55 protein-coding genes, 2 pseudogenes and 1 riboswitch (1 of these 58 running past the window's edge) are annotated in these 55,614 nt (G+C 74.5%); of the genes and pseudogenes, 21 read left to right on the forward strand and 36 right to left on the reverse strand.

Features of this window, described 5'->3' with window-relative positions; translation table 11 throughout:
• The 4 genes in view from BJF77_RS11220 to BJF77_RS11235 are tightly spaced (at most 47 nt apart) and all read right to left on the reverse strand, a layout consistent with a single transcriptional unit that may run on beyond the window.
• A protein-coding gene (locus BJF77_RS11220) for a bifunctional allantoicase/(S)-ureidoglycine aminohydrolase (RefSeq protein WP_075872212.1) crosses the window boundary here: on the reverse strand, positions 1-334 show its 5' end (the start). Its footprint begins 488 nt before the window's first position; 334 of the gene's 822 nt are visible here — the first part of the coding sequence; the start codon lies at positions 332-334; its stop codon lies beyond the left edge, outside the window.
• Position 335: 1 nt separating this feature from the next.
• Positions 336-1,688 carry an aldolase/citrate lyase family protein gene (locus BJF77_RS11225; RefSeq protein WP_139318538.1) on the reverse strand — a complete coding sequence of 451 codons (1,353 nt, stop codon included), beginning with the start codon at positions 1,686-1,688 and terminating at the stop codon, positions 336-338.
• On the reverse strand, positions 1,685-3,301 hold the full coding sequence (gene aceB / locus BJF77_RS11230; protein ID WP_075872213.1) for a malate synthase A: 1,617 nt from the start codon (positions 3,299-3,301) through the stop codon (positions 1,685-1,687). The genes BJF77_RS11225 and aceB overlap by 4 nt, the downstream gene beginning before the upstream one ends.
• 47 nt (positions 3,302-3,348) lie before the next feature.
• Complete coding sequence (locus BJF77_RS11235; RefSeq protein WP_075872214.1) at positions 3,349-4,773, reverse strand: NADP-dependent malic enzyme; 1,425 nt, start codon at positions 4,771-4,773, stop codon at positions 3,349-3,351.
• A 187-nt stretch (positions 4,774-4,960) separates the two neighbouring features.
• Between BJF77_RS11235 and BJF77_RS11240 the strand changes: the two genes are divergently transcribed.
• Positions 4,961-5,725, forward strand: a complete 765-nt coding sequence (locus BJF77_RS11240) for an IclR family transcriptional regulator (RefSeq protein ID WP_047801627.1) — start codon at positions 4,961-4,963, stop codon at positions 5,723-5,725.
• Between the two features lie 98 nt (positions 5,726-5,823).
• On the opposite strand, the gene BJF77_RS11245 is transcribed toward BJF77_RS11240, so the two are convergent.
• The 4 genes from BJF77_RS11245 to uraD all read right to left on the reverse strand — a co-directional run bounded on the left by BJF77_RS11245 (position 5,824) and on the right by uraD (position 9,442).
• Positions 5,824-7,383: a nucleobase:cation symporter-2 family protein gene (locus BJF77_RS11245; RefSeq protein ID WP_075872215.1), complete on the reverse strand. Its 1,560-nt coding sequence runs from the start codon at positions 7,381-7,383 to the stop codon at positions 5,824-5,826.
• Positions 7,384-7,625: 242 nt separating this feature from the next.
• The gene (gene pucL, locus BJF77_RS11250) at positions 7,626-8,549 is read right to left on the reverse strand and encodes a factor-independent urate hydroxylase (protein ID WP_075872216.1); all 924 of its coding nucleotides are present in this window, start codon (positions 8,547-8,549) and stop codon (positions 7,626-7,628) included.
• A gap of 72 nt (positions 8,550-8,621) precedes the next feature.
• Positions 8,622-8,948, reverse strand: a complete 327-nt coding sequence (gene uraH / locus BJF77_RS11255) for a hydroxyisourate hydrolase (protein WP_075872217.1) — start codon at positions 8,946-8,948, stop codon at positions 8,622-8,624.
• Positions 8,945-9,442 carry a 2-oxo-4-hydroxy-4-carboxy-5-ureidoimidazoline decarboxylase gene (uraD, locus tag BJF77_RS11260; protein ID WP_047801631.1) on the reverse strand — a complete coding sequence of 166 codons (498 nt, stop codon included), beginning with the start codon at positions 9,440-9,442 and terminating at the stop codon, positions 8,945-8,947. The genes uraH and uraD overlap by 4 nt, the downstream gene beginning before the upstream one ends.
• A 195-nt stretch (positions 9,443-9,637) precedes the next feature.
• On the opposite strand from uraD, the gene BJF77_RS11265 reads away from it, so the two are divergent.
• Positions 9,638-10,426, forward strand: a complete 789-nt coding sequence (locus tag BJF77_RS11265; protein WP_075872218.1) for an SDR family oxidoreductase — start codon at positions 9,638-9,640, stop codon at positions 10,424-10,426.
• Positions 10,427-10,493: 67 nt separating this feature from the next.
• On the opposite strand, the gene BJF77_RS11270 is transcribed toward BJF77_RS11265, so the two are convergent.
• From BJF77_RS11270 to BJF77_RS11285, 4 genes and pseudogenes are all read right to left on the reverse strand, one after another.
• Complete coding sequence (locus tag BJF77_RS11270; protein WP_047801633.1) at positions 10,494-10,961, reverse strand: peroxiredoxin; 468 nt, start codon at positions 10,959-10,961, stop codon at positions 10,494-10,496.
• 51 nt (positions 10,962-11,012) lie between these two features.
• Positions 11,013-11,195: a hypothetical protein gene (locus tag BJF77_RS20570; protein WP_047801634.1), complete on the reverse strand. Its 183-nt coding sequence runs from the start codon at positions 11,193-11,195 to the stop codon at positions 11,013-11,015.
• Positions 11,196-11,352: 157 nt separating this feature from the next.
• A pseudogene (locus tag BJF77_RS11280) lies at positions 11,353-12,128 on the reverse strand (RibD family protein).
• Positions 12,129-12,132: 4 nt separating this feature from the next.
• Positions 12,133-12,663 carry a hypothetical protein gene (locus tag BJF77_RS11285; RefSeq protein WP_075872219.1) on the reverse strand — a complete coding sequence of 177 codons (531 nt, stop codon included), beginning with the start codon at positions 12,661-12,663 and terminating at the stop codon, positions 12,133-12,135.
• A gap of 177 nt (positions 12,664-12,840) precedes the next feature.
• On the opposite strand from BJF77_RS11285, the gene BJF77_RS11290 reads away from it, so the two are divergent.
• Positions 12,841-13,104: a DUF3072 domain-containing protein gene (locus BJF77_RS11290; protein WP_047801637.1), complete on the forward strand. Its 264-nt coding sequence runs from the start codon at positions 12,841-12,843 to the stop codon at positions 13,102-13,104.
• Positions 13,105-13,128: 24 nt separating this feature from the next.
• Positions 13,129-14,160, forward strand: a complete 1,032-nt coding sequence (locus BJF77_RS11295; protein WP_075872220.1) for an NAD-dependent epimerase/dehydratase family protein — start codon at positions 13,129-13,131, stop codon at positions 14,158-14,160.
• 30 nt (positions 14,161-14,190) lie between these two features.
• Here BJF77_RS11295 and BJF77_RS11300 read toward each other — a convergent pair whose 3' ends face one another.
• From BJF77_RS11300 to BJF77_RS11315, 4 genes are all read right to left on the reverse strand, one after another.
• Positions 14,191-15,483 (reverse strand): MFS transporter, encoded by a 1,293-nt coding sequence (locus BJF77_RS11300; protein ID WP_083665118.1) that lies wholly within the window; start codon positions 15,481-15,483, stop codon positions 14,191-14,193.
• Positions 15,484-15,675: 192 nt separating this feature from the next.
• Positions 15,676-16,485 (reverse strand): hypothetical protein, encoded by an 810-nt coding sequence (locus tag BJF77_RS20575; RefSeq protein WP_158041248.1) that lies wholly within the window; start codon positions 16,483-16,485, stop codon positions 15,676-15,678.
• A gap of 127 nt (positions 16,486-16,612) precedes the next feature.
• Positions 16,613-17,317 carry a response regulator transcription factor gene (locus BJF77_RS11310; protein WP_047801640.1) on the reverse strand — a complete coding sequence of 235 codons (705 nt, stop codon included), beginning with the start codon at positions 17,315-17,317 and terminating at the stop codon, positions 16,613-16,615.
• Positions 17,317-18,732, reverse strand: coding sequence for a histidine kinase (locus BJF77_RS11315; RefSeq protein WP_255396230.1), 1,416 nt, complete (start codon positions 18,730-18,732; stop codon positions 17,317-17,319). Before BJF77_RS11315 ends, BJF77_RS11310 begins: the two co-directional genes overlap by 1 nt.
• 256 nt (positions 18,733-18,988) lie before the next feature.
• Here BJF77_RS11315 and BJF77_RS19530 point away from each other — a divergent pair, with 256 nt between their 5' ends.
• The gene (locus BJF77_RS19530) at positions 18,989-20,020 is read left to right on the forward strand and encodes a DUF1990 domain-containing protein (RefSeq protein ID WP_158041250.1); all 1,032 of its coding nucleotides are present in this window, start codon (positions 18,989-18,991) and stop codon (positions 20,018-20,020) included.
• 90 nt (positions 20,021-20,110) lie between these two features.
• Here BJF77_RS19530 and BJF77_RS11330 read toward each other — a convergent pair whose 3' ends face one another.
• The 11 genes from BJF77_RS11330 to BJF77_RS11380 form a co-directional block, all read right to left on the reverse strand.
• Complete coding sequence (locus BJF77_RS11330; RefSeq protein ID WP_047801641.1) at positions 20,111-20,350, reverse strand: hypothetical protein; 240 nt, start codon at positions 20,348-20,350, stop codon at positions 20,111-20,113.
• Positions 20,351-20,469: 119 nt separating this feature from the next.
• Positions 20,470-21,246 carry an urease accessory protein UreD gene (locus BJF77_RS11335; RefSeq protein ID WP_255396231.1) on the reverse strand — a complete coding sequence of 259 codons (777 nt, stop codon included), beginning with the start codon at positions 21,244-21,246 and terminating at the stop codon, positions 20,470-20,472.
• A gap of 131 nt (positions 21,247-21,377) precedes the next feature.
• On the reverse strand, positions 21,378-22,031 hold the full coding sequence (gene ureG, locus BJF77_RS11340; RefSeq protein ID WP_047801642.1) for an urease accessory protein UreG: 654 nt from the start codon (positions 22,029-22,031) through the stop codon (positions 21,378-21,380).
• Between the two features lie 72 nt (positions 22,032-22,103).
• Positions 22,104-22,817 (reverse strand): urease accessory protein UreF, encoded by a 714-nt coding sequence (locus BJF77_RS11345; RefSeq protein WP_047801643.1) that lies wholly within the window; start codon positions 22,815-22,817, stop codon positions 22,104-22,106.
• Positions 22,798-23,286, reverse strand: a complete 489-nt coding sequence (locus tag BJF77_RS11350; protein WP_047801644.1) for an urease accessory protein UreE — start codon at positions 23,284-23,286, stop codon at positions 22,798-22,800. The genes BJF77_RS11345 and BJF77_RS11350 overlap by 20 nt, the downstream gene beginning before the upstream one ends.
• 54 nt (positions 23,287-23,340) lie before the next feature.
• Complete coding sequence (ureC, locus tag BJF77_RS11355; protein ID WP_075872221.1) at positions 23,341-25,053, reverse strand: urease subunit alpha; 1,713 nt, start codon at positions 25,051-25,053, stop codon at positions 23,341-23,343.
• The gene (locus tag BJF77_RS11360; RefSeq protein WP_047801646.1) at positions 25,050-25,394 is read right to left on the reverse strand and encodes an urease subunit beta; all 345 of its coding nucleotides are present in this window, start codon (positions 25,392-25,394) and stop codon (positions 25,050-25,052) included. Before BJF77_RS11360 ends, ureC begins: the two co-directional genes overlap by 4 nt.
• Positions 25,395-25,419: 25 nt before the next feature.
• Positions 25,420-25,722: an urease subunit gamma gene (locus BJF77_RS11365; RefSeq protein ID WP_047801647.1), complete on the reverse strand. Its 303-nt coding sequence runs from the start codon at positions 25,720-25,722 to the stop codon at positions 25,420-25,422.
• 223 nt (positions 25,723-25,945) lie between these two features.
• Entirely contained in the window at positions 25,946-26,488 is a 543-nt protein-coding gene (locus BJF77_RS11370; protein ID WP_047801648.1) for a hypothetical protein, read from the reverse strand.
• Positions 26,489-26,681: 193 nt separating this feature from the next.
• Positions 26,682-28,265 carry a thiamine pyrophosphate-binding protein gene (locus tag BJF77_RS11375; RefSeq protein WP_047801649.1) on the reverse strand — a complete coding sequence of 528 codons (1,584 nt, stop codon included), beginning with the start codon at positions 28,263-28,265 and terminating at the stop codon, positions 26,682-26,684.
• Complete coding sequence (locus BJF77_RS11380) at positions 28,262-29,755, reverse strand: sodium:solute symporter (RefSeq protein WP_047801650.1); 1,494 nt, start codon at positions 29,753-29,755, stop codon at positions 28,262-28,264. Before BJF77_RS11380 ends, BJF77_RS11375 begins: the two co-directional genes overlap by 4 nt.
• A 165-nt stretch (positions 29,756-29,920) precedes the next feature.
• Here BJF77_RS11380 and BJF77_RS11385 point away from each other — a divergent pair, with 165 nt between their 5' ends.
• From BJF77_RS11385 to BJF77_RS11400, 4 genes are all read left to right on the forward strand, one after another.
• Entirely contained in the window at positions 29,921-30,487 is a 567-nt protein-coding gene (locus BJF77_RS11385; RefSeq protein WP_047801651.1) for a helix-turn-helix domain-containing protein, read from the forward strand.
• 70 nt (positions 30,488-30,557) lie between these two features.
• Positions 30,558-31,619 carry an agmatinase gene (speB, locus tag BJF77_RS11390; protein WP_075872222.1) on the forward strand — a complete coding sequence of 354 codons (1,062 nt, stop codon included), beginning with the start codon at positions 30,558-30,560 and terminating at the stop codon, positions 31,617-31,619.
• Positions 31,616-32,839 carry a PLP-dependent aminotransferase family protein gene (locus BJF77_RS11395; protein ID WP_047801653.1) on the forward strand — a complete coding sequence of 408 codons (1,224 nt, stop codon included), beginning with the start codon at positions 31,616-31,618 and terminating at the stop codon, positions 32,837-32,839. Before speB ends, BJF77_RS11395 begins: the two co-directional genes overlap by 4 nt.
• A 138-nt stretch (positions 32,840-32,977) precedes the next feature.
• The gene (locus BJF77_RS11400) at positions 32,978-33,730 is read left to right on the forward strand and encodes a GAF and ANTAR domain-containing protein (protein ID WP_075872223.1); all 753 of its coding nucleotides are present in this window, start codon (positions 32,978-32,980) and stop codon (positions 33,728-33,730) included.
• Between the two features lie 35 nt (positions 33,731-33,765).
• Here the strand turns inward: BJF77_RS11400 and BJF77_RS11405 are convergent, their stop codons facing one another.
• The 3 genes from BJF77_RS11405 to BJF77_RS11415 all read right to left on the reverse strand — a co-directional run bounded on the left by BJF77_RS11405 (position 33,766) and on the right by BJF77_RS11415 (position 36,924).
• Positions 33,766-34,992, reverse strand: coding sequence for an NAD(P)/FAD-dependent oxidoreductase (locus BJF77_RS11405; RefSeq protein ID WP_075872224.1), 1,227 nt, complete (start codon positions 34,990-34,992; stop codon positions 33,766-33,768).
• Between the two features lie 10 nt (positions 34,993-35,002).
• Positions 35,003-36,175 (reverse strand): type III polyketide synthase, encoded by a 1,173-nt coding sequence (locus tag BJF77_RS11410; protein ID WP_075872225.1) that lies wholly within the window; start codon positions 36,173-36,175, stop codon positions 35,003-35,005.
• A gap of 137 nt (positions 36,176-36,312) precedes the next feature.
• Complete coding sequence (locus BJF77_RS11415) at positions 36,313-36,924, reverse strand: malonic semialdehyde reductase (protein WP_075872226.1); 612 nt, start codon at positions 36,922-36,924, stop codon at positions 36,313-36,315.
• 113 nt (positions 36,925-37,037) lie between these two features.
• Between BJF77_RS11415 and BJF77_RS11420 the strand changes: the two genes are divergently transcribed.
• Together BJF77_RS11420 and BJF77_RS11425 are read left to right on the forward strand one after the other, a co-directional pair.
• On the forward strand, positions 37,038-37,415 hold the full coding sequence (locus BJF77_RS11420; RefSeq protein WP_075872227.1) for a hypothetical protein: 378 nt from the start codon (positions 37,038-37,040) through the stop codon (positions 37,413-37,415).
• A gap of 185 nt (positions 37,416-37,600) precedes the next feature.
• Positions 37,601-39,220 carry a S8 family serine peptidase gene (locus BJF77_RS11425; protein WP_075872228.1) on the forward strand — a complete coding sequence of 540 codons (1,620 nt, stop codon included), beginning with the start codon at positions 37,601-37,603 and terminating at the stop codon, positions 39,218-39,220.
• A 126-nt stretch (positions 39,221-39,346) separates the two neighbouring features.
• Here the strand turns inward: BJF77_RS11425 and BJF77_RS11430 are convergent, their stop codons facing one another.
• From BJF77_RS11430 to BJF77_RS21795, 3 genes and pseudogenes are all read right to left on the reverse strand, one after another.
• Entirely contained in the window at positions 39,347-39,904 is a 558-nt protein-coding gene (locus tag BJF77_RS11430) for a TspO/MBR family protein (protein WP_075872229.1), read from the reverse strand.
• 3 nt (positions 39,905-39,907) lie between these two features.
• A complete protein-coding gene (locus BJF77_RS11435) occupies positions 39,908-40,459 on the reverse strand; it encodes a hypothetical protein (RefSeq protein WP_053004965.1) in 552 nt (183 codons plus the stop codon).
• Positions 40,460-40,529: 70 nt separating this feature from the next.
• Positions 40,530-41,144 (reverse strand): annotated as a pseudogene (locus BJF77_RS21795) (glycosyltransferase); the annotation flags it as partial.
• A 123-nt stretch (positions 41,145-41,267) separates the two neighbouring features.
• Here BJF77_RS21795 and BJF77_RS11445 point away from each other — a divergent pair.
• The 6 genes from BJF77_RS11445 (at position 41,268) to BJF77_RS20580 (ending at position 47,433) form a co-directional block, all read left to right on the forward strand.
• Positions 41,268-41,882, forward strand: a complete 615-nt coding sequence (locus BJF77_RS11445; protein ID WP_075872230.1) for a MarR family winged helix-turn-helix transcriptional regulator — start codon at positions 41,268-41,270, stop codon at positions 41,880-41,882.
• A gap of 34 nt (positions 41,883-41,916) precedes the next feature.
• Positions 41,917-43,044 carry a polyprenyl synthetase family protein gene (locus tag BJF77_RS11450; RefSeq protein ID WP_255396232.1) on the forward strand — a complete coding sequence of 376 codons (1,128 nt, stop codon included), beginning with the start codon at positions 41,917-41,919 and terminating at the stop codon, positions 43,042-43,044.
• Entirely contained in the window at positions 43,041-45,527 is a 2,487-nt protein-coding gene (gene crtI, locus BJF77_RS11455; protein ID WP_075872231.1) for a phytoene desaturase family protein, read from the forward strand. The genes BJF77_RS11450 and crtI overlap by 4 nt, the downstream gene beginning before the upstream one ends.
• Complete coding sequence (locus BJF77_RS11460) at positions 45,524-45,880, forward strand: lycopene cyclase domain-containing protein (RefSeq protein WP_047803940.1); 357 nt, start codon at positions 45,524-45,526, stop codon at positions 45,878-45,880. Before crtI ends, BJF77_RS11460 begins: the two co-directional genes overlap by 4 nt.
• Positions 45,877-47,058 (forward strand): prenyltransferase, encoded by a 1,182-nt coding sequence (locus BJF77_RS11465; RefSeq protein ID WP_075872232.1) that lies wholly within the window; start codon positions 45,877-45,879, stop codon positions 47,056-47,058. The genes BJF77_RS11460 and BJF77_RS11465 overlap by 4 nt, the downstream gene beginning before the upstream one ends.
• A 219-nt stretch (positions 47,059-47,277) precedes the next feature.
• Positions 47,278-47,433, forward strand: coding sequence for a hypothetical protein (locus BJF77_RS20580; RefSeq protein ID WP_158041252.1), 156 nt, complete (start codon positions 47,278-47,280; stop codon positions 47,431-47,433).
• 65 nt (positions 47,434-47,498) lie between these two features.
• On the opposite strand, the gene BJF77_RS11470 is transcribed toward BJF77_RS20580, so the two are convergent.
• From BJF77_RS11470 to BJF77_RS11480, 3 genes are read right to left on the reverse strand one after another with little or no spacing between them, the layout of a single operon-like run.
• Positions 47,499-49,010, reverse strand: a complete 1,512-nt coding sequence (locus BJF77_RS11470; RefSeq protein WP_139318541.1) for a dihydrolipoamide acetyltransferase family protein — start codon at positions 49,008-49,010, stop codon at positions 47,499-47,501.
• Between the two features lie 2 nt (positions 49,011-49,012).
• Positions 49,013-50,062 carry an alpha-ketoacid dehydrogenase subunit beta gene (locus BJF77_RS11475; protein WP_047803937.1) on the reverse strand — a complete coding sequence of 350 codons (1,050 nt, stop codon included), beginning with the start codon at positions 50,060-50,062 and terminating at the stop codon, positions 49,013-49,015.
• Entirely contained in the window at positions 50,059-51,234 is a 1,176-nt protein-coding gene (locus BJF77_RS11480) for a thiamine pyrophosphate-dependent enzyme (RefSeq protein ID WP_047803936.1), read from the reverse strand. Before BJF77_RS11480 ends, BJF77_RS11475 begins: the two co-directional genes overlap by 4 nt.
• 241 nt (positions 51,235-51,475) lie before the next feature.
• On the opposite strand from BJF77_RS11480, the gene BJF77_RS11485 reads away from it, so the two are divergent.
• The 4 genes from BJF77_RS11485 to BJF77_RS11500 form a co-directional block, all read left to right on the forward strand.
• Positions 51,476-51,928, forward strand: coding sequence for an Lrp/AsnC family transcriptional regulator (locus tag BJF77_RS11485; protein WP_047803935.1), 453 nt, complete (start codon positions 51,476-51,478; stop codon positions 51,926-51,928).
• 150 nt (positions 51,929-52,078) lie between these two features.
• Positions 52,079-52,211, forward strand: a riboswitch (SAM riboswitch).
• A gap of 15 nt (positions 52,212-52,226) precedes the next feature.
• Entirely contained in the window at positions 52,227-53,555 is a 1,329-nt protein-coding gene (locus BJF77_RS11490) for an O-acetylhomoserine aminocarboxypropyltransferase/cysteine synthase family protein (protein ID WP_075872233.1), read from the forward strand.
• An 8-nt stretch (positions 53,556-53,563) separates the two neighbouring features.
• The gene (locus tag BJF77_RS11495; protein WP_075872234.1) at positions 53,564-54,754 is read left to right on the forward strand and encodes a cystathionine gamma-synthase; all 1,191 of its coding nucleotides are present in this window, start codon (positions 53,564-53,566) and stop codon (positions 54,752-54,754) included.
• A 23-nt stretch (positions 54,755-54,777) separates the two neighbouring features.
• Positions 54,778-55,614, forward strand: an 837-nt coding sequence (locus BJF77_RS11500) for a sulfurtransferase (RefSeq protein WP_075872235.1), incomplete at its 3' end; no start/stop codon positions are given.

Below are 55,614 nucleotides of genomic sequence, written 5' to 3' on the forward strand. Positions count from 1 at the left end.
GCTCGTGCTCCTCGCCCTCCACGGTCAGGGTGAGGGTGCCCTCCATGAGGAACAGGACGCCCTCGACGCCGGACTCGGTCTCGGGGCGGTCGCTGCCGCCGCCGGGGGCGACCTCCACGATGTACTGCGAGAAGGTCTCCGCGAACCCGGACAGGGGCCGGGCGAGGACCCAGACCCGGGTGTCGTCCCAGAAGGGGAGCCGGCTGGTCACGATGTCGCGCATGGTCCCCCGCGGGATCACCGCGTAGGCCTCCGTGAACATCGCCCGGTCGGTGAGCAGCTGGGTCTGGTCCGGGTGCCCGCCGTGCGGGGCGTGGTAGGTGCGGTCGGTCATGTCAGATGCCTCCTGGGGTGGGGGTGGCCGCAGCCGGCCGGGGGTGGGCGAGGGCGGCCAGTTCGTGGTGGTCCAGCCCCGCGGCCGAGGCCAGCTCTCCCGCGCCGATCGCCCCGCACAGCAGGCCGCGGTGGACGAACCGGGCGAGGGCCCGGGCGGTCGCGGGCTCGTCTGCGACGTCCGCGGCCTCGATGCCGGGCACCGAGCGGCTGCGGTACACCTGCAGCCGGTGCGCGGACGCGCCGAACGAGCGCCGGTAGAACGCGTAGTTCGTCAGGAAGCGGGTCGGCAGCTGGTGGGCGTGCAGGTCCCAGCCCTGGTAGAGGGCCCGCTCCAGGGAGCGGCGGACCAGGCGCGCGTGCAGCGCCCAGGCCTCGCGCCGCTGGGCGGCATCGCCCACGGGCAGCCGGTTGGTGGACCCGTCCGAGAGCCGCACCCCGGTGCCGGCCACGGCGACCTGCATGACCTGCTTCGCGTGGTCGGCCACCGGGTGCTCCATGGACTGGAACTCCGCGGCCACGCCGAGGGAGGCGGAGTAGTCGTAGGTGCCGTAGTGCAGGGCCGTGACCCGGCCCTCGGCGACGCGCAGCATCGCCGGGATGGGGCAGGTGCCGTCGAGTCCCAGGATCATCGGGGCCGTCTCCATCTGGATCTCGAAGCGCAGCCGGCCGTGGGCCAGGCCGAGGGCGCTCTCCAGGGCGCGGCAGGCCTCGGTCATCACCTCGACCTGCTCCGCGGTGGAGACCTTCGGCAGGGTCAGCACCAGTCCGGCCGGCAGCCCGTCCGCGGCCGCTCCGGCCTCCGCCAGACCGCCCTCGCGCACGAGGGCGGTCACGAACAGGTCCAGGGAGCGCAGCCCGCGCTCCCGGGTCCCGGCCTCCAGGCACTTGAAGCGGATCCCGGCGAAGGCCGGCTGCGGCGAGTCCCCGCGGTGCCGGGCGAGCGCCATCGCGGCCACGGTGCGGGCGGCGCCGACGGCGGCCTCGTCCTCCTCGGCGTCGGGCCGCTCGCCGTAGCCGTCCTCGAGGTCCAGGCGCAGGTCCTCGATCGGCTCCTCCCGCAGCTTGCGCCCGGTGCGGGTCACGACCTCCTCGCGCAGGTGCTCCTCCACCCCGGCCAGCTCGGCCAGGGCGGTGAGCCCGCCGGCCTCCGCGGCGGCGGCGAGCGCGGCCTCGCCCCACTCCCGGGCGGTGGCCGGGGTGACCAGGTCCGCGGGGACGTAGCAGGTGTGCAGCGGCTGCCGTGACCCGTCGTCGCCCGGGAAGCAGTGCTCCAGGGCCGCGTCGGTGCCCTCGAGCAGCTGGTCGGCGCGCCGGGCGAACGAGGCGGGCAGGCTCGTGCGCGCGGCGCTCACCGGCCCTCGATGAGGTCGTAGGCCGGCAGGGTCAGGAAGTCGACGTACTCCTCGCCCAGGACGAGGTCGGCGATGAGCCGGGCGGCGGGCTCGAAGTGGCGCTCGAAGAGCTCCGGGGCGACCTCCCCGCGCAGCACCTCCTTCTGCTGCTCGAGCACCTCGGCGACCAGCTCCCGGGTCGCGGTGCTCCCGGTGTCCTCGTAGACCACGCCGTTGCGGATCTGCTGCCAGACCTGGGAGCGGGAGATCTCGGCGGTCGCGGCGTCCTCCATGAGGTTGTGGATGGCCACCGCCCCGTTGCCGGACAGCCACACGGCGGTGTACCGGATCGCCACGTAGAGGTTGGCGGCCAGCTCCTGCTGCGTGCTGGTGCGGCCGGCGCTGGGGACGTCGAGCAGCTGCTCCGGGCTGACCTGCACCTCCTCGCGGAGCCGGTCGACCTGGTTGGGCCGCTCGCCCAGGACGTCGTCGAAGACCTCCCTGCAGGTCGGCACGAGGTCGGGGTGGGCCACCCACGACCCGTCGAAGCCGTCCTGGGCCTCCCGGGTCTTGTCGGCGCGCACCTTGGCGAAGGCGGCCTCCGTGGCCTCCGGGTCGCGCCGGTTCGGGATGACCGCGGCCATCCCGCCCATCGCGAAGGCTCCCCGGCGGTGGCAGGTCTTCACGAGCAGCTCGGTGTAGGCGCGCATCAGCGGCGCGGTCATGGTGATCGTGGACCGGTCGGCGAGCACGAAGCGCTCGCCGGCGTCCCGGAAGTACTTGATGATGCTGAACAGGTAGTCCCAGCGCCCCGCATTGAGCCCGGAGGCGTGCTCGCGCAGCTCCCAGAGGATCTCCTCCATCTGGAACGCCGCCGGGATCGTCTCGATGAGCACGGTCGCACGGACGGTGCCGTGGTCGATGCCGAGGTACTCCTCGGCGAAGCTGAACACGTCGTTCCACAGCCGCGCCTCGAGGTGGGATTCCATCTTGGGCAGGTAGTAGTACGGGCCGTGGCCGTTGGCCAGCAACAGCTGTGCGGTGTGGAAGAAGTGCAGCCCGAAGTCCACGAGCGAGCCCGAGGCCGGCTGCCCGTCCACGGTGACGTTGTGCTCGGGCAGGTGCCACCCGCGGGGGCGGGTGACGACCACGGCCAGCGGGGCGTCCTGGCGCAGGGCGTAGTGCTTGCCCTCCGGGGAGGTGAAGGAGAGGGTGCCGCGGGCGGCGTCGCGCAGGTTGAGGATGCCGTCCACCTGGTTGTACCAGGTGGGGCTGGAGGCGTCCTCCAGGTCGGCCAGCCAGACCCTCGCCCCGGAGTTCAGGGCGTTGATCGCCATCTTGGCCGGCGAGGCGGGCCCGGTCATCTCCACCCGGCGGTCCTGCAGGGCCGGCGGCGCCGGGGCCACCGTCCACTCGCTCTCGCGGATCTCCCGGGTCTGCGGGAGGAAGTCCAGGGTGCCGCTCCCGGCCGCGGCGCGGCGGTGCTGCTCGCGCGCCCCGAGCAGCTCGGCGCGGCGGGGGGCGAAGCGGCGGTGCAGCTCGGCGACGAACCGGAGGGCGTCCTCGGTGAGGATCTCGCCGGCGCGCTCGAGGCCCTCCGGCAGGGTGTGCTCGACGGTGTTCGTGGTGGTCATGGGAGTGCCTCCTGGTGCGGGTGGGTCGGCGTGCGGGCGGGGGCGGGTCAGGCGTGCGCGGGCTCGGTGACCGGCTCGGCGACGGCGCCGACGGCCTCGGCGCTCGCGCGCACGGAAGCGGCCACGGCCGGGGCGACCGCGGGGTCGAAGACGCTGGGGACGATGTAGCCGGCGTTGAGCTCGTCGTCACCCACGCAGTCGGCGATGGCGCGGGCGGCGGCCACCAGCATCTCGGTGGTGATGTCCGTGGCCCCGGCGTCGAGCAGACCGCGGAACAGCCCCGGGAAGGCCAGCACGTTGTTGATCTGGTTCGGGAAGTCCGAGCGGCCGGTGGCCACGACCTCGGCGTGCTCGGCGGCCGCCCCCGGGTCGACCTCGGGATCGGGGTTCGCCATGGCGAAGACGACGGCGCGGTCGTTCATCGCGGCGATGTCGGCCTCGTCGAGGAGGTTCGGCGCCGAGACGCCGATGAAGACGTCCGCCCCGGCCATCGCCTCCTTGAGGCTGCCGGAGAAGCCCTGCTCGTTGGTGTGCTGGGCGATCCACTGCCGGTGCTGGTCCTGGTAGTCCTCGCCCCGGTGGATGGCGCCGTTGCGGGAGCAGGCGACGATGTCGCCGGCGCCGTTGGCGGTCAGCAGCTGGATGATGGCGTGGCCGGCCGCGCCCACCCCGGAGACGACGATCCGGACGTCCTCGATGCGCTTGTCCACCACCTTCAGGGCGTTGTACAGCGCGGCGAGGGCGACGATGGCGGTGCCGTGCTGGTCGTCGTGGAAGACGGGGATGTCGAGCTCCTCGCGCAGCCGCGCCTCGATCTCGAAGCAGCGGGGGGCCGCGATGTCCTCGAGGTTGACCCCGCCGTAGACGGGCGCCATCGCCTTGACGATCCGCACGATCTCGTCGGTGTCCTTCGTGTCGAGGCAGACCGGCCACGCGTCGACGTCGCCGAAGGCCTTGAAGAGGGCGGCCTTGCCCTCCATCACGGGCAGGGCCGCGGCCGGGCCGATGTCGCCGAGGCCGAGGACGGCGGTGCCGTCCGTGACCACGGCCACGGTGTTGCGCTTGATGGTCAGGCGCCGGGCGTCGGCCGGGTTCTCCGCGATCGCCGTGCACACCCGGGCGACACCGGGGGTGTAGGCGCGGGAGAGGTCGTCGCGGTTGCGCAGCGAGACGCGGGGCGTCACCTCGATCTTGCCGCCGAGGTGGATGAGGAACGTGCGGTCGCTGATCTTGCGGACCGCCACGCCCTCGATCGCCTCGAGGGCGTCCCGCACCTCGTCCCGGTGGGACGCGTCGGAGACGTTGCAGCTGACGTCGACCACCACGTGCTCGGCGTGGGACTCGACGACGTCGAGGGCGGTCACTGCCGCGCCCGCGGTGGCCGCCGCCGTGGCGAGCTCGCTGGTGACGGTCAGACCGGCAGGCGCCTGCACGCGCAGGATCATCGAATATCCGGGACTGGGCGTTGCCATGGTTCCTCCGTGGAAGCTCGAGATGAAGGTTTCACCCGCATAGCGGAATGAAAATTCCGTATTATGGATATTATGGGACACTGGCATTGATGGCAAGACTCGTCCGTGACTCCTGTCACGGTACGTCGCCCTGGAGGGTCGGGTGCGGCGGCGAGCTGTCCCACGACCGACGGAGGACCACGGAACCATGACCACACGACCTGCATCGGGCGGTGTCCAATCGGTGGAGCGGGTGTTCGAGCTCCTCGAGGTGATCACCGCCGCGGGCGGCGAGATGTCGCTGAGCGAGCTCTCCGCCGCCGTCAAGCTGCCGCTGCCCACGATCCACCGGCTGCTGCGCACCCTGGTGCCCTCCGGCTACGTCCGCCAGCTGCCCAACCGCAACTACGCGCTCGGGCCGCGGCTGATCCTGCTGGGGGAGGCCGCCGGGCGCCAGTTCGGCTCCGCGGCCCGGGGCCGGCTCGACGAGCTGGTGCGCGAGCTCGGCGAGTCGGCGAACATGGCCGTGCTCGACGGCCAGGAGGTCGTCTACATCGCCCAGGCGCAGTCCCAGCGCTCGATGCGGATGTTCACCGAGGTGGGCCGCCGCGCGGACACCCACGACACCGGGGTGGGCAAGGCCATGCTCGCGACGCTGCCCGACGACCGGGTCCGGGCCATCGTCACCGCCACCGGCATGGCGACGCCCACGCCCAAGAGCCTCGGCACTCTCGAGGAGCTCTTCGCCGACCTCGAGCGGATCCGGGAGCGCGGCTACGCGATCGACGACGAGGAGCAGGAGCTCGGCGTGCGCTGCTACGCGATGGCGGTGCCCGGCGCGCCGACCCCCACGGCGATCTCCGTCTCCGGGCCCGTGAGCCGGGTGGACGAGGACTTCGGCCGCCGGGCCGTGCCCGTCCTGCGCCGGGCCGCCGAGGCGATCGCCGCGGAGCTCATGCCCGTCAGGGCCTGAGCCGCGGCCCGGGCGCACCGGCCGCCGTGCGGCAGGATCCCTGCGGCGCCGGGGATCCCGGCGCCGCAGGGATCCGGCGGTGAGCCGGCGCCGCGGTGTCAGTGCGCGGACGGCTCGCCGGGGCCGGCCGGGGTCCGGCAGATCCTGGTGTCGACGATCTCGCCGGCGGCGGTGATCACGGGGACCTCGTTGCCGTCGCAGTCCACGAGCTTGCCGTCCCGGACGGTGTCGCCCTCCTGGAGGTGGTCCTGCAGGTGCTCGAGGCTCTCGTAGCGGACGGCGCGCACCGGGGCCTGGGCGAAGACCGAGCCGGTGCCCCGCGGCGGATTGCCGGTGCGGATCTCGTTGAACAGGATGTTCAGCAGGATCGCCATCACGGCCGCCGAGCTGATCCCGGAGTGGAAGATCGTCTCGAACCAGGCCGGGAAGTTCGCATAGATCTCCGGCACGGCGATGGGCAGCATGCCGAAGCCGAGGGAGGTGGCCACGATGATCAGGTTGGCGCCGTTGCCGAAGTCCACCTTCGCCAGGGTCCGGATGCCGGAGGCGGCCACGCTGCCGAAGAGCACGATGCCGGCCCCGCCGAGCACGGGCGGCGGGACCGCCGCGACGACCCGGCCGAGGACGGGCAGCAGGCCGAGGGTCACGAGGATGAAACCGCCGGCCGTGACCACGAAGCGGCTCTTGACGCCGGTGATGGCCACGAGCCCCACGTTCTGGGCGAAGGCGCTCTGGGTGAAGCCGTTGAAGATCGGCGCCAGGGCCGAGGAGGCCATGTCCGCGCGCAGGCCGTCGGCGATGCGCTTCTTGCCGACCTTCGTGTCCACGATCTCGCCGACCGCGATGATGTCGGCAGTGGTCTCGGTGAGGGTCACGAGGATGACGATGAACATCGAGAGGATGGCCGCCACCTCGAACACGGGGGGACCGAAGGCCAGCGGCTGCGGAACGGCGAAGATGTCACCGCTGAGCACCTGGCTGAAGTCCGCCATGCCCAGCGCCGCCGCCGCGGCGGTGCCGAGCACCAGGCCGATGAGGATGGACAGCCGGGAGACGGCGGCGCTGCCCAGCTTGGAGAGCAGCATGATGATCAGCAGGGTCAGGCCGGCCAGCGCGAGGTTGCCGACCGAGCCGTACTCGGGAGCCTGCGCGTTGCCGCCCATGGCCCAGCGGGCGGCCACCGGGAACAGCGTGAGGCCGATGGAGGTGATCACCACGCCGGTGACGACCGGCGGGAAGAAGCGGATGATGCTCACGAAGAACGGCGTGATCAGGAATCCGATCACGGAGGCGGCGATGACGGCGCCGAAGACCGCCTGGATGCCGCCGCCGCCCTGGACGATGGCCGTCATGGTGGCCACGCCGGCGAAGGACGTGCCCTGCACGAGCGGCAGCTGCGAGCCGAAGAACCTGATGCCCCACGACTGCAGGACCGTGGCGAGGCCGCCCACGAAGAGCGAGGCCGCGATGAGCAGGCCCTGCTCCTGGGGCGTCATGCCGGCGACACCGCCGATGATGAGGGGCGGCGCGATGATGCCGCCGTACATGGTGAGCACGTGCTGCAGCCCGTAGCCCAGGCTGCCGCCCACGCCGAGGAACTCGTCCTCCGGGCGGGTGCGGGTGGTGGCGGGCGGCTCAGCGGTGCGTGACCTGGCCATGGTGTTCTCCTAGGGATCCTGGTGACGGGAGAGACCCGGTGCCGGCGTCGGGGCGGGACCGGGGCGGAGCGAGGAGGTGGAGAGGACCGCGGTGCGCGGTGGGCGCCGCAGGGGCGCCGGGCGTGCGGGCAGCGGGTGCGCCGCCCCAGCAGGGAGTGCGGGGTCCGTCGTCGTCGTGCGCGGACGGCGACGACGGGCCCCGTCTCCCGGCGCCGCGGTCGGCGGCGCCGGGGCGTGCGGGCTCAGCAGAAGCCGGCGATGCCCGTCCAGGCGGCCTCGTTCTCCGCGGCGCCCTTGCGCTGGATCGTGGCCTCGATGAGTCCGTAGGGGCGGTCGGCCGCCCAGTGGGTCTCCTTGTCGTTCTCGAGGCCGCAGAAGCCGAGGTCGTACACGAAGTGGTGCTTGTTCGGGCAGGAGAACTTGATCTCGTCGATCTCCGGGTGGGCCTCGATGACGGCCTTGCCCATCAGGTAGAGGGTCTCCTGGAGGGCCTTGGAGTAGTGGTCGGTGAACTTGGTGAGGATGATCCTCTTGACGTCCTCGTAGACGGCGTCGTAGTCCACGTCGGTGGTGCTGTAGCGCCACCGGGTGGCGATGTCGGTGGACATGATCCGGTCCTCGGTCTCGGGCAGCACCGTGTACTCGTCCTTCGGGTAGCCCGTGAAGCCGGACTGCGTGGACTTCAGGACGGTCAGGTCCTTGAACCCGGAGATCACCGTCCGCTCCTGGCCGTCGGCCACCACCACGGCGGTGCGCACCTCGTCCTTGTGCTGCACGAAGCAGTGGTCGTGGTCGTCGATCCGCTGCCACGCGTGCTCCTGGGCCGCCCAGCGCCCGCCCGTGATCCACTCGAACTCACCGGTGAAGTGGTCGGCGAGCTTGAGCAGGAACTGCTCGGGGGAGTCGATGCCGTACTGCTGGGCGAAGGCGAACACGGTCTGCTTCTGCGTGTCCGTGGGCACGCAGTGGGCGTTGTCGCCGCGCGTGTGCACCTCCTCCAGGTCGCCGCGCAGCTGGGAGGTGACCACGAGGTCGCGGATCTCGTGGCGGTCGGTGTCGCGGTTGATGCGCACGACATGGTTCTCGGCCTTGCCGTACTGGTTCCTGCCCAGGACGACGGTGTCCGTGGCCTTGTCCGTAGCCTTGCCGGTGACGACGTCGGTCATGACGTTTCTCCTCGCGGTCTGGTGTCTGCTGATCGGGGCGGTCGAAGACGGGCGGGCCCGCCAACTCCTGGGTCAACTGCCCCGGTAGGTGGAAAAGGCGAACGGGCTCAGCAGGAGCGGCACGTGGTAGTGCCGCTCCTCGGCCTGCACCGTGAAGTTCACCGTCACGAACGGGTAGAACGTCGGCTGGTTCCTGCCGGCGAAGTACTGCCCGGTGGCGAAGGTGATCCGGTAGTCGCCGGATTCCAGGGTCTCTGGGCCCAGTTCGGGCACGCGGCCGTCGTCGTCGGTCCGGGCGGCCGCGATGGAGGTGCCGTCGGCGGCCTCGAGGGACACGGCGACGCCCTGGGCGGGGGTGCCGGTGACGGAGTCGAGGACGTGGGCGGTGACGTAGCTCATGGGGTGACGAGTCCTTCGAGTCGGAGGAGGGCGATCTGGCGCAGCTGGTCGGCGACCACGGCGCGCTCGGTCCCGGCGTCGTGCTGCAGGCGCTCGGAGAGCTGCTCCAGGATCTCCTCGGGGGTGCGCCCGGCGGCGCGGATGAGGAAGACCTGGCCGAACTTCTCCTCGTAGGCGCGGTTGCCCTCCCGCAGGCGCCGTTGCACCTCGGCGTCGGAGGGGTCCACGGCGGACTGCTCCGCCCGGGACAGGCCGGCCTCCGCGCTGTCGCCCTGCGGGCGCTCGCCGATCCGGGGATGGTGGGACAGCGCCCGGTCGATCTCCTCGTCACCGAACGGCTCCGCCGCGTCACGGGCCCTGCCGAGCAGGGCATCATGGTGCCAGTAGGGGCGGGCGTCGGCCACGGCCTCCAGCCAGCGCGGGATGTCGAGGGCCGGGCGGATCGCCTCGACGGCCTCGGACCGGGGGAGGGAGTTGAACTCGGTGAGATGCATCGGGTGCGCCGTCAGCCCTTCCTGTATTCCATAATGTGGAATAAAACTTTCATTGCTTCCAGTGAACTGGATCACAAGACCCAAGTCAATGGTTCCACGCTCCTGTTACCAAGTTTTTGCAGCAAGATGGCGGAGGTGGAACTTTCGTTTCACGCCGGGGCGGACGCGCCGGCAGGACGGTGAGGGGGGCGCGGGATGGACGTGCAGGGCGTGGTGGACGGTGCCGGGGAACCCGGCACGGCTGCGAGGGTGCTGGTGGTGACGGGGGCCGGGTCCGGGATCGGTCGGGCGGTGGCGCGCAGCTTCCTTGCGGCAGGGTGGGCGGTCGTGCTGACCGGACGGCGGCGGGAGCCCCTGGAGGAGACCGCCGGCGGTGCGCCCGGGGCCTGGGTCGTGCCGATGGACGTGGCCGACGCGCAGAGCGTGTCCGAGGCCTTCCGGGAGATCTCCCGTCTCGCGGGGCGGATCGACGTGCTGTTCAACAACGCCGGGACATTCGGGCCGCGCGGGGAGGTGGACGAGATCGACCCCCTCGAGTGGCAGCGCACCCTGCAGGTGAACCTCACCGGGACCTATCTGTGCGCGGCCGAGGCCTTCCGGGTCATGAAGCGGCAGCGCCCCGGCGGCGGGCGGATCATCAACAACGGCTCGATCTCCGCCCACGCCCCCCGGCCGCTGTCCGCGGCCTACGCCGCGAGCAAGCACGCCGTCACCGGCCTGACCAAGTCCCTGGACCTGGACGGCCGTCCGTACGGGATCACCTGTGGGCAGATCGACATCGGCAACGCGGCCACGGAGCTGCTCGCGGGGCTGGGGACGGACGGCGGCGCCCTGCAGGCCGACGGCTCGCTCCGCCCGGAGCCCAGCTTTCCCGTGGAGGAGGTGGGGCGCGCGGTGCTGATGATGGCCGAGCTCCCCGCCGCCGCCACGGTGAACTCGCTCGTGCTCACCGCCTCCGGGATGCCGTTCGCCGGGCGGGGCTGAACGGCAGGACCCCCGCGCCCCGACGCGTCGCGGCGCGGGTGCGGGGGTCCCCGGGGCCGGGCGCCGGTCAGGCCGGAAGTCGCCGGCGCAGGTCCGCCACGTGGCCCTCAGCCTGGACGCCGTACTCCGCGGAACTGACGGTGCCGTCCTCCTGGATCACGAAGGTCGAGCGCAGGGGGCCGACCGTGCTCTGCCCGTTGACGGTCTTCTCGCCCCAGGCGCCCCACGCCTGCGCGGTGGCCGAGTCCGGGTCGGAGAGCAGGCGGTACGGGATGCCGTACTCCTGTGCGAAGCGCCCGAGCGTCTCGGTGTCGTCCCCCGAGATCCCCAGCACGGTGTAGCCGAGGCCCTCGAGGGAGGCGAGGTTGTCGCGGAAGTCGCACGCCTCGGACGTGCAGCCGGGGGTGAAGGCCTTCGGGTAGAAGTAGGCGATCACCTTCCGGCCCCGCAGCTCGGAGAGCCGCACCTCCTGGCCCTCGTGGTCGGTGAGCGTGAAGTCGGGGGCCTGCCGGCCGGTCCGGATCTGCGGTGCCATGGGTGCTCCTGAGGGCCGTGGTCGGTGTGGTGGTCGATGCGGTGCGCCGTGCTAGGGGCGCCGGACCGAGAGGCGGCCCACGGCGGCTCCGACACAGGCCGAGGACACCGCCAGCACCCACAGCGGGGTGGCGCGGACGGCGGGGTGCGGGGACAGGGCCAGATCGGGATCACAGTCCGTTCCGGTGTAGCTGAAGAAGGACGCGTGGGCGGCGAAGGCCGGGCTGGCGTTCATGAGGACTCCTTCGAGTTCGTATGACGGAATTGGGATTCCGTATCATGAAAGTTAGTGCTGCGGCAGGGTCGAGTCAAGGATGACGTGGTCGATGACACCGTGCGGGTCCCGCCGTCGCAGCCCGCCTCGGGCGGCTGCGCGGGCACGGGGAGCCCGCTCAGGCGCGGAAGGTCAGCTCGGTGCAGAGGTCGTCGCCGAGCGGGAAGCGGCGCGCCGGGGTCCGCAGCGCCCCGGAGAGGTGCTCCGCGCCGCGGAACCTGATGCCGGGCACGCCGTCGCCGATGAGCATGGGAGCGGTGGTGAGGTAGAGCCGGTGCAGCGCTCCGGCCTCGAGGAAGCTCGAGACCGTGCGCCCCCCGCCCTCCACGAGCACCCGGCCCAGGCCGCGGCGCGCGAGCGCGGTCAGCACCTCGTGCGGGTTCAGCCGGTGGGGCGGGGCCGGCACGCGCAGCACGTCGACGTGCGGGGCGAGCCGCGCCGGCACGGGGGCGCCGGAGCCCACGACCCAGACGGTGGGGGCGGCGCCGTCGGTGAGCACGGCCGAGCCGGCCGGGGCGCGCGCCGAGGGGTCGAGGACCACCCGGGTGGGGTGGGGCCGGGCACCGCCCGGACGGTCAGCCGGCAGTCGTCGGCGGCGACCGTCCCGACGCCCACGAGCACGGCGTCCACGAGCGCGCGCAGCCGGTGCAGGTGCTCCCGGTCCTCGGGGCCGGTCACGTACTCGGCGTGCCCGGTGCGCGAGGCGATGAACCCGTCCAGGCTCTGCCCGAGCTGGGCGATCACCAGCGGCCCCCGGTGCGCCACGAGGGGCCCGTAGCGCTCGACGAGCTCCGGCTCGGCCGCGGGGTCCACCCGGCCGGCCAGCAGCTGCTCCCACGCCCCGGCGGACGCGCCCGCCGGGGGCCCTGTCGCCGGGCGGGGGCTCTCGGCCACGGGCTCAGCCCCGGGTGAGGAAGCGGTCCCGGGCGGTCTCCCCGGCGACCGCCCGCAGCCGGTCGTACTGGTCGGCGGCGCCGGCCTCGAGGGCGCGCAGCTCCTCGGCGTCCAGACGCGGGTCCGAGGGGGCGAGCTCGAGCAGGGTGACCCACATGCTGCGCTTGGCCACCACCAGGGACTGCAGCATCTCCAGCTCCCCGTGGGCGGCGATCCCCGCCCGTTCCCGGATCCGGCTCAGCGGATTGAGCCGGGACGCGATGCCGGTGGCCGTGCCGAGCCCCTTGGCGACCCGGCGCCGGGTGGCGCCGAGCCGGTCGAGCATCGTCTCGAGGTGCCCGATGTCGTCCTGGATCTCACGGACGAACCGGGCGAACCGGTCCTCGTAGGCGGTGCCGGCCCAGGTGCGGGCGGCCTCGTCGAAGAGCCGCACCCCGGACAGGGCGCCCATGTAGTGCCCGAGCATGTAGGCCTTGAGCTTGTCCCCCTGCAACCGCGCTCCCGCGGTCCCGCCGGTCTCGACCTGCTCGCTCATCTGCGTCTCCTCTGGTCCTGTGTGCGTCCGCCGGTGCGTCTGCTGCCGGGTCCCGCCGGCCGGGGCCGGTCCTCCAGCGTACTGACTGCGCCGCCGCGCCGGGAGGAGGTCCGGGCCGGGAGCTCGGCGACCGGCGCCGCGGCGCGACATCGTAAGCGGTATGACTATCATGGGCGCATGACTGAGAACCCGAACGGCACCCCGGATCCCGACGAGCAGGAGACCCTCGGCGCCTCCACTCCCGAGCCGGGCAGCGGGCTCGACCGCGACCCGGACGAGTGGGCCACGGGCGAGGAGCCCATGACCAGCGCCCAGCGCAGCTACCTGGACACGCTGGCCCGCGAGGCCGGGGAGGAGCTGCCCGCGGACCTCACGAAGGCGGAGGCCTCCAAGCACATCGACCGCCTGCAGGACCACAGCAAGCGCGTCCAGGACCAGTAGGTCCGGGCGGGGAGGGAGAGCGCCGTGAAGATCGTCGTCCTGGGCGCCACCGGCAACGTGGGCACCGCCCTGCTGCGGCGGCTGCACGCCGCCCCCGAGGTCACGCAGATCGTCGGGGTCTCCCGGGAGGGCCCGGAACGGGGCGGCGAGCCGTACGACGGCGTCGAGTGGCACACCGTCGACGTCGCCGAGAAGGAGTCCACCGGCCGGCTCGCGGAGATCCTGCGCGGGGCGGACGCGGTGGTCCACCTGGTGTGGCTGATCCGCCCCAACCGGGACTTCGCGCTCATGCACCGCACCAACGTCGACGGACTGGTCCACGTGCTCGACGCCGTCGTCCTGGCCGGCGTGCCCCAGGTCGTCTACCCGTCCTCCCTCGGGGCCTACAGCCGCGGCCCCAAGGACCGCCGCGTGGACGAGTCCTGGCCCGTGGGCGGGGTGGACACCTCCCACTACAACGTCCAGAAGGCCGAGACGGAGGCGCTGCTCAACCGGTTCGAGGAAGCCCACCCCGGGGTTGTGGTGACCCGGCTGCGGCCCGGCTTCCTGTTCCAGGCCGGTGCCGCCCCCGAGATCGGGGACTACTTCTTCGGTGCCCTCGTGCCCAAGGGGCTCATCGCCCGGATGCGCCTGCCGGTGCTGCCGTTCCCGGAGAGGTTCCGCTTCCAGACCCTGCACACCGACGACGTCGCGGACGCGTTCTGGCGGGTCATCCGGCACCGTGCGGGCGGGGCGTTCAACGTCGCGGCCGAGCCGGTGCTCGGTCCTGACGGCGTGGCCCAGGTGCTCGGCGCCAAGCGCGTCCTGCCCGTTCCGCCGGCCCTCGTCCGGGCGCTGGTGGCGATCACCTACCGGCTGCGGCTGCAGCCCACCGATCCCGGCTGGATCGACCTCGCCGACGCCGTGCCCGTCATGGACACCACGCGGATCCGCGAGGTCACGGGATGGTCCGAGACCGTGAGCTCGCTCGAGGCGCTCCGCCAGCTCGTCGACCACCTCGACGGCCGCGAGGGACTCGGCAACCGGGAGCACCGCCCCAAATCGCCGCTGGTGTAGCCGCCGCGGCCCCGCCGCCCGTCCGGCTCCTCAGCGGCGCCGGAGCAGGACCAGCGCCGCGCTGATCAGCACCATGGCGCAGGCCGCGCCGATCGCGGCCGTGAAGGCACCCCTGTGACCGGCGGTCTCGGCCGCGAGCCCGGCCAGCGCCGCGCCCACGGCCGTGCCCAGCACCACGCCGCTCGCCAGCATCGTCATGACCGTGCCCAGCCGCTCCGGCCGGGCGACGTCCCCGCCGATCGTGTAGATCGTGACCATGGTGGGGCCCACGGGCAGGCCGACGAGCAGCAGCACCAGGAGCATCGGGACGATCTCCCCGGGCAGGAGGAACAGCAGGCTCAGGGCGGCCATGGCGCCCGCGCTGGCCACCCAGCGGGCGGCGGGCGGGAAGCGCCGGGGCCACCAGGCCACGGACAGGGCCGCGGCCGCGGAGCTGATGCCCAGCACGGCGTAGAGCAGCCCGGCCGCGCTCTGGGCGCCGAACTCGCCGCCGAAGGCGCTCAGCGCGTTCTGCACGGCTCCGAAGAACGTCCCCATGGCCACCATCCCGAGCACGGGGAGCAGGACGAGGATCCGGTCCCGGCCGGGACCGGGCGCGGCCGCCGTCCGGCGCCGCGGGCGCGGGGCGGCCGGTGCCGCGCGGTGGGTGGGGTGCACGGCGAAGCACGAGACCATGGTGAGGGTCAGCGCGGCGGCCAGGACGAAGGGGGTCCACGGGGCGAGCAGGGACGCCAGCAGCCCCACGAGGGCGGGGCCGAGCACGAAGGTCAGCTCGTCGGCGGTGGACTCGTAGGACAGCGCGGTGTCCAGCTCCTGCCGGTCGCCCCCGGTCAGCCCGCGCCAGCGGACCCGGGCGAGCGGGCCCACCTGGGGGCAGGTGGCGCCCACCAGCAGCGCCGCCGTGACGAGCAGCGGCACGGCCGGGCCGCCCGGGCCGGCGTAGGCGGTGATCAGCAGCACGCCGATGGCCACCGTGTGGGCGAGGGCCGAGACCAGCAGCACCGCCCGCTGTCCCACCCGGTCGGCGAGGTGGCCCATCACGGGCCCGCCCAGGGCCGAGCCGATCCCGACGGCGCCGGCGGCCGCCCCGCCCACGGCGTAGGAGCCGGTAACGGCGGTGGCGAGGGTCAGGGCCCCCACGGTGATCATGGCCAGGGGCAGGCGGGCCACGAAGGCGATCGGCAGGAAGCCGCGGCCGCCCAGCTCCAGGAGCCGCGCGTAGCGGCCGCCGGAGCGTCGCGGAGCCCGGCGGCCGGTGCCACCGTGCCCCGTGGCGGGCTGCCCGGCCGACGTCGACGCGGCGGACGTCGAGGCGGTGGCGATCGGCGCGGTGGCGGACTGCTCGGTGACAGGGGGCGCCGTCGCGCGCCGGGCTGCGGCGGGGTGGTCCACCGGGGCCTCGGAGGTCGTGCCCACGGGGGCGGGAAGGGAGTTCAGGGGGTTCACGGGTGTCCTCGAAGACTGTGCGCACCGTCCCCCCTCCCGGTGCGCCCGACCCGGACGAACGTACCCAGTCTACCCGGCGGCCGGGCGCAGGGAACGGCCCCCGGAGGTGACCTCCGCCGCGCCCACCTCCGAGGAGACGTACAGGCACGGGCGGTCCTCGGGGGCCGTGGCACAGACCGTCGCCGCCGTCAGCTCCTCGGGGTCGCGCTCGCCGGCGCCGGCCACCGCGGGGGTCCACCACTCGGCGTCCGGGACCGAGGCCTCGATCGCGCCCGCGCCGGTGGTGATCGCGACCCGTCGCGGGGCGTCGCCGAGGATCCGCACCTCGGTGGCCCCCACCTCCGTGTGCACGTCCACGTCCTCGCGCACCCGGGCGCCGTCGACCAGGACGGTGCCCACCTCCGAGGCCGCCCACAGGCTCCGGGCGCTGCCGCCCATCTGCACCACGCCGGCCTCGGTGTCGAGCCGGACGTCGCCGAAGTCGCCCCGGGCGGAGAGGGTGCCGGCGTCGCCGGAGAGCCGCAGGTCCACGGGGTCGTCGTCGGCCGGGACCGTGACCCGCACCTGCATCCCGCCGCCGGTGCCGAACCAGGAGCCGGACGGGGGAGCCGCCACGGTCAGCCGCCCGTCCCGGACCAGCGGCTCGGGCGCCCGGTCCAGGCCGATGCCGGCGTACACGGCCTCGACCCGCAGATCGGGCACGTCGGCGGTCACGACCTCGATCACGGCGGAGCGGCCGTCGATCGCCACGGTGTCCACGGGCGCGGTCACGGTCGTGTCCACCCGCCGCTCCTCGATCGACAGCGACGCGGCCATGGCCGCCCCGCCGCCGCCGAGCAGCAGCAGGGCGCCCAGGCCGCCGAGCACGGCGGTGGGCACGAGCCAGGCGGCGCGCTCGCTCTGCCCGACGGTGTCCGGGTCGGGGCGCTGCGGGGGGCCCTGCAGGGGGTCGTGGGCGCTGCCGGGGGCGGCGGGCTGGCCGGGACGGCGTGCTCGGGGTGGGTGCTCATGGCCGGAACTCCTGGTGGGACGGGTGGGCGGACGAGGGGTGGCCGGGCCCGGGGTCGGGGTAGCCGAGGTAGCGCAGGACCGCGCGGACGCGGCGGTTGCCGCCGTCCTCGTGCGCGAGGCCGAGCTTGGTGAACACGGACCGGATGTGCTTCTCCACCGAGGACTCGGTGAGGAACAGGTTCGCGGCGATCGAGGCGTTGGACAGGCCCTGGGCCATCAGCCCGAGCACCTCGTGCTCCCGCGGGGAGAGCAGCTCCAGGTCCTGCCGGTGCCGCGAGCGCACCAGCAGCTGGGAGACCACCTCCGGGTCCAGGACGGTGCCGCCGGCGCCGACCGTTCCCACGGACTCGAGGAACTGGTCGACGTCGGCCACCCGGTCCTTGAGCAGGTAGCCCAGCCCGTCCCGGCGGGAGGCGATCAGCTCCGCGGCGTAGCGCTCCTCGACGTACTGGGAGAGCACGAGCACCGCGATCCGCGGGTGCTGGGAGCGGACGAGGACGGCGGCGCGGATCCCCTCGTCCGTGAAGGTCGGGGGCAGCCGCACGTCCACCAGGGCGAAGTCCGGCTCGTGCTGCTCGACGGCCTTCAGCAGGCCCTCCGCGGTGTCCACGTCGGCGACCACCTCGTGCCCGGCCTCGGTGAGCAGGCGGACCAGGCCCGCGCGCAGGAGGACGGCGTCCTCGGCGATGACGATGCGCATCAGGCTCCCTCCCCCCGGGCGACCGGCAGCTCGACGGTCAGCTCGGTCGGCCCGCCCGCGGGCGAGTCGAGGAAGAAGTGCCCGCCCGCGGAGCGGATCCGGTCCGCGATCCCGGACAGCCCGCCGCCGGGGACCAGCACGGCGCCGCCCCGGCCGTCGTCGGCGATCCGGGCGACCACCCGGGTGCCCCCGGCGGGGTCGGACTCGAGCCCGACCCGGACCGAGGCGGCGTCCGCCCCGGCGTGCTTGACGACGTTGGCCAGGCCCTCGGAGACCGCGAAGTACACGGCGGCCTCGGTCTCGGGGGCCAGGCGGGGCACGCGCACGTCCACGGCGACCGGCACGGGCGACTGGGCGGCCACGGCGGACAGGGCCGCGTCCAGCCCCCGGTCCTCCAGCACGGCCGGGTGGAAGCCCCGCGCCAGGCGGCGCAGCTCCGTGATCGCGGCCTTCGTCGTGGCGTGCGCCTCGCCGATGAGGTCCTTGGCCCCGGCGGGGTCGTGGTCGATCCGCCGCTGGGCCATCGACAGGTTCATGGCCACGGACACCAGCTGCGGCTGCACGCCGTCGTGCAGGTCGCGCTCGATCCGGGAGCGCTCGGTCCGCGCTCCGCGCACGGCGGTCTCCCGGGCCGCCGCGGCCTCGGCGGCCCGCCGGCGCAGCTCCGCCGCCTCGTCCACGCGCAGCAGCAGCCGGGACAGGCCCCGGTGGGCGGCCACGGCCAGCACGAGCAGGAGCACCCCGAGCAGCGCGAGCGTGATCCCGGCCAGCGCCACGGCCCAGTCCGGCCACGTGCCGACCAGCTCGGACGGCCAGACCGGGTTGGACTCCGCGGCGTAGAGGGGGGCCAGTGCCAGCGCCACGGCGGCGCCGGTGCCGGCGAGGGTGCCGACCGCCACCCAGCCCAGGGCCGTGGTCAGGAGCAGGTGCAGCAGGCCGGTCCAGAACGCGGGGTCGGAGACGTCCAGCCACCACTGGTGCAGGATCCGCCACCCGTCGGCGCGCGGGGAGCGGCGCCGGTGCGGGGCCGGCAGGTGCAGCCCGAACGCCGCCTGCGTCCGGCGGCGCTCCACCCACTCGATGCCGCGGACGGCGTAGATCGCGGCCACCAGCAGCACCACGCCCACGAGGGCGGCGAGCGAGGCGAGGCCCGCGGTGACCAGGGACACGAGGGCGGTCAGCCACAGGGTGCCCAGGGCGGCGTCGACCACCAGGTCGGTGCCGCCGAAGAAGAGGGTCTTGGCGGACCACGGCCCCCACTCGCGGGCGCCGGTGCCGCCGCCGGGGACGGCGGGCCGGGAGCCGGAGGCGGCGCGGTGGGCGGCGCCGTCGTCCGCCGTCCCGGGATCGGAGGGGTGCCCGGTGCCGCTCCACGGTGCGGGCGGCAGGGGCCGGGTCTCGTGCGGTGTGCTCATGGCTCTCACGCTACGGTCGGCGGGCTCCTCCCGACTGCGACGTTCTCCACCTGTTACGGGTGGGGTTTTCCGCACCGTCGCGGCCCGGGCCGCCCCGTCGGTCCCGGAACTCGTGGACGGGCCGACCCTGGGCGCCATCGACCTCGCCAACGACTGGCCGGGATCGTCACCGGCATCCGGCAGATCGCGCCGGACACCGGCGTCGACATCTGCACGGTGGCCCACGCCGCCGACGGCACCCTGCACCCTGCACCCGGTGATCGTCGTCGCCGAGCACGAGTCCATCACCCGGGGCGCGCCGAAGGACGCCCTCGGCCGGATGGTCGGGCTCGCCCGGGGTCTCGGCGGCGCCCTGACCGGTGAGCACGGTGTCGGACTGCTCCAGCGCGACCGGTTCACCGCCGAGGTCGGGGAGGTCCCGCGCGACCTCCAGCACCGCATCAAGCGCGCCTTCGACCCGCACAGCACCCTGAACCCGGGCAAGGCCGTCCGACCCCGGCCACCGCCGCCCCGCTGCGGCGCGGGGAGGAGGCCGACGGGCGGCTCGCCGGGCCGGGACCGGCGGCGGTGCCGGCGGATCCGGGAGACTGAGGGCATGGACGCGACCTGCCCCGCCGACGACGGCGCCCACGACGAGCCGGGCCCCGGCCCCGGCGACGTGCCGCCGGCGGGACGCCGGCCGAGGACGGAGTCCGTGCCCGGTGGCCGGGGAGCGGCCCCGGGGCCACCCGGACGGTCCCGGAGCGACCCGTCGCGGGCCGGCACCGCGCGGAGGGCGCCGGCGGGGCCGCCGCTGGAGCAGCGCCGGCTCACCTACCCCGAGGTCGGGGCGACCGCCGGTGCGCTGCCGGCCGGCTACGACCACCTGGTGCGCTCCCGCGCCGTCGGCGCCGGGGAGGCCGCGTTCCGGGCGGCCGCCGAGCGGCTGATGGGCTGGGAGATGCACCGGTCCGCGGGCTTCGAGGTGCGGCCCACGGCCGCGCGGGCCGCCCTCGGCACCCGGGTGGTGCTGCGCCTGGGACGGGGGCCCCTGCGGCTTGAGGCGCCGTGCGAGGTCGTGCGCGTGCTCGACGAGCCCCGGCGGCAGGGCTTCGCCTACGGCACGCTGGAGGGCCACCCGGAGCGGGGCGAGGAGCTGTTCTGCCTGGACCTGCGCCCGGACGGCACGGTGGTGCTGAGCATCACCGCGTTCTCCCGCCCTGCCGCGTGGTGGGCCCGGGCGGGGGCTGCGCCGGCCCGGTGGGCGCAGGAACGGGTCACCCAGCGCTACCTGCGCGCTCTGCTCTGACGGTTCCCGGGCACACGGCGCACCGGGCACGAACCGCGCCCGGTGCGCGGGCCCGGGTGTCGCGGGGTCCCGGGGCTCCGGTGGACCGGCTCAGGCGGCGGGACGCAGCGGGCAGCGGCGCAGGCGGTGGTCCCGGAGGGTGGCCAGGCGCGGGATCCCGGTGCGGTCCTCCAGCAGCCAGAGCACCCCCAGGTGGGGTGCCACCTGGCTCACGGTGCCGGTGCAGCGCAGCTTCCGGTGCTCCCACACCTCGATCCGGTCGCCGGGCGCCACCCGGGACAGGCCCAGGATCCAGCGGGCGGGCGCAGTGGTGGGGCTGGGCGCGGTCATGGGCCCCCCTTCCGGGTCGTGCGGCGGGACCCTCCCATCCTCGGCCCCGGATGTGGCCGTGGCGTTACCGGGCGGTTGAGATCGGATGTCCTCTCCCGGACGGCGGGCGGGTCCCGTCCTCAGTACTTGCGCAGCGCCACGCGCCCCTGTCCGGTCCACCGGCTCCGCAGCAGCGCGGAGACGTCCAGCAGCAGTTCTGTCAGCTCCGCGGAGCCCGGTCCCAGGGCGCGGACCACGAGCCCCGGCACCGGCAGCTCGGAGACCCCGCAGCGCAGCAGCGGCAGCCGCCGCTCGGCGGCGGCGAGCAGCTCGTGGACCTGTTCGACCAGGGCGCGGTCCACCCGCGGGTCCACCACCAGCAGGGAGCCCAGGTGCGTGCGGCCCTCCAGGAAGCCGAGCCCGGCCACGGCGTCCTCGGCGGGGCGCAGGCGGAGGTTGTCGAGCACCACCGTGGTCCCGTCCATCACCACCTCGGTGCGCAGGGCCACGCCGCGGTAGCGGAAGACCGTCCCGTCCGGCGCCCACCCGGGGGTGACGACCTCGCTCGCCACGAGACAGGCCGAGGGGTCCATCGACACGGTCGTGGACTGCACGTAGTCGGCGTCCTCGTAGGCGATCAGCTGGTCCGGCAGGTACTCGAGCACCGCCCCGGGGCCGAGCGTGAGCCGCACGTCCTGGCGGGCCGGGGCGGCCGGGCTGCGGTACACCTTGGTCGCCGACTGGGTGGTGACCAGGGCGGTGCCGGCGGCCTCCACCGCGATGTCGAGCTCGTAGCGGTCCCCGCCGAGGTAGCCGCCGCCGGGATTGACGACGACGAAGCACGGCTGCCCCGACCCGTCCAGGCGGTGCGGGCGCAGCACCCGCAGGGCCCCGGCGTGGAACTGGCGGACGGCCACGGTGCGCCCCCCGCGGGGCGCGAGGACCAGCGCGAGCCGCCCGGTCGGGGCGGGAGCCCCCGGCCCGGGGTCCGGCCCAGGTCCCGGCACGCGTCCGGGACCGGCCGCGGGGGCCGTGGGCGCGGCCGCGGTCACCGGGCCATGTCCAGCATCAGCACGTCGTGCCGGATCCACGCGAGGATCCGCTCGAGGCCCTCGTCCGTGCGGAGATTGGTGAAGCAGAACGGCCGGTCCCCGCGGAACACCGCCGAGTCCGCGGCCATGACCTCCAGGTCCGCCCCGACGTGCGGGGCGAGGTCGATCTTGTTGATCACGAACAGGTCCGCCCGGATCATGCCCTGCCCGGCCTTGCGCGGGATCTTCTCGCCCTGGGCCACGTCGATGACGTAGATCGAGAAGTCGACCAGCTCGGGGCTGAACGTGGCCGAGAGGTTGTCCCCGCCGGACTCGACGAACACGAGCTGCAGGTCCGGGTGCTCGGCGCACAGCTTCTCGATCGCGGCCTCGTTCATCGAGGTGTCCTCACGGATGGCGGTGTGCGGGCAGCCGCCGGTCTCGATGCCCACGATCCGGTCCAGGGGCAGCACCCCGTTGCGGGCCAGGATCTTGGCGTCCTCGATCGTGTAGATGTCGTTGGTGATCGCGGCCATCGAGACCTCGTCGATCAGCGCCCGGGTGACCCGCTCCACGAGCTGCGTCTTGCCGGCGCCCACGGGCCCGCCCACGCCGATGCGCACGGGCCCGCGGCCGGTCGGGGTGGTGGGGGCGGAGGGAACGGTGGTCATGGGAACTCCTGGGTCGGTGCGGTCGGTGCATTCGGTGCGGTCGTGTGGCGGGGCGCCGGTCCGGTCGGCCGGTCAGGACATGAACATCCGGGCCCGCTGCCAGGCGTGGCGCATCTGGGCGATCTCCAGGCCGGGGCCGGTCGCCCCGACCTCCTCCTCGGACATGCGCCCGATCCGCTCGACCCCGCGGGCCACGTCCTCGTGCAGGGCGCGCAGGACCCGCTGGCCCGCGGTCTGGCCGAGGGGGATCCCGCGCACGGCGTTCTGGGTCAGCGAGGTGGCGGTCGAGAAGAGGTACGCGCCGGCCAGCTGCTCCCAGGCGACGCCGAGACCGGCGCCCACGAGGGCGAAGGCCACCGCGGGACTGCCCCGGCTGGTCCCGGCGCGCTGCCGGTCCGCGTAGGCCAGCAGCCGGGGGGAGGGGAAGTTCTCCGCGCCGATCTCGGTCATCCGCCGGCCCATCGCGGACGCGGCGTCCCGCACCTGGACGGGCAGGGCCTGGGCGGCCAGCAGCTCGTCGGCGCGCCACACGGCGTCGTCGTCCTCCGCCGTGGCGACGGCCCGCACGGCCCAGCCCTCGGCGGGCACCACCTGGTGGTGCAGGCAGTGCCGCACCCAGGCGAGGAAGCCGGGCTCGTCGCCCACGGTGCCGTCGTCGAGATAGGTCTCCAGGCCCAGGGAGTGGGCGAAGGCGCCGGTGGGCAGCGCGGAGTCGCACAGCTGCAGCACGGCCAGCATCCCTGCAGCGGCAGCGGGGGCGGCGGGATCAGTGGGTGTGCTCGGCATGGCGGAACGGGACCTCCATCTGCCGTTCGACGCGCGCGAAGCGCACCCCGGCCTCCTGCAGGTAGGTCTCGGCCGTGTGGTCGTACTGGAGCACCATGAGGCCGTCGTGCCCCGGCAGCTCCGCGACCTCGGCGGCGGGGCCGAGGAACTGGGCGGGCAGGTGCCGGTTGCCCAGCGCGTGCGCCACGCGGCCCATCTGCTCGATCGTCGCCGGTGCCACGACCAGGACGTCGGTGGGCAGGGTCGAGACCACCACTGCGTTGCTGCCCTCCCGGTGCAGGATGTCCCCGTCCTTGAGCTCCCGGCGCTCGGCCAGGCGCAGGCCGAGCTCGGTGCCGTGGTCGGTCACGACCCGCTGGACGCGCTTGCGCAGCTCGGGCCCGGCGAGGGCGACCCGCTCCAGGTGCAGGCCGGCGCGCTCCTGCTCGGTGAGCTCGGCCAGGTTGCCGAGGACGGCTTCGACGATCACGGGTGCAGGTCCTCTCGGGGAGTACGTGGAAGTGCGGGGCGGCCGGCGGGCCGGTCAGAAGAGGAAGTAGCGCTGGGCCATGGCCAGTTCCTCGGCGGGCTCGCAGGTGACGAGCTCGCCGTCGACCCGGACCTCGTAGGTCTGCGGGTCCACCTCGATCCGCGGGGTGGCGTCGTTGTGCCGCATGTCCTGCTTGGTCAGTCCCCGGATCCCGCCCACCGGCAGCACCCTCTTGCGCAGGCCCAGGCGCTCGCCGACGCCCGCCTCGACGGCGGCGCGGGACATGAAGGTGATGGAGTTGGCGTGCGGGGCGGTGCCCCGGGCCCCGAAGGCGTCGCGCATCAGCTGCGGCTGCGGGGTGGGGATGGAGGCGTTGGGATCTCCCATGAGGGAGTGCACGATCTGACCGCCCTTGAGCACGAGGTGCGGCTTCACCCCGAAGAACACGGGGTCCCACAGCACCAGGTCAGCGAACTTGCCGGTCTCCACCGACCCCACGACGTCGGCGATCCCGTGCGCGAGCGCCGGGTTGATCGTGTACTTGGCCACGTAGCGCCTCAGCCGCGCGTTGTCCCCGCGGCCGGTCTCCCCGGGCAGGGGGCCGGTGCGCCGCTTCATCTGGTCGGCGAGCTGCCAGGTGCGCAGCACCACCTCGCCCACGCGGCCCATGGCCTGGGAATCCGAGGAGGTCATGGAGAACACCCCGAGGTCGTGCAGGACGTCCTCCGCGGCGATCGTCTCGGGCCGGATCCGGGAGTCGGCGAAGGCGACGTCCTCGGGGATGTCCGGGTTGAGGTGGTGGCAGACCATGAGCATGTCCAGGTGCTCCTCGGCCGTGTTGCGGGTGTAGGGCAGCGTCGGATTGGTGGAGGACGGCAGCACGTGGGGCAGCGAGGCGATGCGGATGATGTCCGGGGCGTGCCCGCCGCCGGCGCCCTCGGTGTGGAAGGTGTGGATCACCCGGCCCGCGATGGCGGCCACCGTGTCCTCGAGGAAGCCGCACTCGTTGAGCGTGTCGGTGTGGATGGCCACCTGCACGTCGAAGGCGTCGGCCACGGCCAGGGCCGTGTCGATCGCCGCGGTGGTGGCGCCCCAGTCCTCGTGGATCTTCAGGCCCACGGCCCCGGCCCGGATCTGCTCGGCGAGCGGCTCCGGGGCGGAGGCGTGGCCCTTGCCGAGCAGCCCGAAGTTCATGGGGTAGTCGTCCAGGGCCCGGAACATCCCGGCGAGGTGCCACGCCCCGGGGGTGATCGTGGTGGCGTTGGAGCCCTCGGCGGGCCCGGTGCCGCCGCCGAACATCGTGGTGATCCCGGAGGACAGGGCGGTGCCGATCTGGTCGGCCCCGATGAAGTGGATGTGCGAGTCGATCCCACCGGCGGTGAGGATCCGGCCCTCACCGGCGATCACCTCGGTGGAGGCGCCGATGAGGACGTCCACGCCGTCCATGATGTCCGGGTTGCCGGCCTTGCCGATCGCGCTGATGCGCCCGTCGCGCAGGCCCACGTCCGCCTTGTAGATCCCGGAGGCGTCCAGGACCACCGCGTTGGTGATCACGGTGTCCACCACGCCGTCGTCCCGGGTGAGCTGGCCGTTGTGGCCCATGCCGTCCCGGATCACCTTGCCGCCGCCGAAGACCACCTCGTCGCCGGGGACCGTGAGGTCGCGCTCGACCTCGAGGAACAGCTCGGTGTCCGCCAGGCGCACCAGGTCCCCGGTGGTGGGGCCGTAGAGGCTGGTGTACTGGGCGCGGGACATCTCGTGGCTCATGGCTGCTCCTGCCCGGACGCGGCGCCGGCGGGGCGGTCGAGGGGGCCGTCGACCCGGTTGGCGAGGCCGTGCACCTCACGGCGCCCGGCCAGGGCCACCAGGCGCACCCGCTTGCGGTCGCCGGGCTCGAAGCGCACGGCCGTGCCGGCGGGGACGTCGAGGCGGAAGCCCCGGGCCGCGGCGCGGTCGAACTCGAGCCCGGGATTGGCCTCGGCGAAGTGGAAGTGCGAGCCCACCTGCACCGGGCGGTCGCCGCGGTTGACCACGTCCACCTCCGTGGTGGGCCGGTCGGCGTTGATCAGCACGGGCTCGGGCCGCAGGACGTACTCTCCGGGGATCACGGGCGCTCCTTCGGGGCCGGGCGGGTCAGCGGATGGGGTCGTGGACGGTGACGAGCTTCGTGCCGTCGGGGAACGTCGCCTCCACCTGGACGGACGAGATCATCTCCGGCACGCCCTCCATGACGTCCTCGCGGGCGAGGATCGTGGAGCCCCAGGACATCAGCTCGGCCACGGTCCGCCCGTCCCGGGCGCCCTCCAGCAGCTCGGCGGTGATCAGGGCGACGGCCTCGGGGTGGTTGAGCCGCAGCCCGCGGTCCCGGCGGCGGCGCGCGAGGTCACCGGCCACGACGACGAGCAGCTTCTCCTGCTCCCGGGGTGTCAGGTGCACGGCTCTCCTCGGGGACGGCGGACGTTCAGGGACAGTCGTCACGCTAGGGTCCCCGTGTTACGTGCGCGTGCCCGCCGTGTTTCGACGACGTGGCGGGCGCCGCCCGGGCCGCGCAGGAGTCCTCCCGTGCCGCCTCACGACGAGGGGCCGGGTGGTCCCGGAGCACGGTGCGTGCTCCGGGACCACCCGGCCCCTCGGTGCGGCAGTGCGGCCTGCCGGGTCCTCACTCCTCCTGCTGCGTCACGGTCACCTCGGTCGCCCGGACGTAGGACTCGCCCTCCATGTCGGCGAGCTCGTCCCCGAGGTCGGCGCCGAGGTCCTCCTCGGCGGCGGCCACGTCCAGCGAGGCCTGCAGGGTGCCGGTCACCTCGACCAGGGCGCCGTCCTGGAGCTCCGGCAGATCGGCGTCGTGCAGCACGAGCAGGGAGCCCAGCTCGACGTCGTTCGGGTCCGAGAGCTGCAGCGCGTTCGGTGAGACGACGTCCTCGACCTCGCCGGTGAGGGTCACCTCCTGGCCCTCGTACAGTGCCTGGTCGTCGTAGAAGTCCCGGTTGTAGGCGCCGCTGTAGGGAGCGATGGTGTCCGCCGGCGTCTCCCCGGCCTCCTGCGGGGCCGGCGAGGACTCCAGGACCTCGCTCTCCTGGACGTCCTCGATGTCGGTGCCCGTCTCGGACTCGCCGTTGCCGCAGCCGGCGAGTCCCAGTGCGGCGACGGCGAGCACACTGGCCGCGGCCCTGCGGGTGGTGGTGCGTTGATGCGTGTTCACGATGAGCCTCCTGGTGTCGGCCTGGTCCCAGGGTCGACGTGCGGTGTGCGTCCCCGGGTCGTGCTCCTCCACCGTAAGCAGGCTGTTGGCGCGCTCACAAGCCGCGACGGCCGATTCCGGGGGACTTCCACGAACCCTCGGGGAGCCTTCTGCGGCAACCGTGACCCGCGCGTGACGCACCGGCCGCGCCGGCTCAGAGGCGCAGGTGCACCAGGCTGGGGCCGCGCACCGCCAACGCCTCGACGACCGTCTCGGCCAGGGTCTCCTGCGTCGCCGTGAACCCCACGGCGCCGAAGGCCTCGGCGAGCGCCGGCCAGTCGGGCTGGCGCAGGTCCACGGCCAGCGGGTCGATGTCCCGGTCGGTCATGTTCTGCCGGATCTCGCCGTAGCCGCCGTTGTCCACGCAGACGATCGGCAGGTCCAGGCCCAGCTCCACGGCGGTCATCAGCTCCTGGATCGAGAACATCAGCGCGCCGTCGCCCACGAGGCACAGCACCGGCCGGTCCGGAGCGGCGAGCTTGGCCCCGATCGAGGCCGGCAGCCCGTAGCCCAGGGTCGCGTAGGTCCCCATGTAGAGCAGGGAGCGCGGGTGCCGGGCGCGGAAGAACGTGGTCGAGCCCAGATAGGTGACCTGGGAGGAGTCCCCGCCCACGATCGTGTCCTCGGGCACCACGGACATGATCGTCTCGTTGAGCGCCGCGAGCTCGGGCGCGGTGCGGCGGCCCTCGTCGTCGAGCCGGGCGAACACGTCGGCGAGGTCCCGCGGGGGCCGCGGCTCGAGCGGGCCGAGCGCCTCGATCAGCTGCGGGACCACGGCCGCGGAGTGGCCGGGCAGCTCGATGTCCGGGTCGAGGTTGCACAGCATCTGGTCCCGCACGATGTCCACGCGCACGATCGGCCCGGCCGGGGTGATGTCCCCGCCCCACAGCTCGGCCTCGCCGACCTTGGAGCCGATCACGAGCAGGGCGTCGGCCGCGCGCAGGAACTCGTGCGCGGTGGACAGGCGCAGGTCGGCGCCCAGGGAGAGGCGGTGCCGCTCCGGGATCGCGCCCTTGCCGTTGGTCGTGGTGATCACCGGCGCCTCGAGCAGCTCGGCGAGCTCCAGCAGCCGCTCCCCGGCGGCCAGCGAGCCGCCGCCGGCCAGGATGACGGGGGTGGCCGCCCCGCGCAGCACCTCGGCGGCACGGCGCACGTCCTCGATCGGGGCCGGCTGCGGGGCGCCCAGCCGGCGCGGGGCCACCTGCCGGTCCGTGTAGTCGAGCTCGGCCTCCAGCACGTCGAGCGGGATCTCGATGTGCACGGGGCGGGGCCGGGAGTGGGCGAAGTCCCGGAAGGCGTCGTGGACCATGGTCACGGCCTCGGCGCCGCTGGTGACCCGGCGGCTGCGGCCCACGATGGCGTCGACGGCCGCGGACGGGTTCTTCGTCTCGTGCAGCGAGCCGATGTCCCGGAAGTCGTGGCCCACGGGCCGTCCGGGGGAGAGGACGATCATCGGGCGGGACTCGGCGTAGGCGGTGGCCGCCCCGGACAGGGAGTTGAGCAGCCCCGGGCCGGAGGTCGTGATGACGACCCCCGGCAGCCCGGAGATCTGGCTCCACCCGTCGGCCCCGTAGGCGGCCCCCTGCTCGTGCCGGGTGGTGACCGCGCGGATGCCCAGCTCCCGCAGCGGGCGGTAGAACTCCAGCGAGTGGGTGCCGGGGATGCCGAAGACGGTGTCGACCCCGTAGCCGCGGAGGGTCTCCAGCACGGCGCGGGCCGTGGTGCGCCGGGGGCTCATGAGCGGGCCTCCGTCCGGCCGGCGGTTCCGGTGGGGTCCTCGGTGCCGGGGGCCCGGCGGGACGCGGCGATGCGCTCGTCCCAGTGCTGCAGCACCCCGGTGTGCGTGGGGCGGGTCAGCAGCGAGACCACCACGTAGACGAGGGCGGAGCTGAGCAGGCCCAGGTAGATGGGCGCGTTGGCCAGCACGCCGAAGACCGCCATGGACGCGACGGTCACCACGGAGCCCACGAGCATGGACAGGGCGGCCCCGAGGCCGGTGCCCCGGCGCCACACCAGGCCGCCGAGGATCGCGACGAGCAGCCCGCCCACCAGGATGTCGTAGGCGATCGTGAGGGCGGTGACGGTGTCGGACACGAAGATCGAGATCGCGGTGATCACCACGCCGAAGACGAGGACGTAGAGCCGGTCGCCGCGCAGCGCCTCGGCGGTGCCCTCCGGGGCCGGGGCGGCGTCGCGCCGTCCCAGGGACTTCAGGGTCGGCACGACGTCGACCCGCGCGACCGTGGCCGCGGCGATGAGCGCCCCCGAGGCCGTGGACATCATGGCGGCCACACCGGCGGCCAGCACGATCCCGCCCAGCCCGGCCGGGACGTACTGCTGGGCCATCGTGGCGAAGGCGTCGTCGGGGGAGGACAGCTCCGGGGCCACGGCCGCGGCGGTCATCCCGATGACGGCACCGGCCACGCCGTAGAGCGCCACGTAGGCGGCGGAGGTGAGCCCGCCCCAGCGGGCGACCCGCGGGGAGCGGGCGGTGAAGACGCGCTGCCAGATGTCCTGGCCGATGAGCATGCCGAACCCGTAGACCACGAACTGGGTGATGATCGCCTGCGTGCCCATGCCGCCCCAGGTGAAGAACGACGCGTCGAGCCGCTCGCCCAGGCCGGTCCAGCCGCCCGCGGCGGAGAGGGAGAAGGGCAGCAGGATCAGGAACAGCCCGACCGTCATGAACACGAACTGCATCATGTCCGTCAGCGTGATCGACCACATCCCGCCGAGCACGGAGTACGCCACCACGACCACGCCGCCGAGCAGGATCGCCCAGGTGCGGTCGAGGGGGAGCAGGACCGAGAAGATCGCCGCGTACGCGGAGGTGGAGGTCACCGAGAGCATCACCGTGTAGGCCAGCATCACGAACGACGACGCCTTGGCCCCGCCGCGCTCCCCGTAGCGCAGCTGCAGCATCTGGGAGACGGTGAACACCTTCAGCGACTGGATGCGCCCGGCGAAGAACAGGCTCAGCGCGGCCAGGCCCGTGGCGATCGCCACCACGAGCCACATGCCGGAGATCCCGTAGGTGTAGCCCAGGCCCACTCCGCCGACCGTGGAGGCGCCGCCGAGGACCACGGCCGCCATGGTGCCGGTGTAGAAGCCGGGGCCGAGCCGTCGCCCGGCCACCCGGTAGTCCTCCGCGTTCTTGGCACGCCGGCTGGCCCAGAGGCCCACCGCCACCATGGCGACCAGGTACAGCACGATGATCAGCACATTCATGGGTGTCACTTCTTCCTGGGAGCCCGAGGGACTTCCGCGGTCGATCGGCGAGTTTCTCAATGAGAAACAAAAGTTGTCTCACATAGTATGATGCAGATCATGTTTTGAGAACGGGTCCGGGGTGTTACGCCTGGTAAGACCGTCCGTGAGCGAGGAGCCGTCGCTGTGAAAGCCCTGCCCATCGAGAGCACCGGCCACTCCGCCGCCGTGGGGTCGCGCCTGCGCAACCACCGGCTGCGCAACCACATGACCATCGACCAGCTCGCCTCCGCCGCCGGCCTCACCAAGGGGTTCGTCAGCCGGGTGGAGCGGGACATCACGTCCCCCTCCGTGGACTCGCTGGTGCGCATGTGCCAGGTGCTGCGCATCGACGTGGGAGCGGTCTTCGCCGGCCCCGCCGACGTCGAGCTCGTCCGGCTCGCCGACGCCCCGCACGTGGACCTCGGCGGCCAGGGCATCGAGGAGCAGCTCGTCACGCCCACGGGCCAGCGCACGGTGCAGGTCATCCGGGCGCGGGTGGCCGCCGGGGGCCGCGGCGAGGAGTCGATGTACAGCATGGACTGCGAGACCGAGGTGCTGCACCTGATCAGCGGCCGGTTCCGGCTCATGGTCCCGGACCGCACCTACGAGCTCGAGGCCGGGGACACCGTGAGCTTCCCCGGCACCGAGCCCCACACCTGGGAGAACCCCGGCCCCGAGGAGGCCGTGCTGCTGTGGATCCTCGGCTCCTGAGCGCCCCGCCCGTTCCGCCCACCCGTTCCGCCCGCCCGTCCACCATCCCCCGTCGAGAGGACCGCACACCATGAACCCCGAGCGCATCACCACCACCGGCGACGACGGCACCCGCGTCGTCGGTCCCGTCAACGCCGCCCTCACCCCCCGCTGGGCCGGGCTGGGCACCTTCGCCCGCCTGCCGCGCACCGACGAGGTGGAGCACACGGACATCGCCGTGGTCGGCGTGCCCTTCGACGCCGGGGTCTCCTACCGGCCCGGCGCCCGCTTCGGCGCCAACCACGTCCGGGAATCCTCCCGCCTGCTGCGCCCGTACAACCCGGCGCAGAACGTCTCCCCGTTCGCCAGCAAGCAGGTCGCCGACGCCGGGGACATCGTGGCGAACCCGTTCGACATCGGCGAGGCGATCGACGCCATCGAGGCCCAGGCCAAGGAGCTGATGGGCGAACGCACCCAGCTCGTGGCCATCGGCGGCGACCACACCATCGCCCTGCCCCTGCTGCGCGCGGCCCACTCCCGCCACGGCAAGGTGGCCCTGCTGCACTTCGACGCGCACCTGGACACCTGGGACACCTACTTCGGCGCCGAGTACACCCACGGCACCCCGTTCCGCCGCGCCTGGGAGGAGGGCCTGCTCGACACCGACGCCGCCTGCCACGTGGGCACCCGCGGGCCCCTCTACGGCACCGAGGACCTCGACGACGACGCCCGCTTCGGCTTCGGCATCGTCTCCTCCGCCGACGTCATGCGCCTGGGCGTGGACGCCGTCGTCGCGCACCTGCGGGAGCGCGTCGGCGACCGCCCGCTCTACGTCTCCCTGGACATCGACGTCCTGGACCCGGCCCACGCCCCCGGCACCGGCACCCCGGAGGCCGGCGGGATGACCAGCCGGGAGGTGCTGGAGATCCTGCGCGGGCTGCGCGGCACGAACGTGGTGGGCTGCGACGTCGTCGAGGTGGCCCCCGCCTACGACCACGCGGAGCTCACCGGGGTGGCGGCCGCGCACGTGGCCTACGAGCTGATCACCCTGCTCGCCATGGGCCCCGGCGCGGCCCCCGACGGGCCCGCGTACGGGCTGGCCGGGCACGTCTACGGGGCCGCCGCGCCGGAGGCCGGGCAGGGGCAGCGGTGACCGGCGGCGCGGCCGCGACCCGCCGCACGGGCTCCGTGCCTCTCTTCGCCCACCGCGCCGAGGAGTTCCGCCCGTCCCCGGTCCGGGCGGTGTTCGAGATCGCGATGCAGCCCGGGATGATCTCCCTGGCCGGCGGCAACCCGGACATGAGCGCGCTCCCGCACGAGGTGGTCGCCGGCATGGCCGCCCGGATCCTCGCCGAGCGCGGGCCCGAGGTGCTGCAGTACGGCTCCGGGGCCGGCATCGGGCGGCTGCCGGAGCTGGTCGTGGAGCTCATGGGCCTGGAGGGCGCCGAGATCGCCCCGGACCGGATCCAGATCACCGCCGGCTCCCAGGCCGGCCTGGACCTGGTGACCAAGCTGTACTGCGACCCGGGGGACGTGGTGGTCGCCGAGGGCCCCACCTACGTGGGCGCCCTGGGGGTGTTCGGCAGCTACGAGGTCGACGTCGAGCACGTGGACGTCGACGACGACGGGCTGGACCCCGAGGCGGTGGCCGAGCGGCTCGACGCGCTGCGGGCCGCCGGCCGCACCGTGAAGTTCGTCTACACGGTCCCGAACTTCTCCAACCCCACGGGCGTGACGACCCCCGAGGAGCGGCGCCGCCGGCTCGTGGACGTGTGCGCCGAGCGCGGCGTGCTCGTCCTGGAGGACGACCCCTACGGGCTGCTCGGCTTCGACCGCGCCCACCGGCTGCCGTCCCTGTACTCCCTGGCCCCGGACACCGTGATCCACCTGGGCAGCTTCTCGAAGATCTTCTCCCCGGGGCTGCGGGTGGGCTGGATCGCGGCCCCGCCGGCGGTGCGGGGGCGGCTGCAGATCGCGGCCGAGGCCGTCACGATCCACCCCTCCGTGCTCAGCCAGGAGCTCGCGGCCGCGTACGTGGACAGCGAGCACTGGCGGCCGTCCCTGGACCGGGCCGTGGCGCTCTACCGCTCCCGCTGCGCCGCCATGATGGAGGCCCTGGAGGCGCACATGCCGGAGGGCGTGCGCTGGACGCGGCCGGCCGGGGGCTTCTTCACCTGGCTGGACCTCGGGCCGTGGACCGGGGACGGCGACCTGCTGCGGCGGGCCGTCGACCACGGCGTGGTGCTGGTGCCCGGCGGCGCCTGCTACGCCGACGGACGCCCCACCACGAGCCTGCGCCTGGCCTACTCGGCGACCCCGGAGGCGGAGATCGCCGAGGGGGTCCGGCGGGTCGGCGAGATGCTGCGGGGCTGAGGCCCCGCGTCCCGCCCCGGTGCGGCACGCACCGAGGCGGGACCCGCCCGCGCCCGGCTAGACTGGTCCGCAGCTTCAGCAGCGAGGCTTCCACCACCCCGGGGCATCCTCCGCCGGGGGCGATGCCTCGGAGCTGCTGTGATCCTTCCCCGCCCCCGCACCGACCTCCCCGAGCTGGGCGAGGTCGCCCAGGCCCTGACACGCCTGGGCGAGAGGCTGGAGGCCAGCCCCGCCGACTCGCTGGTCGACGCGGTCGTCCGGTGCGCGGTGGAGTGGGTGGACGGCGCACGCTGGGCCAGCGTCACCGTCCTGCAGCAGGGCAGCTTCCGGACGCTGGGCCACACCGGCCCCGAGGCCGCCGCCGCCGACGCCCTGCAGTACGACCTGCGGTCGGGCCCGTGCGTCGACGCGGTCCTGGACGAGAGCGTCCTCGTCTCGGGCAACCTCGCCCACGACGACCGCTGGCCCGGCTACGGGCCCCGGGTCGTCCGCGAGGTCGGCGTGACCAGCGTCCTGTCCCACCGGCTGCGGCTGATCGGGGACCCGGAGCTGATCGCCTCGCTGAACCTCTACTCGGACGCGCCGGACGCCTTCGACGAGCACGCGGTGTGGGCCGGGACGCTGCTCGCCACGCACGCGGGCCTGGGCATCTCCGTGGCGGTCTCCCACCGGCGGGCCGCCCACCTGGAGACGGCCCTGCGCACCAACCGGGAGATCGGGACGGCGATCGGCATCCTCATGGCCCGGCACCGGGTGACCCGCGAGCAGGCCCAGGAGCTGCTGCGGCTGGCCAGCCAGGACACCAACCGCAAGATGAGCGAGATCGCCGCCGAGGTCGTGCGGACGGGGGAGCTCTCCCTGCCCCGCCGGCCTCCGTCCGGCTCGGCCTGACCGGCGCGCCCGGCCGGCCCGGGGTGCCCCCGGGCTCAGGCGACGACCGCCTCCGCGGCCCGGCGCCCGGAGGCCAGGGCGCCCTGCGTCGACCCGGTGGTGCGGTGGTCACCGCACACGTAGAGGCCGTCGCCGAGCGCGGCGGGGCGGTCGACGACGCGCCCGGGAGGCTGCTCGGGCAGGGCGTCGCGGATCTCGTGCACGGTGAGCAGCTCCCAGGCGGAGGCGTCCGCCCCCCAGATCCGGCCCAGCTGGCGCCGCACGTCGGCCTCCGCGGGCAGTGCGGCGCCGCGCGGGAGGAGGGCGCTGGCCTGGACGAGGGCCCGGCCGTCCGGGGTGTAGCTGGGGGCCGCGTTGCTCACCACGGCGGTGTCGACGAGGGGCCCGCCGGTGCGCCCGGGCAGGACCAGGCACGCCAGCTCCGAGGGGGCGGACTCCGCGGCGAACCACCACGTGGCCTCGCCCTTCATCGGGGTCGCCGGCAGGTCCAGCAGCCCGGCCGCGGCCGGGGCCTCCGTGGCCACGACCACGGAGGGCGCCCGCCAGGTGCCGTCCCCGGCGCCCACGGACCAGCCGGTGCCGGTGCGCTCCAGGGCCCGGACACGGGTGTCCAGGACGGCGGGCGCGCGCAGCCCGTCGTGGATCCACTCCGGCAGCGCACCCATCCCGCCGGCCGGCAGGCCCGGGGTGCCGAGCAGGAACCAGCCCACCAGCTCCCGCACGAAGGCGGCGGAGGTGCGGCCCTCGTCCTCCAGGATCACCCCGGCCAGGAAGGGCTCGAGCACCAGGTCCCGCAGCGGACCGCGCACCCCGGCGCGGTCCAGGGCCTCGTGCCACGGCCGGTCGTGCTCCTCCTGCCGCCGCGCGCCGGGGTCCAGGCCGGGGGCGAGCCAGGCCAGCAGCGCCGGCAGCCGCCGCAGCTCCACGTAGGGGCTGCGCAGGGTCTCCACCAGGCGGCGGGGGACCCGCCGCGGGTCGGCCAGGACGTCGATCCCGTCCCCGTGGGGGATCCCGGCCGCCGCGTCGAAGGGCTGCAGGCCCAGGGCCGCGACCTCCACGCTGCGCCGCAGCTCGGTGTAGGCGGGGTTGAGCACCTGGAAGCCGCGGTCGCAGCGGAAGCCGTCGACCAGGTCGGTGCGCACGCGGCCCCCGACCCCGTCGGAGGCCTCGAGGACCGCGACGTCCAGGCCGTGCTGCTCGAGCAGGCGGGCGCACTGCAGGCCGGACAGCCCGGCGCCGACGACGATCACGTCATGGTCCACGAGGAGCCTCCTAGGGGGTCGGGACGGCCGTGGCCGAGTGGGCGTGCGCGGCGGGTGCCGCGGGGCGGGCGGGGATCGTGAACAGCGCCGACTCCACGGTCAGCCCGGGGCCGAAGGCCAGGGCGCACACGGTGCGGTCCTCGCCCGGCGGGGCCTCGTCGATCACCTGGCGCAGGACGTGCAGGACGGTCACGCTGCTCATGTTCCCGCGGGTGGCCAGCACGTCCCGGGACTCGCGCAGCGCCTCGGGGGCCAGGTCCAGCGTGTGCTCGAGCTTGTCGAGGATGCCCCGGCCGCCCGGGTGGAGGGCCCAGTCGGTGATGCTGGCGCGGTCCACGGCACCCTCTGGTCCCTCCAGCAGGGCCTCCAGGGCGGCGTGGATGTTGTCCTCCAGCACCTGCGGCACGGCCGCGCCGAGGATCATCTCGAACCCGGAGTCGCCGATGGTCCACGCCATCGCCTGCTCGCCGTCGGGGATGACGAGGGTGCGGAACCGGTCGAGCTGCAGCAGGGGCGCGCACCCGTCCGGGACCCGCGAGCCGATCAGGGCGGCGGCCGCGCCGTCGGCGAAGAGGGCGGCGCCCCGGATGGCGTCCGCGTCCCGGGCCGGGCGCAGGTGCAGCGTGCACAGCTCCACGGCCACGAGCAGCACCACCGCGTCCGGGTCCGCGGTGGCGATGGCCGCCGCCTGCCGCAGCCCGATCAGCCCGCCGTGGCAGCCCATGAAGCCGATGTGCGACCGGCGCGTGGCGGGGTTGAGCCCGAGGTCCCGCACCAGGTGGTAGTCGGGTCCGGGGGCGAAGAAGCCGGTGCAGGAGACGGTGACCACGTCGGTGATGGATGTGGGGTCGACCGCGGGGCAGCGGGCGAGCGCGTCCCGGGCGGCCGCGGCGAACAGGCCGGGGGCCTCCTCCATGTAGGTGCGGTTGCGGGCACCGGTGAGCGGTGCCCGGAACCGGCCGTCGCCGGTGATGTAGGGCGAGTCCTTCCGGGCGTCGTGGTCGACCAGCTCGGAGAGCACGGTGTGCCGGCGCGCGACCCCGGAGGCGCCGAACACCGTGCGCAGCAGCCGGGCGTTGAGCCGGTCGGTGCCGGGCTGGGCCTGGTAGAGGTCCTGGGCGTCGGTCTGCTCGAGCACGTGCGGCGGAAGGGCCGTGCCGAGGGACAGGAGTGCGGGCGTCATCCCGTCCAGTATCCGTGCTGACACCGACAGCCGCCACGGAGGACGCGCGGAGCATGCGGGGAGGACGTGCAGGACCCGCCCGGGAGCGGACGGGCGGCCGGGCGGGGCCGCGGTCCGCGGACCCGCCCGGCACGGTCTCAGACGGTGGTCGTCGCGGCGTCGAAGTCCAGCCGCGGCAGCCGGTCGTGGCGCGGGGCGGCGGGGGCGCCGATGTTCACGACCATGAACGAGCGCAGGCCGGTGCCGGCGTGGAACGCCGCGTCCACCCCGGGGGCGTCGAAGCCGCCCATGGGGCCCGCGGCCAGGCCCACGGCCCGCACGGCCAGCACGAAGTACCCGGCCTGCAGGTGGGCGTTGTCCCGGCCCATCCGGGTGCGCAGCTCCTCGTTGCCGGCGAACATCGCCTGGTTGCCGGCGGCGGGCGGGAACAGCGCGGGCAGGTGCTCGTGCCAGTCGGTGTCGTAGCTGAGCACGGCGACCGCGGGGGCGCCGGCCGTCTTGGCCCGGTTGCCCTCGGCCAGGAGGGGGAGCAGGCGCTCCCTGGCCTCCGCGGAGCGGATCCAGGTCACGCGCAGCGGCTGGATGTTCATGGCCGTGGGGCCCATCCTGGCGAGGTCGAAGATCGCGCGCAGCTGCTCGTCGCCGACGGGCTCGTCGAGGAACTCTGAGGCGGTGCGGGCCTGGTGGAAGAGGAGGTCGGCGGAGGGGGCGTCGAGGACGGCCCGGTCCTGGAGGGCGTCGGTGGTCATGGGGGTTCCTTCCCGGTCGGCAGCATTTGCTGTACGTGTCAACAAAATCGGAGGCGGATGCATGCCCGGCGCCGCCGTGCTGTGCGTCACGGCCGGGCCGGTAGGGTGGGCCCATGTCCTCCCCTCCGGCCGCCGCCCGCCGCGCCCTGCTCCTGGGCGGGTCCCTGACCGGGATGGGGGTCCTGCACCTCGCCTGCCCGGCACCCTTCGACGGGCTGATCCCCCGGGTCCTGCCCGGCCCCGCCCGGGCGTGGACCCTGGGCTCCGGCGTGGCGGAGCTGGGGGTCGGTGCGCTGCTGCTGCACCCGCGCACCCGTCGCAGCGGGGGCTGGGCCGCGGCGGCCCTGTTCGTGGGGGTGTGGCCGGGCAACGTCACCATGGCCTGGCGCGCCCGCCGGGCCTCGCCGGCGCGGCGGACCGCGGCGATCGTGCGGCTGCCGCTGCAGCTGCCGCTGATCGGCGCGGCCCTGCGCGTGGCCCGGGAGGCCTGAGCGCCGCCACCGCGCCCCGGCCGGCCGCGTTCGCATTCGGTCACACGCGCGCCCCCTCCCTACGCTGAGCACAGCACAGGAGTGGGGGCTCCGTTTCCGCAGGGGGTCGTTCCCGCTCCAGTTCATCGGGGGGTGGAACCGTGTGCTCCGTGCTGCCTCCCGCCCGACCGGCCGGAGGAACTTCCGTGACGCCCACTCGCAGCACCACCGTCTCCCTGGCACTGGCTGCCGCTCTCGCCCTCGTCCCGCTGGGCGCCGCCGGTGCGACCGCGCTCCCGCAGCCCGGTCCGGCGGCCGCGCCCTCCGGCGCCGCGCCGGCGGAGGCGACCGACCGCGTCGTCGTGAAGTTCCGCGACGGAACCGTTCCGGAGGACCTCCGGGACGACGTCTACGCGCAGGCAGCGGCGCGCGCCGGGAGCGGTGGGCTCGCCGAGACCACGACCACCGCGGACGGCGCCCAGGTGCTGCGCACCGGCGGGTTGCTCGCCGGTGCCGAGCTCGAGGCCCTGACCACGGCCCTGGCGCAGGACCCCGCCGTGGAGTACGCGGCGCCGGACTCGCTGGCCGCCACGGCCGCCGTGCCGAACGACCCCTCCTACACCGCCCTGCAGTGGAGCCTGTGGGACGACCCGGCCGGGCTGGGCATGCCCGCCGCGTGGGACCTGGCCACCGGGGCCGGGCAGACCATCGCCGTGGTGGACACCGGCATCACCGCGCACCCGGACCTGGACGCCAACGTCCTGCCCGGCTACGACTTCGTCTCCACGGCCGCGAACGGGCGGGACGGCGACGGATGGGACGCGGACCCGTCCGACGAGGGCGACTACCCGGACGCGGTCCTGTGCCCCGCCAGCCCCATGCCGACGACCTCCACCTGGCACGGCACCCACACGGCCGGCATCGCCGCGGCCGACGCCGGCAACGGGCAGGGCATCGCCGGGGTGGCCCCGGACGCCCGGATCCTCCCCGTGCGCGCCGTGGGCGCCTGCAGCCTGGGCTACATCACCGATGTCGCCGCGGGCATCACGTGGGCCAGCGGCGCCGCGGTGCCGGGCGTGCCCGCCAATCCGAACCCGGCCACGGTCATCAACCTCAGCCTCGGCGTCCCGGGGCAGTGCCCGCCGGTCCTGCAGGCGGCCATCGACGAGGCCCTGGGGCGCGGGATCCCCGTGGTCGTGGCCGCCGGGAACCAGGGCGTGGACGCCGCGCAGTCGGCGCCGGCCAACTGCGCCGGGGTCATCTCGGTCGCCGCCACGGACGTCTCCGGCGCGCTGGCGACCTACTCCAACTTCGGCTCGGTGACGCTCGCCGCGCCCGGCGGCGACCCGTACGCGCAGATCGTGTCCACGGGCAACGCCGGGGCCCAGGCGCCGGCCGGACCGGCGTACACCGAGCGCAACGGCACCTCCATGGCCGCGCCGGCCGTCTCCGGCGCCGTGGCGCTGCTCCGCGAGCGGTCCCCGGAGCTCGGCGTGGAGGGGATCCGCGCCGCGCTGACCGGCACGGCGCGGCAGGCCCCGGGCGGCTGCGCCCCCGGCTGCGGCGCCGGCATCGTGGACCCCGTCTCCGCGCTGATCGAGGCGCAGGGCGGTGAGCCCTTCAGCACCGGCGGCGGCATCGGCGCCCTGCACGGGCAGATCGCGGCGACCGCGGGTGAGCCCCGCTCACGGGAGCTGTGCGCGCTCGGCGGGACCCCGTGCTTCCAGGAGTTCGCCAACGGGTGGATCGTCTGGAGCGCCGGCACGGGCGCCCGCTGGACCTCGGCCCTGCCGGCGCAGTGGTGGATGATCGGCGCCGGCGGCTGACCGCCCGCCCGGCGGCGACGTGCACCCCGCGTCGACGTCGCCGCCGTGCTGCACGGGGCCGGGTCCGCGTCCCGGGGCGTCCCTCCCCGGCGACCCCTCCGGCCGGGCCGTCCCGGGTCCCCGCGCTCAGGCGTTGAGCCGGTGGATGCGGCCGCTGAGGACGGTCGCGAAGCCGCACCAACCGACGTAGGGCAGCAGCGCGGCGCCGAGCAGCGGACGCGCCTGCCCCGCGCGGCGGGCCAGATCGGCGGAGCTGGCCGTCAGCGCCGCCGCCACGACCGTGGCCAGGGCGGTGTCCTGCTTGCCGAAGAACACCCAGCTCCACCCCGCGTTGAGGGCGAGGTTCACGGTGAGCGCGGTGCGGTAGCCCCGGCGGCGCCGGACCGCGGCCGAGGGCGTGTCCCCGGCGCGGGGCCGGCGGATGACCCCGCCGCGGTCGTGCAGCCCGTGCCGCCCCGGGCACGTCCGCCGCTCCAGCTCGGTCAGCACCGCCGCGGACGTGACCGCCAGGTCGGCGTACAGCGCGGTCCACACCACGGGGAAGACCTCCGGAGGCGGCTGCAGGGCCGGCGTGCGCAGGTCCGCGTACCAGGTGCTGTCCACCCCCCGCGCGGTGGCGGCGGTGCCGGCCGCGGCGGCGGCCGCGGTCTGTGCGGAGGTCTTGAGCAGAGTCGTCCAGAACATGTGCTAGTCCGTTCCCTCGGCGGTCCCGTGCGGTGGGTCCACCCTATGCCGGGCCCAGGCGCCGAGGATCCCGGCCACCAGGGAGCCGGCGTTGCCGGCGGCCAGGTCCCCCATGGTGTCCGTGTAGCCGACCTGCACGCGCGGGTCGACCAGCGCGTAGCCGGCGAACTCCACGTACTCCCAGACCAGGGCGAGCGTGGTGCCGAGGGCGGTGACCAGCAGGACGTGGGTCACGGGCCCGGGCGTGCGCAGCCGGCCCCAGCGCTCGAGGGCGCGGAAGGCGAGCTCGGCCAGCACGGCGGTCGCCGCGAAGTGGACCACCAGGTCCCAGTGCTCCAGCCGCTCGTAGAGCAGGAACACGGAGCTCCACGCGGCGACCAGCAGGACCAGGTCCGTGGCCAGCTCCAGGAGCGCCGGCAGCCGGGCCCGCCAGGTGATCGTGATGGCCAGGCAGACGAGCATCATCACCGCGGCGCCCGCGATGTTGAAGAACACGGCCGTGAGCAGCACGGACAGCGGGCCCGCCCATCGGACCGCGAGCACGGTCCACCTCATGCGCCGCACCTGCCGGCGCGGTGGCCCAGGCGCGCCTGCCAGCGCTCCCACGGGCGCTCCTCGGCCCAGTTCACCCAGATCGTCCGCACGGCCCGCGCCAGCCGGCGGACGGCCGGCGCCCGGCCCGCAGCGCCCGCGGCGACATCCCCACCGTGAGCCCGGGCCGGTACAGGATGCGGCGCCCCGGGGCCAGCCGGAAGCTGAGGTCGAGGTCGTCGTGCAGCTCCGGGTCGTGGCGGTGGACCCGGTCCCGGACCTCGAGCCACCAGGACCGGCGCATGGCCATGTTGGTGCCGAACAGGGGCGGATGGCCCAGGGCCGAGGCCGTGCTGAGCACGTACAGGCCCATGTACAGCTCCGAGAGCAGCAGGCCCGTCCCGGGAGGCAGGCCCCGGAAACGGCCCGGCCCGGCGACGGCCACCGCGTCGGGGCAGGACTCCAGCGCGGCGAGCAGCCCGGCGATCCACTCCGGGCCCGGCACGGTGTCGGCGTCGCAGCGCACCACCACGTCCCCGTGGGCGGCGTCGTAGCCGGTGGCCGCGGCGGCGGGGATCCCGGGCCGGGCTCGGGCACCACGCGCGCCCCGGCCGCGCGGGCCACCTCCGGCGTGCCGTCGGCGGAGGCGTTGTCCACGACCACGATCTCGTCCGGGGGACGGGTCTGGGCGGCGACCAGGCGCAGGCACCGGGCGAGGTGCGCGGCGTCGTCGCGGGCGGGGACGACCACGGAGACGGTGGGGGCGGTCCGGTCCGGTCTCTGCTGTCCGTCATGGATCCATTCTGGCGCAGTGGCCGCCTAGAATCGGCACATGCAGGCCGACGAGGGCACGACGAGCACGCCCGGCGGCGCACCGCCGGAGCCGAGTGCGCACCGGGATCGCAGGGGGTTCGACGTCCTCTTCCTGCTCCAGCAATTCAGCACCGAGGCCGAGCGCTACGCGGACCAGGTCCGGCGCCGCTACGGGCTGGCGCACAAGGACGTCCACGCCCTCAACGAGGTGATGCAGGCCAACCGGGAGGGGCGCCCGGTGCGGGCCGGGGACATCGCCCGCCGCCTCGTGCTCAGCGGGTCGGCGACCACCACGGTCATCAAGCGCCTGGTCTCCGCGGGGCACATCGTGCGCTCGATCGATCCGCGCGACCGCCGGGAGGTGAGCCTGCGGGCCACCGAGCACGCCTACCGGGCCGGCCGCGAGATGTTCGCGCCGATGACCGAGGAGGTCCTGGCCGTGTTGGACGACTGCGGGGACGACGAGATCGAGGTCCTGCGCCGGCGCCTGCCCGAGCTCACGGACGCCGTGCGCCGGGCCGGGCGGCGCGCCGCGGAGGGCGGGCCCACGGCGCCGGCCGCAGCGGCCGCGGCGGCTGGAGCGGCAGCGGGAACGGTCCCGCCGGCACCCGGCCCGTCCGCCGCCACGGGATGACCCGGGCGAACGCTTCGACTTTCGAAGGACTGTGGTGGAATGGGGGAATGGTGACGGTCTTCTCGCGCGAATCGGCATTCTCGAGCGCCCGTCCGGGCACCGGGGCAGGCACCGGCCCGGACGCCGCGGGGCCTCCGCGGTCCCGGCCCTGGACCGGTTCCTCACCGAGTCCACCGGCCGCGCCGGCGGCGTGGACCCCGGCTTCGCCCAACTGTGGGAGGAGGTCGCCCGCCTGAGCACCGGGGGCAAGCGGATCCGCCCCCGGCTCGTCCGGCTCGCGGCGGACGCCTATCCCCAGCGGGAGCCCGCCCCCGTGGTCGAGGCCGTGGGGGCCGCCTTCGAACTGCTGCACACCGCGCTGATCGTCCACGACGACGTCATCGACCAGGACGAGCAGCGGCGCCACCAGCCCACCATCAACGCCGCCGCGGCCGCCCGGGCCTCGGCCGCCGGATCCGCCCCGGAGCAGGCCCGGCAGTACGGCGCGAGCGTCGGGGTGATCGCCGGGGACCTCGCCCTGGCCGGGGCGTACCGGCTCGTGGCCCGCTCCGGGCTCTCCCCCGAGCGCCTGCCGCGGCTGCTCGAGCTGCTCGACGAAGCCCTGTTCAGCTCCGCGGCCGGCGAGCTGCTCGACGTCGACCACGCGCTGCCCGGGGCGCGCCCGGAACGGGAGCAGATCCTCGCGGCCACGTGCCTGAAGACCGCGGTCTACTCCTTCGAGACGCCGCTGCAGGCCGGGGGCGTGCTCGGCGGCGCCCCGGAGGAGCACGTCGCGGTGCTCGGCCGGCTCGGACGCACCGTGGGCACCGCCTACCAGCTGGTGGACGACCTGCTCGGCGTCTTCGGTGACCCGGAGGCCACGGGCAAGTCCGCGGTCAGCGACCTGCGGGAGGGCAAGCGCACCATGCTCGTGCTGGCCGCCCAGTGCACGTCCGACGGCGAGGAGCTCGACGCGCTCCTGGGCCGGCCGGACCTGGGTGACGAGGAGGCCGCCCGGGCCCGGGAGCTCATCGAGCGGTGCGGAGCCCGGCAGGAGGTCGAGGACATGGTCGCCGGCTGCGCCGCCGAGGCGCGGGCGCTGCTGGAGGCCGCCGGACTGCCCGAGACCCTCGACCAGGAGCTGCGCCGCATCGTGGGCGGAGCCACGGAGCGCATCCGGTGAGCGCGGCACAGCACGCCGGGTCCCCGGCCGAGGCCGCCGCCCGCTACGACGACGCCGCCCGGCAGGCCGCCGCGACCGTCATCCGCCGGTACTCCACCTCGTTCGGCCTGGCCTGCCGGCTCCTGGGCCCGCAGATCCGCCCCCACGTCTACGCCGTCTACGCCCTCGTGCGCATCGCCGACGAGATCGTCGACGGCGCCAGCGCCGGCGCCGGGGTCCCGGCCGAGGGGGCGCGGGAGCTGCTCGACGACCTCGAGGCCGAGACCTACGCCGCGATCGCGCGCGGGTTCAGCAGCAACCTCGTGGTGCACGCCTTCGCCCGCACGGCCCGCGACGCCGGGATCGGCGCCGACCTCGTCCGCCCGTTCTTCGCGTCGATGCGCGCCGACCTCAGCGAGGACCGGCACAGCCCCGGCTCCCTGGACGAGTACGTCTACGGTTCCGCGGAGGTGGTCGGCCTGATGTGCCTGCAGGTCTTCCTCGCCGGCCGGGAGGTGCCCCCGGACGTGCGCGCGCAGCTCGTCGCCGGGGCCCGCCGCCTGGGCGCCGCGTTCCAGAAGGTGAACTTCCTGCGGGACCTCGCCGAGGACTACGGCGAGCTGGGCCGCGTCTACTTCCCCGGCGTGGAGCCCGGCGCGTTCTCCGAGACCGAGAAGGACCGGCTCCTCGACGACATCGACGCCGACCTCGCCGCCGCCCGGGCGGTGATCGACGACCTGCCCGTGTCCTCCCGCGCCGCCGTCCTCGCCGCCCACGACCTGTTCCGGGAGCTGTCCGTGCGCATCCGTGCCACCCCCGCTCGGGAGCTGCTCAGCTCCCGGATCCGCGTCCCCGACCCGCGCAAGGCCGCGCTCGCCGCGTCCGCGGTCGTCCGGGCGAGGACCCGGCGCCGGGCCCCCGCCCCGCGCGGGCGGCGCGCCGTGGTGGTCGGCGCCGGGATCGCCGGGCTCGCCGCGGCGGGCCTGCTCGCCAAGGACGGCTGGGACGTCACCGTCCTCGAGCGCGGGGCGAGCACCGGCGGGCGGGCCGGGCTGCTGGAGCGGGACGGGTTCCGCTTCGACACCGGGCCCTCCTGGTACCTGATGCCCGAGGTCTTCGACCACTTCTTCCGCCTCATGGGCTCCAGCGCGGCGCAGGAGCTCGACCTCGTGCGCCTCGACCCCGCCTACCGGGTCTACGGCGAGCGCTACGAGCAGCCGATCGACATCCGCTCCGACCTCGAGCACACGGTGGCGCTGTTCGAGTCGGTGGAGCCCGGGGCCGGCGCGCGGATCCGCACCTACCTGGCCTCGGCGAAGCGCACCTACGAGCTGGCCGTGGGCCACTTCCTCTACACCTCCTACGCCGCCTTCACCCCGCTGTTCAACCGGGCGGTCCTGCGGGGGCTGCCGGAGCTCGCCCGCCACCTCTCCGGATCCCTGCACGACTTCGCCGCCGCCACCGTCCGGGACACCCGGCTGCGGCAGGTGCTCGGCTACCCGGCCGTGTTCCTGGCCAGCGCGCCCCGGATGACGCCCTCGCTCTACCACCTCATGAGCTGGATGGACCTCGCCGACTCCGTGCAGTACCCGCGGGGCGGGTTCCGCCGCGTCGTCGAGGCCGCCGAACGGCTCGCCGTCGCCCACGGGGCTCGGATCCGGACCGGGGCCGACGTCGTGCGGATCCGCACCTCCGCGGCCGCGGACGGCCCCGTGCGGGCCACCGGCGTGGTGTGGCGGGACGCGGAGGGGGCCGAGCACGAGCTCGCCGCCGACGTCGTCGTCTCCGCCGCTGACCTGCACCACACGGAGACCGCGCTGCTGCCGCCCGAGCTGCAGAGCTACCCGCAGCGGTACTGGGACCGGCGCCAGACCGGCCCGGGGGCGGTGCTCGTGATGCTCGGGGTGCGGGGGGAGCTGCCCCAGCTGCCGCACCACAGCCTGTTCTTCAGCGAGGACTGGGACACCAACTTCCGGGCCATCTTCGAGGAGCCCACGCGGGTGCCGGACCCCGCGTCCGTCTACGTGTGCAAGCCCTCGGCCACCGACCCCTCGACCGCCCCGGAGGGGCACGAGAACCTGTTCGTCCTGATCCCCGTGCCCGCCGACCCGGGGCTCGGCGCCGGCGGCCCCGACGGCACCGGCGCCGCGCGCGTGGAGGAGGTCGCCGACCGGGTGATCGACCAGGTCGCCGCGTGGGCCGGCGTGCCGGACCTGCGCGCGCGGATCGTGGTGCGCCACACGGTGGGCCCCGAGGACTTCCGGCGGGACTTCAACTCCTGGCGGGGCAACGTGCTGGGCCCCGCCCACGTGCTCAAGCAGTCCGCGTTCTTCCGCGGGGCCAACCGCAGCCGCAAGGTGGCCGGGCTGCACTACTGCGGGGCCTCGACCATTCCCGGCATCGGGCTGCCGATGTGCCTGATCAGCGCGGAGATCCTGCTCAAGGACCTGCGCGGGGACACCTCCACCGGACCGCTGGCAGAACCCCTGGTGCCCCGCGGATGAGCTTTGCGTACCTCGGTTTCCTGCTGCTCAGCCTGGCCGGGATGGTGCTCCTCGACGTGCGGGGCAGGCTGTTCCTCGCCCGGGACCTCCGCCGGGGTCTGCTCGTGCTGGCCGCGGGCCTGGTGTTCTTCCTCGCGTGGGACGTGGCCGGGATCGGCCTCGGGATCTTCCTGCACAGCCGGAGCGCCTACGCGACGGGCTGGATGGTGGCCCCGCAGATCCCGGTCGAGGAGGTCGTGTTCCTGCTGTTTCTCTGCTACCTCACCATGAACCTGGTCCGGCTGACGGAGAAGGCGCTGGCGCGCCGCTCCGCCGCGGCCGCGCCGGTCCGCGAGGAGGCGGACGCCCCGTGACCTACGCCCTCGTCATCCCGGTCTTCCTGGCGCTGGCCCTGGTGCCGGCCACCCTGCTGGTCCGCCGGCCCTCCCCGGCGCCCGCCCCGCGCCGGGCCCTGGCCGTGCTCGGGATCTCCTTCGGGGTCCTGGCGCTGCTGACGGTCGTGTTCGACAACCTCATGATCGCCGCCGGGTTCTTCGACTACGGGGCCGGGCACATCACGGAGCTGCGGATCGGCCTGGTGCCGGTGGAGGACTTCGCGTACCCGCTGGCCGCGCTGCTGCTGCTGCCCTCGCTGTGGTGGGGGCTGGCCGAGCGCGGTCGGCTGACGGCCACCGTGCGCACCCTGGTGGCCACGTCCCGCCCGGTCTCGTGGGTCAACACCGCCTTCCCGTTCGCGGCGGCCTACGTCCTGACCACCGGCCGGGTGGACCTGCCCCTGGTGGCCGGGACCCTGTTCTTCCTGTTCCCCTACAACCTGCTGATGTACGGGATCAACGACGTCTTCGACTACGAGTCCGACCTCCGCAACCCCCGCAAGGGCGGCGTCGAGGGCGCGCTCGTGGACCGCTCCGAGCACCGGATGGTCCTGGTGGGCTCGGTGCTGGCCGCCCTGCCCTTCCTGGCCTACCTGCTCCCCGCCGGCGGGGCCGCGGCGGCAGGGGTGCTCGGGGCGAGTCTCCTCGCGGTCGTGGCCTACAGCCTCAGGGGGCTGCGCTTCAAGGAGGTCCCGTTCCTGGACTCGGCGACCTCCGCCGCCCACTTCGTCTCCCCGGCCGTCTACGGTCTGGTGCTCGCCGGGGCGGACCCGTCGGTGGGCGTGGTGGCCCTGTGCGCGGGGTTCTTCCTGTGGTCGATGGCCTCCCAGGCCTTCGGGGCCGTGCAGGACGTCCGGGCGGACCGGGAGGGCGGGCTGCGCTCGATCGCCACGGTCCTGGGCGCCCGCCCCACCGTGTGGGCCGCCCTGGTGCTCTACCTGGCCGCCGGGCTGCTCCTGCTCCTCGTGCCCTGGCCCGGGCCGCTGGCGTCGCTGCTGGTCCTGCCCTACCTGGCGAACCTCGTGCCGTTCCTGACCATCACGGATGCCGGCTGCGCGCGGGCCAACCGCGGCTGGCGGCGCTTCCTGTGGCTGAACTACCTCACCGGGTTCCTGGTGACGCTGTTGCTGCTGTGGTCCTGGGAACTCGCGCACTGAGCCGTGGGCATCCGCGCCGCTGGGCGAGGGCACAAAAATACTAACCAGTAGTCGTCGGAAAGCATCGCTTTTGCCGATGGGACCGGCGGCCGATACTGGATACACCAGCCCGCCGGCCGTGAGGCAGGACACAGGCGTCCCGTCCTGCCCGCGACCGTCGTCGCCGGTGCGCCCCTGCACGACCACCGCTCCGCGGCCCATCCTCGAGGACCTGCACCCATGACCGTCGAACTCCTGCCGAACCTCGTCCCGGCCCCGCCCCGTCCCCGCCTCCGCGGGACCGCCGCCCTGTCCTGGGGCGCCGTCGTGCTGCGCTGCGCCTGCGGCGCGGCCGAGCCCGACTGCCTGTACTGCTCCGGCCCCGAGAGCGACTGACGGCCGGGGCGGTCCCGGACCGCTGAGCCTGCCGGGCCGGGCCCGAGGGCTCGGCCCGGTTGCTGCTACAGGTCCGCGAGCACCGACATCGGGTTCTCGACCGCGTCGGCCACCATGCGCAAGAAGCCGCCGGCCGCCCCGCCGTCGCACACGCGGTGGTCGAAGGCCAGGGAGAGCTGGGTGACCTTGCGGACGGCCAGCTGCCCGTCGACCACCCACGGCCGGTCGATGATCCGGCCGACCCCGAGGATCGCCACCTCCGGGTGGTTGATGATCGCCGCGGCCCCGTCCGTGCCGAACACCCCGTAGTTGTTGAGGGTGAACGTGGACCCGGACAGCTCCGCCGGGGAGGCCTTGCCGGAGCGGGCCAGCTCGGTGAGCCGGCGCAGCTCGGCGTCGAGACCACGGGCGCTCAGGGCGTGGGCGCCGCGGATGTTGGGCACCACGAGCCCGCGGTCGGTCTGCGCCGCGAAGCCCAGGTTCACGCCCTCGAAGCGCACGATCTCCTGGCTGCCGTCCTCGCGGGTCTCGATGCGGGTGGCGAGCTCGGGATACCGGGCCAGGCCGGCGAGCACGAAGCGGGCGATCAGGGCCATGAGCCCCGGCGCGGTGGCGGGGTCCTGCGCCTTGAGCGCCGCGCGCAGCTCCACCAGCCTCGTGGCGTCCACGTCCACCCAGACGGTGGCCTCGGGGATCTCGGTGCGCGACCGGCTCATCGCCTGCGCGATGACCTTCCGCACCCCCGAGACCGGGACGCGCCCGGCCACGCCCAGGCCGGTGCGCGGGTCCGTCCCGGACGGCGCCCCGTCGGCCGGCTCCGCCGCGAGGGGCTGCGGCGGGGCGGGCGCCGTCGGGGCGGCGGTGGCGGCCACGACGTCCCGGCGGAGGATCAGCCCGCCGGGCCCGGAGCCGCGCACGGTGGAGATGTCGATCCCGCGGTCCTTCGCGAGCTTGCGCACGATCGGGGAGATGACAGTGGGGGCCAGCCGCGGGGCCGAGGCCATCGCGTCGTGGGCGGCCCCGGACGCCGCGGCCTGCCCGGCGGTCTGCTCGGCGAGCTGCTGGGAGCCCGGTCGCCGAGCCGGTCGGCGAGCGGGCCGGAGGCCCCGGCGGGAGCCGCGGCGCGCTTGGGCCGGCGCCGGCGCCGGCCGATCCCGCGGCCGGGGTGCCGTAGCCGATGAGCACGCTGCCGGAGCCCTCGGCGTCGTCGGAGGCCCCGGAGGCCACGGTGCCCGCCTCGGCCGCGGAGCGAGGGTCCGCCCCGGCGCGCTCCTCCTCGCGGTAGGACTGCCCGCCACGGGGTCCGCCGCCTGCGGGGCGGGGGTCCCGGCGGTGTCCCCGGTGTTCACGGAGATCAGCGGCGCGCCCACGTCGAGGGTCTGCCCGGAGGCGCCGTGCAGCTCCTGCACGGTCCCGGCGAAGGGGCAGGGCACCTCCACCGCGGACTTGGCGGTCTCCACCTCGGCGATGGGCTGGTCCACGGCCACGGTGTCGCCCACCTGGACCAGCCAGCTCACGAGCTCGGCCTCGGTGAGTCCCTCGCCGAGATCCGGCAGGGTGAACGTCTTCACGGTCATGGTCAGTCCTCCCACTGCAGGTCGTCCACGGCGTCTAGGATGCGGTCGACGCTGGGCAGGTAGTACTCCTCGAGCTTGGGCGAGGGGTACGGGATGTCGAAGCCGGTCACGCGCCGCACCGGCGCGGCCAGCGAGTGGAAACAGCGCTCCTGCACCCGGGCCACGATCTCGGCGGCCACGGAGGCGAAGCCGGGGGCCTCGGCCACCACGACCACGCGCCCGGTGCGGCGCACCGACGCGGCGACGGTCTCGTCGTCGAACGGGACGATGCTGCGCAGGTCCACGACCTCGAGGGAGCGGCCCTCGGCCTCGGCGGCCGCGGCGGCCGCCAGGGCGGTGGGCACGGACGGCCCGTAGGTGAGGATCGTGGCGTCCTGCCCGGTGCGGGCGACGACGGCGCGGCCCTCCCGGCGCTCCGGGGCCCGGTTCTCGTAGCGGTCCCTCAGCTCGGCCAGGTCCACCGGCGCCTTGGACCAGTAGAGCTTCTTGGGCTCGAAGAACACCACGGGGTCGTCGGAGTCGATCGCCTCGCGGAGCATGAGGTAGGCGTCCTCGACGGTGGCCGGGGTGAAGACCTTCAGCCCCGGGGTGTGGGCGTAGTAGGCCTCGGAGGAGTCGCAGTGGTGCTCCACGCCGCCGATGCCGCCGGCGTAGGGGATGCGGATGACGATCGGCAGGGTCACGGCGCCGCGGGTGCGGTTGTGCATCTTCGCGATGTGCGAGGCGACCTGCTCGAACGCCGGATAGGCGAAGGCGTCGAACTGCATCTCGATCACCGGGCGCATCCGGTTCATCGCCATGCCCACGGCCATCCCGGCGATCCCGGACTCGGCCAGCGGGGTGTCGAAGCAGCGGGTGCGGCCGAAGCGCTGCGTCAGCCCGTCGGTGATCCGGAAGACCCCGCCGAGGGTCCCGACGTCCTCCCCGAAGACGACGACGGCGTCGTCGGCGGCCAGGGCGTCGGCCAGGGCGGTGTTGAGCGCCTGGGCGAAGGTGGCCGGCTTGACGGCCGGGGTCCGCCCGGACGGGGCGGGGGCCTGGAGGGTGCTCACTGTGCGGTCTCCTCTCGGGCGAGCTCGGCGGCGAGGAACTGCTCCTGCTCGTCGAGCTGCGGGGTCTGCTCGGTGTAGACGTGGCGGAAGAGCTCGCGCGGGTCGACCTGCACGTCGGCGTTCATGCCGTCGCGCAGCGCCGCGGCGACGTCCTCGGCGGCGGCGGCGATGCGCTGCTCGGCCGCGTCGTCGAGCAGTCCCTCCCCGGCCAGGTAGGCGCGCATCCGGGTCACGGGGTCCTTGGCGATCCACTCCTGCACCTCCGCGTCGTCGCGGTAGCGGGTCGCGTCGTCGGCGTTGGTGTGCGCCTGCATGCGGTAGGTGTGGGCCTCCACGAGGAGGGGCTCGGACTCCGAGCGCGCCAGGTCCACGGCGCGGCCCAGCGTGGCGAGCAGGGCCACCAGGTCGTTGCCGTCCACCCGCTCCCCGGCCATGCCGTAGCCGACCGCCTTGTGGGCGAGGCTCGGGGCGGCCGACTGCTGGGACAGGGGCACGGAGATCGCGTAGCCGTTGTTCTGCACGAAGAACACGACCGGCAGCTTGAACACGGCGGCGAAGTTGAGGGCCTCGTGGAAGTCGCCCTCGCTCGTGGCGCCGTCGCCGCACATGGCCAGGACCACGGTGTCCTCACCGCGCAGCTTCGCGGCGTGGGCCACGCCCACCGCGTGCAGCAGCTGGGTGGTCAGCGGGGTCGACTGGATGCCGACGTGGTGCTCGTGGGGGTCGTAGCCGCCGTGCCACTCGCCGCGGAAGATCGACATCACGTCCATGGGCCGCACGCCCTTGGTCATCACGGCCACGGTGTCCCGGTAGGTGGGGAACAGCCAGTCGCCCTCCCGCAGGCACAGGGCCGCCGCCACCTGGCAGGCCTCCTGCCCGTGGCTGGAGGGATAGACGGCCATCCGGCCCTGGCGCACCAGCGCGGAGTTCTGGTCGTTGACCCGGCGGCCGACCACCAGCTTCTCGTAGGCGCCCAGCAGCACGTCCCCCGCGGGCAGCGGGTACTCGTGGCCGGGCTCGGTGCCCTGCTCCTCGGCCGGCAGCAGCCGGCCGGTGGGGTCCACCATCCGGATCTCGCCGCGCGCCGGGAGCATGTACTGCTCCGGCGTGATGCCGAAGGTCTGGGAGGCCCGGAGGATCGGGTCCTCGGGGGTCTCGACGGTCTGGCTCATGGTGTCCCCTCGGTCGGTCCCCGGTCCTGGTGCGGACGCGGGGAGGCAGGAAGGCCGCTGAAGTTCTGTCCGCCCAGTATGAGAAGAACCGACGGTTCGTATCCAGCGGTGCGGGAAAGTCCAGAATCCTGCGGGCATCGGTGCTGTCCTCGTGGACGAAATGTTTTACTGTGGCGTGGCGCACACGCATTCGTCCGACACCGCTGCCCGCCCTCCCGTCCCGCCCCGAAGGAGCCCCGCCGTGCCCTCGACCCCCGTCCCGCTGGACGAGACCGACCGGAAGATCCTCGCCGAGCTCTCCCGGGACGCCCGGCAGTCGGTGACCGCGATCGCCGCGGCCGTGCACGTCTCCCGCGCCCACGCCTACGCCCGCATCAACCGGCTGCGCGACGAGGGGGTGATCCTGCGCTTCAGCACCGTGATCGACCCGGTGCGCGCCGGGCTGCAGGCCTCGGCCTATGTGACGCTGAAGCTCCAGCAGAACACCTGGCGGGAGCTGTGCGCGCAGCTGCGGGCCATCCCGGCCGTGCACCACATCGCCCTGGTGGGCGGCAACTTCGACGTCATGCTGCTGGTGCGCGCCGTGGACACGGTGCACCTGCGGCAGGTGATCTTCGAGCACATCCAGCAGCTGCCCGGCGTGGTGGACACCCAGACGTTCCTGATCTTCGAGGACATCGACACCCGGGCGTGACCCGCCGGGGCCCCGGGAGCGCCGGGGCTCACAGAGGGCGCCACCGGGGGCGTCACCGGGGGGCGTCACGAGCGGCGTCACGATCCGTCACGGACGTCATCTTGGGTCGCGGAACGGCGCCGGCCCGCCCCGCGCATAGTGTGGTCCCAGCTTCACGAGACGCGACTGCCAAGCTCCGACTGGGTCGCGCACCAACCCCATGCTCATCGGGTGGTTCGGATGAGGAAGCGGCCTGCATCCCCGCTGCCCCGCAGCGGGTGACCGGTGCGGGTAAGAGCACGTGCACAGGAGCCGCGCCATGTCCCTCCCCGTGACCGATCACGACCTCTCGACCCGGCAGATCCACGCCGGCGCCGACCACGACCCCGGGCAGCGCACCCTCACGGTGCCGATCTACCAGAGCGCCGCCTTCGAGTTCCCGGACTACGAGGCCGCCCGGCAGATGTTCGCCCAGACCCGCGCCGGCTTCACCTACACCCGCACCGGCAACCCCACGGTCGCCGTGCTCGAGCAGCGGATCAGCGACCTCGAGGGCGGGGCGGGCGCCGTGGCCACCGGCTCCGGGCAGTCCGCGGTGGCCGTGGCCCTGCTGGCCCTGCTGGGCCAGGGGGAGGACAAGCACCTGGTCGCCTCCGAGAAGCTCTACGGCGGGACCGTGGACCTGCTCACCGACTCGCTGGCCGACCACGGCGTCGAGGTCGACTTCGTGGACCCCACCGCACCCGGCGCCTGGGCCGCGGCCGTGCGCCCCGACACCCGGGCCTTCCTGCTCGAGTCCATCGGCAACCCGCTGGCCACGCTGCCGGACCTGCCCGGGATCGCCGACGTCGCCCGGGCGGCGCGGGTGCCCGTCGTCGTCGACAACACCCTCGCCTCCCCGGCGCTGTACCGGCCGCTGGAGAAGGGCGCGGACATCGTGGTGCACTCGGCCACCAAGTTCCTCGGCGGCCACGGCAACGCCCTCGCCGGGGCGGTCGTGGACGGCGGGACGTTCGACTGGTCCGCCGAGCCTGCGCGGTGGCCCCAGTTCACCCGCGCCCGCGCCCGCTGGGGCGGGCAGAGCCTGCTCGACAAGTGCGCCGGCGCCAGCCCCTACCTGCACCTGGTCCGGGCCAAGTACGTGCACGACCTCGGCACCACGCTGTCCCCGTTCAACGCCAGCCAGATCCTGCAGGGCACCGAGACCCTCGACCTGCGGGTGGCCCGGCACACGGCCTCGGCGCTGACCGTGGCCGAGTTCCTCGTCGGCCACCCCGCCGTCGCGCGCGTGCACCACCCCGGGCTGCCGGGGGACCCCGGGGCCGGGATCGCGGCCCGGGACTTCCCCCGCGGCACCGGCTCCGTGTTCTCCTTCGACCTCGCCGCCCCGGACGCCGCCGTGGGCCCCTTCATCGACGGGCTGCAACTGTTCAAGCTGGTCGCCAACATCGGCGACACCCGCAGCCTCGTGGCCCACCCGGCCGCGATGACCCACTGCCGGCTCACGCCCGAGCAGCGCCGGGCCGGCGGGATCGCCGAGACCACCGTCCGGCTCTCGATCGGCCTCGAGGCGCCCCAGGACCTCGTGGCCGACCTCGGCCAGGCCCTCGACGCCGTGCTCGAGACCGTTTCGACCCTCCGGAAGTGAGCCCCACCATGAGCCAGACCGTCACCACCCGCCGCCGCGGCTTCACCACCACCGCCGTCCACGCCGGCCAGCAGCCCGACCCCCTGACCGGGGCCGTCATCCCGCCGGTCTACCAGACCTCCACCTTCGCCCAGGACGGGATCAACGTCCTGCGCGCCGGCCACGAGTACAGCCGCGGCTCCAACCCCACCCGCAACGGCTTCGAGGAGCAGCTCGCGGCCCTGGAGCACGGCGAGCGCGCGTTCGCCTTCGCCTCCGGGATCGCCGCCGAGGACGCGCTGCTGCGGGCGGTGCTGCGCCCGGGCGAGCACGTGGTGCTCGGCGCCGACGGCTACGGCGGCACCAACCGGCTGATCACCCGGGTGCTCGCCCCGTGGGGGATCGGCCACACCCCCGTGGAGATCACCGATCTCGACGCCGTCCGCGCCGCGGTCCGCCCCGGGGACACCGCGGTGCTGTGGCTGGAGACGCCCTCCAACCCGCTGCTCGGCATCGCCGACGTCGCGGCCTGGGCGGAGCTGGCCCGGGAGGCGGGCGCGCTGCTCGTGGTGGACAACACCTTCGCCTCCCCGTACCTGCAGAACCCGCTGCTCCTGGGGGCCCACGCCGTGGTGCACTCCACCACCAAGTACATCGGCGGGCACTCCGACGTCCTCGGCGGGGCCGTGGTCGTCGGGACCGCCGCCTGGCGCGGCGCCCCGCTCGCCGAGACGGTCGGCTTTCAGCAGTTCGCCGCAGGCGCCGTGGCCGGGCCCCAGGACAGCTACCTGGCCGCCCGCGGGCTCAAGACCCTGAGCCTGCGCATGGAACGCCACCAGGAGAACGCCCAGCGGATCGCGGAGTGGCTGCTGGAGCGTCCGGAGGTCTCCCAGGTGCTCTACCCCGGGCTGCCCGAGCACCCCGGCCACGCGCTCGCCGCGACGCAGATGCGCGGGTCCGGCGGCATGGTCTCCTTCCGCCTCGCCGGGGGAGAGGCCGCGGCCCGCGCGGTGGCCGAGGGCACCCGGCTGTACTCCCTGTCCGTGAGCCTGGGCGGGGTCGAGTCCCTGATCTGCTATCCGTCCGAGATGACGCACGCCTCGGTCCGGGGCACCCCGCTGGCGGTGCCCACCGACCTCGTGCGGCTGTCGGTGGGGATCGAGGACGTCGAGGACCAGCTGGAGGACCTCGAGCGGGCGCTGGCGGGCGCCGCCTCGTAGCCCGAGGCGCTACCCTGACCCGCATGAGCACCGGCACCCCGCACCAGGAGACGTCCCTCGAGCTGCCCGGGCCCGTGGTGGGCACCGGATGGCTGGCCGCCCACCTCGGCGACCCCCGGCTCGTGCTGGTGGACGCGAGCTCCACGCTCAACCGCACCGACGAGGCCATCCCGGGCGCCCTGCTCCTGGACCTGGACGGGCCGTTCGCCGACCCGTCCGCGGAGCTGCCGCACACCATGCCGCCGGCGGGCCGGCTGACCGCGGCGGCCCGCGCGCTGGGGATCTCCCGGACCAGCAGCGTGGTGGCCTACGACGGCAAGGGCGTCTTCGCCTCCGCGCGGGTGTGGTGGATGCTGCGGGCGGCGGGCTTCGACCGGGTCGCGGTGCTCGACGGCGGGCTGCCGGCCTGGGCCGCCGAGGGGCGGCCGGTGGGCGCGCACGCGGATCCGCCCGCCGAGCCCGGTGACGTCGAGCTCGTGCCGCAGGAGGGGTTCTTCGTGGGCGCCGACGACGTCGCCGGCGCCCTCGCCGAGCCCGGGGCGGTCGTCCTCGACGCCCGCCCCGCCGGCCGGTTCGCGGGCACGGAGCCCGAGCCCCGCCCCGGCCTGCGCCCCGGCCACATGCCCGGGGCGGTCAGCCTGCCGTACACGGAGCTGCTGGGCGCGGACGGGCGGCTGCTGCCGCCGCCCGAGCTGCGGGAGCGGATCGCAGCGGCGGCCCCCGAGGGACGGCGCGTGGTCACCAGCTGCGGCTCGGGGCTCACCGCGTGCGTGCTGGCCCTGGGCGCCACCTCGCGGGCCGCACGGAGGTCCTCCGTCTACGACGGCTCCTGGGCCGAGTGGGGCCGCCCGGCCCGCGGC

Source organism: Kocuria sp. CNJ-770 (genome assembly GCF_001942375.1).
In the GTDB taxonomy this organism is placed as follows: domain Bacteria; phylum Actinomycetota; class Actinomycetes; order Actinomycetales; family Micrococcaceae; genus Kocuria; species Kocuria oceani.

Coding starts and splice junctions, on each gene's coding strand:
- BJF77_RS11410 (WP_075872225.1), bottom strand. CDS start 36,175: ATGACGCCCGCACTCCTGTCCCTCGGCACGGCCCTTCCGCCGCACGTG.
- BJF77_RS11445 (WP_075872230.1), top strand. CDS start 41,268: ATGCAGGCCGACGAGGGCACGACGAGCACGCCCGGCGGCGCACCGCCG.
- BJF77_RS20580 (WP_158041252.1), top strand. CDS start 47,278: ATGACCGTCGAACTCCTGCCGAACCTCGTCCCGGCCCCGCCCCGTCCC.
- ureC (WP_075872221.1), bottom strand. CDS start 25,053: ATGAGCCACGAGATGTCCCGCGCCCAGTACACCAGCCTCTACGGCCCC.
- BJF77_RS11470 (WP_139318541.1), bottom strand. CDS start 49,010: ATGACCGTGAAGACGTTCACCCTGCCGGATCTCGGCGAGGGACTCACC.
- BJF77_RS11495 (WP_075872234.1), top strand. CDS start 53,564: ATGAGCCAGACCGTCACCACCCGCCGCCGCGGCTTCACCACCACCGCC.
- BJF77_RS11435 (WP_053004965.1), bottom strand. CDS start 40,459: ATGAGGTGGACCGTGCTCGCGGTCCGATGGGCGGGCCCGCTGTCCGTG.
- BJF77_RS11270 (WP_047801633.1), bottom strand. CDS start 10,961: ATGGCACCGCAGATCCGGACCGGCCGGCAGGCCCCCGACTTCACGCTC.
- BJF77_RS20570 (WP_047801634.1), bottom strand. CDS start 11,195: ATGAACGCCAGCCCGGCCTTCGCCGCCCACGCGTCCTTCTTCAGCTAC.
- BJF77_RS11240 (WP_047801627.1), top strand. CDS start 4,961: ATGACCACACGACCTGCATCGGGCGGTGTCCAATCGGTGGAGCGGGTG.
- BJF77_RS11420 (WP_075872227.1), top strand. CDS start 37,038: ATGTCCTCCCCTCCGGCCGCCGCCCGCCGCGCCCTGCTCCTGGGCGGG.
- ureG (WP_047801642.1), bottom strand. CDS start 22,031: ATGACCACCGTTCCCTCCGCCCCCACCACCCCGACCGGCCGCGGGCCC.
- BJF77_RS11290 (WP_047801637.1), top strand. CDS start 12,841: ATGACTGAGAACCCGAACGGCACCCCGGATCCCGACGAGCAGGAGACC.
- BJF77_RS11415 (WP_075872226.1), bottom strand. CDS start 36,924: ATGACCACCGACGCCCTCCAGGACCGGGCCGTCCTCGACGCCCCCTCC.
- uraH (WP_075872217.1), bottom strand. CDS start 8,948: ATGAGCTACGTCACCGCCCACGTCCTCGACTCCGTCACCGGCACCCCC.
- BJF77_RS11345 (WP_047801643.1), bottom strand. CDS start 22,817: ATGCCGAGCACACCCACTGATCCCGCCGCCCCCGCTGCCGCTGCAGGG.
- BJF77_RS11490 (WP_075872233.1), top strand. CDS start 52,227: ATGTCCCTCCCCGTGACCGATCACGACCTCTCGACCCGGCAGATCCAC.
- pucL (WP_075872216.1), bottom strand. CDS start 8,549: ATGACCGACGTCGTCACCGGCAAGGCTACGGACAAGGCCACGGACACC.
- aceB (WP_075872213.1), bottom strand. CDS start 3,301: ATGACCACCACGAACACCGTCGAGCACACCCTGCCGGAGGGCCTCGAG.
- BJF77_RS11315 (WP_255396230.1), bottom strand. CDS start 18,732: ATGAGCACACCGCACGAGACCCGGCCCCTGCCGCCCGCACCGTGGAGC.
- BJF77_RS11480 (WP_047803936.1), bottom strand. CDS start 51,234: ATGAGCCAGACCGTCGAGACCCCCGAGGACCCGATCCTCCGGGCCTCC.
- BJF77_RS11310 (WP_047801640.1), bottom strand. CDS start 17,317: ATGCGCATCGTCATCGCCGAGGACGCCGTCCTCCTGCGCGCGGGCCTG.
- speB (WP_075872222.1), top strand. CDS start 30,558: ATGAACCCCGAGCGCATCACCACCACCGGCGACGACGGCACCCGCGTC.
- BJF77_RS11375 (WP_047801649.1), bottom strand. CDS start 28,265: ATGAGCCCCCGGCGCACCACGGCCCGCGCCGTGCTGGAGACCCTCCGC.
- BJF77_RS11245 (WP_075872215.1), bottom strand. CDS start 7,383: ATGGCCAGGTCACGCACCGCTGAGCCGCCCGCCACCACCCGCACCCGC.
- BJF77_RS11380 (WP_047801650.1), bottom strand. CDS start 29,755: ATGAATGTGCTGATCATCGTGCTGTACCTGGTCGCCATGGTGGCGGTG.
- BJF77_RS11430 (WP_075872229.1), bottom strand. CDS start 39,904: ATGTTCTGGACGACTCTGCTCAAGACCTCCGCACAGACCGCGGCCGCC.
- BJF77_RS11460 (WP_047803940.1), top strand. CDS start 45,524: ATGAGCTTTGCGTACCTCGGTTTCCTGCTGCTCAGCCTGGCCGGGATG.
- BJF77_RS11265 (WP_075872218.1), top strand. CDS start 9,638: ATGGACGTGCAGGGCGTGGTGGACGGTGCCGGGGAACCCGGCACGGCT.
- BJF77_RS11330 (WP_047801641.1), bottom strand. CDS start 20,350: ATGACCGCGCCCAGCCCCACCACTGCGCCCGCCCGCTGGATCCTGGGC.
- BJF77_RS11235 (WP_075872214.1), bottom strand. CDS start 4,773: ATGGCAACGCCCAGTCCCGGATATTCGATGATCCTGCGCGTGCAGGCG.
- BJF77_RS11285 (WP_075872219.1), bottom strand. CDS start 12,663: ATGAGCGAGCAGGTCGAGACCGGCGGGACCGCGGGAGCGCGGTTGCAG.
- uraD (WP_047801631.1), bottom strand. CDS start 9,442: ATGCATCTCACCGAGTTCAACTCCCTCCCCCGGTCCGAGGCCGTCGAG.